Source organism: Thalassotalea fonticola, from assembly GCF_032911225.1.
In the GTDB taxonomy this organism is placed as follows: Bacteria; Pseudomonadota; Gammaproteobacteria; order Enterobacterales; family Alteromonadaceae; genus Thalassotalea_A; species Thalassotalea_A fonticola.
Genome location: NZ_CP136600.1, coordinates 57672 through 115342 on the forward strand (window position 1 = coordinate 57672; position 57671 = coordinate 115342).

49 protein-coding genes and 7 tRNA genes (1 of these 56 only partly in view) are annotated in these 57671 nt (G+C 37.5%); 22 read left to right on the plus strand and 34 right to left on the minus strand.

What is annotated here, in order from left to right; all coding sequences use genetic code 11:
* The 3 genes from RI844_RS00295 to RI844_RS00305 all read right to left on the minus strand — a co-directional run.
* Positions 1–1199, minus strand: the 5' portion of a protein-coding gene (locus tag RI844_RS00295) for a DNA-3-methyladenine glycosylase 2 family protein (RefSeq protein WP_348396495.1). 283 nt of this gene lie to the left of the window's left edge; 1199 of the gene's 1482 nt are visible here — the first part of the coding sequence; it begins with the start codon at positions 1197–1199; the stop codon falls past the left edge of the window.
* A gap of 118 nt (positions 1200–1317) precedes the next feature.
* A complete protein-coding gene (locus RI844_RS00300; protein ID WP_348396496.1) occupies positions 1318–1881 on the minus strand; it encodes a DUF882 domain-containing protein in 564 nt (187 codons plus the stop codon).
* A gap of 215 nt (positions 1882–2096) precedes the next feature.
* Entirely contained in the window at positions 2097–2708 is a 612-nt protein-coding gene (locus RI844_RS00305; RefSeq protein ID WP_348396497.1) for a GDSL-type esterase/lipase family protein, read from the minus strand.
* 168 nt (positions 2709–2876) lie between these two features.
* Here RI844_RS00305 and RI844_RS00310 point away from each other — a divergent pair, with 168 nt between their 5' ends.
* The 5 genes from RI844_RS00310 (at position 2877) to RI844_RS00330 (ending at position 10557) form a co-directional block, all read left to right on the plus strand.
* On the plus strand, positions 2877–5546 hold the full coding sequence (locus tag RI844_RS00310; protein ID WP_348396498.1) for a TonB-dependent receptor: 2670 nt from the start codon (positions 2877–2879) through the stop codon (positions 5544–5546).
* Between the two features lie 410 nt (positions 5547–5956).
* The gene (locus tag RI844_RS00315) at positions 5957–7009 is read left to right on the plus strand and encodes a helix-turn-helix domain-containing protein (RefSeq protein ID WP_348396499.1); all 1053 of its coding nucleotides are present in this window, start codon (positions 5957–5959) and stop codon (positions 7007–7009) included.
* 132 nt (positions 7010–7141) lie between these two features.
* Positions 7142–7789: a c-type cytochrome gene (locus RI844_RS00320; RefSeq protein WP_348396500.1), complete on the plus strand. Its 648-nt coding sequence runs from the start codon at positions 7142–7144 to the stop codon at positions 7787–7789.
* A gap of 16 nt (positions 7790–7805) precedes the next feature.
* A complete protein-coding gene (locus tag RI844_RS00325; protein WP_348396501.1) occupies positions 7806–9056 on the plus strand; it encodes a cytochrome-c peroxidase in 1251 nt (416 codons plus the stop codon).
* On the plus strand, positions 9049–10557 hold the full coding sequence (locus RI844_RS00330) for a parallel beta-helix domain-containing protein (RefSeq protein WP_348396502.1): 1509 nt from the start codon (positions 9049–9051) through the stop codon (positions 10555–10557). The genes RI844_RS00325 and RI844_RS00330 overlap by 8 nt, the downstream gene beginning before the upstream one ends.
* A 75-nt stretch (positions 10558–10632) precedes the next feature.
* Here the strand turns inward: RI844_RS00330 and RI844_RS00335 are convergent, their stop codons facing one another.
* Positions 10633–11190: a GNAT family N-acetyltransferase gene (locus RI844_RS00335; protein ID WP_348396503.1), complete on the minus strand. Its 558-nt coding sequence runs from the start codon at positions 11188–11190 to the stop codon at positions 10633–10635.
* Positions 11191–11312: 122 nt separating this feature from the next.
* On the opposite strand from RI844_RS00335, the gene RI844_RS00340 reads away from it, so the two are divergent.
* The 3 genes from RI844_RS00340 to RI844_RS00350 are packed head-to-tail and all read left to right on the plus strand — an operon-like array spanning position 11313 to position 13889.
* Entirely contained in the window at positions 11313–11978 is a 666-nt protein-coding gene (locus RI844_RS00340) for an SDR family oxidoreductase (protein ID WP_348396504.1), read from the plus strand.
* Positions 11979–12001: 23 nt separating this feature from the next.
* Complete coding sequence (locus tag RI844_RS00345; RefSeq protein WP_348396505.1) at positions 12002–13516, plus strand: FG-GAP repeat domain-containing protein; 1515 nt, start codon at positions 12002–12004, stop codon at positions 13514–13516.
* A 10-nt stretch (positions 13517–13526) separates the two neighbouring features.
* Entirely contained in the window at positions 13527–13889 is a 363-nt protein-coding gene (locus RI844_RS00350; RefSeq protein ID WP_348396506.1) for an MGMT family protein, read from the plus strand.
* An 11-nt stretch (positions 13890–13900) separates the two neighbouring features.
* Here RI844_RS00350 and RI844_RS00355 read toward each other — a convergent pair whose 3' ends face one another.
* The gene (locus RI844_RS00355; protein WP_348396507.1) at positions 13901–14497 is read right to left on the minus strand and encodes a glutathione S-transferase family protein; all 597 of its coding nucleotides are present in this window, start codon (positions 14495–14497) and stop codon (positions 13901–13903) included.
* Between the two features lie 64 nt (positions 14498–14561).
* Complete coding sequence (locus RI844_RS00360; protein ID WP_348396508.1) at positions 14562–14813, minus strand: hypothetical protein; 252 nt, start codon at positions 14811–14813, stop codon at positions 14562–14564.
* A 67-nt stretch (positions 14814–14880) separates the two neighbouring features.
* On the opposite strand from RI844_RS00360, the gene RI844_RS00365 reads away from it, so the two are divergent.
* Complete coding sequence (locus RI844_RS00365; protein WP_348396509.1) at positions 14881–15675, plus strand: alpha/beta fold hydrolase; 795 nt, start codon at positions 14881–14883, stop codon at positions 15673–15675.
* Positions 15676–15809: 134 nt separating this feature from the next.
* Here RI844_RS00365 and RI844_RS00370 read toward each other — a convergent pair whose 3' ends face one another.
* Positions 15810–17156 (minus strand): glycosyltransferase, encoded by a 1347-nt coding sequence (locus RI844_RS00370; RefSeq protein ID WP_348396510.1) that lies wholly within the window; start codon positions 17154–17156, stop codon positions 15810–15812.
* A 357-nt stretch (positions 17157–17513) separates the two neighbouring features.
* The gene (locus tag RI844_RS00375; RefSeq protein WP_348396511.1) at positions 17514–17972 is read right to left on the minus strand and encodes an Hsp20 family protein; all 459 of its coding nucleotides are present in this window, start codon (positions 17970–17972) and stop codon (positions 17514–17516) included.
* A gap of 268 nt (positions 17973–18240) precedes the next feature.
* Between RI844_RS00375 and RI844_RS00380 the strand changes: the two genes are divergently transcribed.
* The gene (locus RI844_RS00380; RefSeq protein ID WP_348396512.1) at positions 18241–18855 is read left to right on the plus strand and encodes a DUF924 family protein; all 615 of its coding nucleotides are present in this window, start codon (positions 18241–18243) and stop codon (positions 18853–18855) included.
* Positions 18856–18902: 47 nt separating this feature from the next.
* Here the strand turns inward: RI844_RS00380 and tpx are convergent, their stop codons facing one another.
* The 12 genes from tpx to RI844_RS00440 form a co-directional block, all read right to left on the minus strand.
* A complete protein-coding gene (tpx, locus tag RI844_RS00385) occupies positions 18903–19502 on the minus strand; it encodes a thiol peroxidase (protein ID WP_405054432.1) in 600 nt (199 codons plus the stop codon).
* 67 nt (positions 19503–19569) lie between these two features.
* Positions 19570–21231: an amidohydrolase gene (locus RI844_RS00390; RefSeq protein ID WP_348396513.1), complete on the minus strand. Its 1662-nt coding sequence runs from the start codon at positions 21229–21231 to the stop codon at positions 19570–19572.
* A 103-nt stretch (positions 21232–21334) separates the two neighbouring features.
* A complete protein-coding gene (locus tag RI844_RS00395) occupies positions 21335–22549 on the minus strand; it encodes an ABC transporter permease (protein ID WP_348396514.1) in 1215 nt (404 codons plus the stop codon).
* A gap of 11 nt (positions 22550–22560) precedes the next feature.
* The gene (locus RI844_RS00400) at positions 22561–23871 is read right to left on the minus strand and encodes an ABC transporter permease (RefSeq protein ID WP_348396515.1); all 1311 of its coding nucleotides are present in this window, start codon (positions 23869–23871) and stop codon (positions 22561–22563) included.
* Positions 23872–23880: 9 nt separating this feature from the next.
* Positions 23881–24579 (minus strand): ABC transporter ATP-binding protein, encoded by a 699-nt coding sequence (locus tag RI844_RS00405; RefSeq protein WP_348396516.1) that lies wholly within the window; start codon positions 24577–24579, stop codon positions 23881–23883.
* 51 nt (positions 24580–24630) lie between these two features.
* The gene (locus RI844_RS00410) at positions 24631–25908 is read right to left on the minus strand and encodes an efflux RND transporter periplasmic adaptor subunit (protein ID WP_348396517.1); all 1278 of its coding nucleotides are present in this window, start codon (positions 25906–25908) and stop codon (positions 24631–24633) included.
* Between the two features lie 123 nt (positions 25909–26031).
* Complete coding sequence (lnt, locus tag RI844_RS00415; RefSeq protein WP_348396518.1) at positions 26032–27585, minus strand: apolipoprotein N-acyltransferase; 1554 nt, start codon at positions 27583–27585, stop codon at positions 26032–26034.
* Between the two features lie 51 nt (positions 27586–27636).
* Positions 27637–28518: an HlyC/CorC family transporter gene (locus tag RI844_RS00420; protein WP_348396519.1), complete on the minus strand. Its 882-nt coding sequence runs from the start codon at positions 28516–28518 to the stop codon at positions 27637–27639.
* 31 nt (positions 28519–28549) lie between these two features.
* Positions 28550–29029, minus strand: coding sequence for an rRNA maturation RNase YbeY (gene ybeY / locus RI844_RS00425; RefSeq protein WP_348396520.1), 480 nt, complete (start codon positions 29027–29029; stop codon positions 28550–28552).
* Positions 29029–30033 carry a PhoH family protein gene (locus RI844_RS00430; RefSeq protein ID WP_348396521.1) on the minus strand — a complete coding sequence of 335 codons (1005 nt, stop codon included), beginning with the start codon at positions 30031–30033 and terminating at the stop codon, positions 29029–29031. Before RI844_RS00430 ends, ybeY begins: the two co-directional genes overlap by 1 nt.
* 37 nt (positions 30034–30070) lie before the next feature.
* Entirely contained in the window at positions 30071–31513 is a 1443-nt protein-coding gene (miaB, locus tag RI844_RS00435) for a tRNA (N6-isopentenyl adenosine(37)-C2)-methylthiotransferase MiaB (RefSeq protein WP_348396522.1), read from the minus strand.
* 225 nt (positions 31514–31738) lie between these two features.
* Positions 31739–32050, minus strand: a complete 312-nt coding sequence (locus tag RI844_RS00440; protein ID WP_348396523.1) for a hypothetical protein — start codon at positions 32048–32050, stop codon at positions 31739–31741.
* Positions 32051–32427: 377 nt separating this feature from the next.
* Between RI844_RS00440 and RI844_RS00445 the strand changes: the two genes are divergently transcribed.
* Positions 32428–33597 carry an FAD-dependent oxidoreductase gene (locus RI844_RS00445; protein WP_348396524.1) on the plus strand — a complete coding sequence of 390 codons (1170 nt, stop codon included), beginning with the start codon at positions 32428–32430 and terminating at the stop codon, positions 33595–33597.
* Positions 33598–33906: 309 nt separating this feature from the next.
* Here RI844_RS00445 and RI844_RS00450 read toward each other — a convergent pair.
* From RI844_RS00450 to RI844_RS00470, 5 genes are all read right to left on the minus strand, one after another.
* A tRNA-Leu gene (locus RI844_RS00450) sits at positions 33907–33991 on the minus strand.
* Positions 33992–34595: 604 nt separating this feature from the next.
* Positions 34596–35084, minus strand: a complete 489-nt coding sequence (locus RI844_RS00455) for a DUF2165 family protein (RefSeq protein WP_348396525.1) — start codon at positions 35082–35084, stop codon at positions 34596–34598.
* A gap of 242 nt (positions 35085–35326) precedes the next feature.
* Positions 35327–36469, minus strand: coding sequence for a hypothetical protein (locus tag RI844_RS00460; RefSeq protein ID WP_348396526.1), 1143 nt, complete (start codon positions 36467–36469; stop codon positions 35327–35329).
* Between the two features lie 165 nt (positions 36470–36634).
* Positions 36635–37129 carry a hypothetical protein gene (locus RI844_RS00465; protein ID WP_348396527.1) on the minus strand — a complete coding sequence of 165 codons (495 nt, stop codon included), beginning with the start codon at positions 37127–37129 and terminating at the stop codon, positions 36635–36637.
* Between the two features lie 174 nt (positions 37130–37303).
* Positions 37304–37786: a hypothetical protein gene (locus RI844_RS00470; RefSeq protein ID WP_348396528.1), complete on the minus strand. Its 483-nt coding sequence runs from the start codon at positions 37784–37786 to the stop codon at positions 37304–37306.
* 169 nt (positions 37787–37955) lie between these two features.
* Between RI844_RS00470 and RI844_RS00475 the strand changes: the two genes are divergently transcribed.
* Complete coding sequence (locus RI844_RS00475; protein WP_348396529.1) at positions 37956–38780, plus strand: hypothetical protein; 825 nt, start codon at positions 37956–37958, stop codon at positions 38778–38780.
* 257 nt (positions 38781–39037) lie between these two features.
* Here the strand turns inward: RI844_RS00475 and RI844_RS00480 are convergent.
* The 8 genes from RI844_RS00480 to RI844_RS00515 form a co-directional block, all read right to left on the minus strand.
* Positions 39038–39122, minus strand: a tRNA-Leu gene (locus RI844_RS00480).
* 41 nt (positions 39123–39163) lie between these two features.
* Positions 39164–39240: transfer RNA gene (locus RI844_RS00485), tRNA-Met, on the minus strand.
* Between the two features lie 74 nt (positions 39241–39314).
* Positions 39315–39389 (minus strand) — tRNA-Gln (locus RI844_RS00490).
* A 49-nt stretch (positions 39390–39438) separates the two neighbouring features.
* Positions 39439–39513 (minus strand) — tRNA-Gln (locus tag RI844_RS00495).
* Between the two features lie 100 nt (positions 39514–39613).
* Positions 39614–39698: transfer RNA gene (locus tag RI844_RS00500), tRNA-Leu, on the minus strand.
* 8 nt (positions 39699–39706) lie between these two features.
* Positions 39707–39783, minus strand: a tRNA-Met gene (locus RI844_RS00505).
* Complete coding sequence (locus RI844_RS00510; protein ID WP_348396530.1) at positions 39774–39935, minus strand: hypothetical protein; 162 nt, start codon at positions 39933–39935, stop codon at positions 39774–39776. Before RI844_RS00510 ends, RI844_RS00505 begins: the two co-directional genes overlap by 10 nt.
* Positions 39936–40012: 77 nt before the next feature.
* Complete coding sequence (locus RI844_RS00515) at positions 40013–41038, minus strand: LacI family DNA-binding transcriptional regulator (protein ID WP_348396531.1); 1026 nt, start codon at positions 41036–41038, stop codon at positions 40013–40015.
* Between the two features lie 267 nt (positions 41039–41305).
* Here RI844_RS00515 and pgi point away from each other — a divergent pair, with 267 nt between their 5' ends.
* On the plus strand, positions 41306–42952 hold the full coding sequence (gene pgi / locus RI844_RS00520) for a glucose-6-phosphate isomerase (RefSeq protein ID WP_348396532.1): 1647 nt from the start codon (positions 41306–41308) through the stop codon (positions 42950–42952).
* Positions 42953–43005: 53 nt separating this feature from the next.
* Here the strand turns inward: pgi and aqpZ are convergent, their stop codons facing one another.
* Positions 43006–43701, minus strand: a complete 696-nt coding sequence (gene aqpZ, locus RI844_RS00525) for an aquaporin Z (protein ID WP_348396533.1) — start codon at positions 43699–43701, stop codon at positions 43006–43008.
* Positions 43702–44271: 570 nt separating this feature from the next.
* Here aqpZ and RI844_RS00530 point away from each other — a divergent pair.
* The 9 genes from RI844_RS00530 (at position 44272) to nagA (ending at position 57624) form a co-directional block, all read left to right on the plus strand.
* Positions 44272–46851 carry a TonB-dependent receptor gene (locus RI844_RS00530; RefSeq protein WP_348396534.1) on the plus strand — a complete coding sequence of 860 codons (2580 nt, stop codon included), beginning with the start codon at positions 44272–44274 and terminating at the stop codon, positions 46849–46851.
* Positions 46852–46950: 99 nt separating this feature from the next.
* Entirely contained in the window at positions 46951–48510 is a 1560-nt protein-coding gene (locus RI844_RS00535; protein WP_348396535.1) for a tryptophan halogenase family protein, read from the plus strand.
* 41 nt (positions 48511–48551) lie between these two features.
* On the plus strand, positions 48552–49253 hold the full coding sequence (locus RI844_RS00540) for a SapC family protein (protein WP_348396536.1): 702 nt from the start codon (positions 48552–48554) through the stop codon (positions 49251–49253).
* Positions 49254–49267: 14 nt separating this feature from the next.
* Complete coding sequence (locus tag RI844_RS00545) at positions 49268–50827, plus strand: tryptophan halogenase family protein (protein WP_348396537.1); 1560 nt, start codon at positions 49268–49270, stop codon at positions 50825–50827.
* A gap of 108 nt (positions 50828–50935) precedes the next feature.
* On the plus strand, positions 50936–51649 hold the full coding sequence (locus RI844_RS00550; protein WP_348396538.1) for a SapC family protein: 714 nt from the start codon (positions 50936–50938) through the stop codon (positions 51647–51649).
* A 95-nt stretch (positions 51650–51744) separates the two neighbouring features.
* Positions 51745–54390 carry a family 20 glycosylhydrolase gene (locus RI844_RS00555; protein WP_348396539.1) on the plus strand — a complete coding sequence of 882 codons (2646 nt, stop codon included), beginning with the start codon at positions 51745–51747 and terminating at the stop codon, positions 54388–54390.
* A 177-nt stretch (positions 54391–54567) separates the two neighbouring features.
* Complete coding sequence (gene nagK / locus RI844_RS00560; RefSeq protein ID WP_348396540.1) at positions 54568–55452, plus strand: N-acetylglucosamine kinase; 885 nt, start codon at positions 54568–54570, stop codon at positions 55450–55452.
* Positions 55453–55505: 53 nt separating this feature from the next.
* Entirely contained in the window at positions 55506–56501 is a 996-nt protein-coding gene (gene nagB-II / locus RI844_RS00565) for a glucosamine-6-phosphate deaminase NagB-II (RefSeq protein WP_348396541.1), read from the plus strand.
* Between the two features lies 1 nt (position 56502).
* Positions 56503–57624 carry an N-acetylglucosamine-6-phosphate deacetylase gene (gene nagA, locus RI844_RS00570; RefSeq protein WP_348396542.1) on the plus strand — a complete coding sequence of 374 codons (1122 nt, stop codon included), beginning with the start codon at positions 56503–56505 and terminating at the stop codon, positions 57622–57624.
* The last annotated feature ends 47 nt before the right edge of the window (positions 57625–57671 follow it).

Here is a 57671-nt window from a genome sequence, read left to right on the forward strand (position 1 = left end):
GTATCTCTTGGGTTATCAAATAATGGCTTATTGGCAATGAAAAACTTAATCCAAGTATGCAAAGTTTGTTGTCTGGTGTTTGTAATTCCGATGTCATCAAAACCAGCAGAAGCTAACATTTCAGCTTTGGGAAATAGTATCGACAAACCATGAGGGTAAGCCGCTTCGGCATTCTCCTCTACTATTGGTTTAGTGAATTTTTGAGCAATTCTACCAGCCAAGGTCGTTGCGGCTTTTACCGATATTTGCTGACCTAAAATCGCTCTTATTGAAAACTCAAATATATCCCAGCAACCAGGAAGTCTTAATCCTGGGTAGTTCTCAATAATTGGCTTTAAGGTTGGATGCTTGGCAAGTTGCGTTCTAATTAAGTCAATATTGCAATCAAGATCAAACATTTTCCGTATACGGGTAACGATCTCAGCTAGTTTTGAAAAATCATTTACCCAGACATCAACAGCTAAGTAATTACCCGCATCGGGTTTACTCACGGCTATCCAGCCAGTACAGCTATCGATATTTATTGTACGACTGTATCTATCCGTTACCGCTTCTACCCCTGGTATTTGTCGAGCTTTAAAAAAACTCAGCATTAATGGCCAATTGAGTTCGCCATTGTATGCTAACTTAAGTTGTAAATGACTTACTTTTTCTTGTTTGCTGCTTTTCCTAAGTTGGCTAGGGGTTAATTTATATTGATGTTTAATATGATCATTAAAGCTTCGCAAGCTACCAAAACCGCTAATTAATGCAACATCAGCAAATGCTATTGTTGAACTAATCAATAATTTTCGGGCATTAATTTGTCGCTTTTGATTAATAAATATTTGCGGTGACACACCTAAATTATCGTTAAATAAGCGTTGCAACTGGCGTTCACTTAAGTCGAGTTTAGTTGCTAGGTCGGCTACATGTATTTGCGGCTCTATGGTAACCAATGCTAACGCTTGATCTATCGTTTTCGGTAATGGCTGGTTCGGAGATAATTCTGGTTTACAGCGCTTACATGGTTGATAACCATTAAATTCAGCTTGTGCCGCGCTTTGGTAATAGCTAACATTTTTTTCATGAGCAGGACCTGCCGGGCAAGTAGGACGGCAATAAATTCCAGTAGTGATGACCGCAGTATAAAATTTACCATCAAATCGTGAGTCACGAGACAGCCTTGCTTGCATGCAAACGTGCGGATCTAATTTCATAGCAGGACCTAAAGATGTTTTAAACTGATCCTATGATAAAACAAAAATGTCGAACCTTCTCGCGAAAATCCGACATTATTATCAAATTAAATTGTGGAATTAACTCTTAAGTTAATATTTACCAGCTACGAACCCATGCTGTATCAATATGGACAAATCCAGAGTTTGGGTAATAACCAACACCGCCAAGCTTTAATGATTTCGCAGTGTCTCGCACTAGCTTTAAATCAATACCTGGAATGGCAAAGTCAATCGCCATGCCTTTCATATGAAAACTTTTCTTCGCCACTTGAGTACTTTTGCCCGCTAACATGGCATTGGTTTTTGGTGAACGATAACCAGAAATAATATGAATTTCGTTATCTGTGTCTAGGCGCTGCTGAATTTGATGAAGAAAATTAAACAACCTTCTGTCCATTGGGGCAGCCTCATTTTGGCGGTGGTCACGCAAGTTTTGATCAAATGCTTTTAGTACATCATTTTGAAATACGCCATTGGCATAAAAAACACCTTGAGTACGTTCACCAGTATGACGATTGTATAAAGCCAGGCGTCTTACTGATTGATCGTTATTTAACGATGCATGAGCTGTTTTACTAAACATAGGTGCGGTTGCGCCAATGGCTACAACGCCAGTTACTTTACGAAAAAACTGTCTACGGTTACTACAAACTAAGCCCATACTACCTCTCAGATAAATTATGTTAATAAATTACATGCTTTACAAAATATGGTGTTAGGTTAATAGTTTGTTACAAAGATTACAATAGTGTGTTTTTTGTACAAACAGCCTCTGTAGGCCAATAAAATTGGTAAGTGGTTATCAGCAAAAGAAATTTTAACTAATAGAAATAGCGAAATAAAATTGTTTAAAATTGTACAAATAAGGCTTTTAGCCTATAAAGCGCCATTATCTTGCAAAAGTTCATAAATTCTTTCGGCTAATTCACTGTACCCCTGCTTGTTAAAGTGTACAGAATCTGATTTTAATGACGGACTTGTTAATAAGTCTGCAATAATTTCATCTTCAAATACTAAATTATATTGTTCGGCAAGTTCTTGATATATAGCTGCGCTATCTGAAAATATTGATTTTTTTGGAACACCAATTAGCACAACCTCTATATTATGCAATTGTGCTAATTCAATCATTTGGGCCAAATTCTCTTTGGTATCCATTAAATTTTTGTTTTGTAAAATGTCATTGCCGCCTTCTAGCAGGATCATTACATCAACAGAGTGCTCGGCAATAACACTCGGTAAGCGCAGTAAACCGGCACTGGTTAATTCACCTGACACACCGGCATTAATAACATCCAGATTGGTAAGGTTGGCTAAAGTAGCTGGATAACTAAACTTTTTATTAACCCCTTTACCTGCGGTTAAACTATCACCAAATGCTAGTATTTTCGCATCATAGGAGAGTCTTGATAATTTAGCTTCGCCGCAGCTCGCCAATAAAAATAATACTGAGGTGATTGTTAATATTTTGCCAATAGAATTATTCATTTTGTTTTTAATCGCCATTTGTCTAATTGGTATTCAGTCCAAAAAAAAGCTTTACATCAGATTTACATCAAGTAATTATAAGAACAAGACAATGATTGTCTATCACTAATAATAAAAGCTTCAGAACCAATGAAAATATAATAATAAATATACATTGGGGAAGAAAACGTGTCATTACAAATTATCCAAGGAAATTCGAGCGCTAATTTTCGAAAACACCTAATCGCTCAGACAGTTGCCACAGCGCTAGCTGTAACCTCATTCGCCAGTTTTTCAGCTGAAGAATCCGCCGTAGAGAAAGAAGATCTTGATGACGTTATTGTCGTAACTGCGCAAAAGCGTACGCAAAACGTGATGAAAGTGCCAGTCACAGTAGACAGTATCTCTGCAGAAACCATCAAACAAAGTGGCTCAATAATGTTGAGCGATATCGATAAGTTTATCCCTGGTTTTGAGTTTGGTGATGGCGACGTTACCCAGGCTGGCGTAACTATGCGTGGTGTTTCTAGTCCAAACATTAGTGTCGGTGGTGACCCATCTACGGCCACATTTTTCGATGGTGTATACATGCCACGTGCCGCACAAAATGTTTTGTTCTCTGATATGCAGCGCGTTGAAGTACTAAAAGGCCCACAAGGAACACTGTTTGGTAAAAATGCGGCAATGGGGGTTGTTAGTATGATCCCTAACGCACCCCAAGCTGAATTTGAAGGCTTTTTAAAAGGCACTGCAGGTACTGATAACCTGCAACGTATCGAAGGTATGGTTAACTTTGGTTTAACCGATAATGTATTTGTTCGTATTAACGCCTTAACGAATACTCAAGATGGTTTTGCTGATAACGTCGCTGATTCACCATTAAACACTGGTGAAAAAGTTTGGGATGACAGTGAAAAAGATCATCAAGCGGCACGCATTGCGGTTAAATGGGAAGTTAGTAGTAGAACCAATGTGCAACTTTCTTATGACTGGGACAAGTTAGATCAAGGCCCAGGTGGCGCTATTGGCTTAAGCGAATACGCTGAAAATCCAAGAGACCCGTTTGCCGATACGTTTGCCAATGATGTGGTAAATGGCGGCGAAAGTCGTGATATGACCGCAACAACATTGAAATTTGACCATGAATTTAATGATCAATGGTCAATGAAATTTACCACCAGCTTTCGTGAATGGGAAACCAATAACCGTATTGATGAAGATGGCACTCAAGACATCACCCGTTACTTAGATACTGATAACCACGAAGATTCAGATATTTTCTATAATGAACTGCAAATTAACTACAACACTGACACCTTTAACTATGTCGGTGGTTTAACTTATTCAAAAGAAAATGTGCATCAAACCACGTTTATTAGCACTACGACTGATACGGCTGCCCGTTTAATCTCGAGTGAATTGAATGGCCAATTAGAAACTGGGGTGAGAGACGAAATCTCTGGATTGATTGGTATTCCAGCTGATGATATTCCTGACTCTTTTGTTCTCCAGGCAATGCAAAGCTTAGGCTTGCCGTTAGAACACCTTTGGGATGCTGACCAATGGGCCAGTTCATTAAACTTGATACCCCACCCAGATCCTTCTTACGGTGGCTTGAGTGTTGGTGAAGTTATTATGATCGGCGCTGGAATGCCGGGGGTCCCTTTGAGCGGTGATATGTTTCCTACATTAGATGCTCTTACGGGGGTAACAGATTTCGCCTATGAAGTACTTGGTGACCCGCTGGTTTTTGGTCCTAGCTATACCGGTATGATGTGGTCAGAGAACTTTATTAATAACGGTGAGTTTACCAGTTATGGTATTTATTCTGATTTTGACTTTCAGTTAACCGATCAATGGAATGTATTTTTTGGTGTTCGTTACTCTGAAGATGATAAAGACTTTTCATGGGAAGTGAGCGAAACACAGTTTGCTGAAGTTCGCCCTGGTGTGAGCAATATTTTATTCCCTGCACGGGATGAATTATGGCAATCAAAGTCATGGAGTAAAACTACAGGGCGAGTAGGTACCGGTTACCAAATCAATGATGATCACATGGTGTTTGCTTCAGTTGCAACTGGTTATAAAGCCGGTGGTTTTGATTCTTTAGCTTCACCACATAGCGAAAGTGACGGTTCAATTATTATTGATCCAGCAACTGGCGATGTTGTTGATGTGTCGTTTGAACCGGAAGAGTCGGTGAACATTGAGCTAGGCTATAAAGGTACTTTATCTGATAGCTTAAGAACGACGTTCTCTATGTTCCATAATATTCTTGATGATCAACAAACAAGTCGTAGCTCTAAACAACCAGATCAAGCACAAGCATTACCGACAATTGTAAACCAAGATGTAGAAATTGATGGTTTCGAGCTTGGCATGGATTGGCAAGTAACGGAGACCTTTGCTACTGGTTTTGTTACAGAAGTTCGTAGTACTGATACAGAGTCTGATGAATTTTACAACGATTCAGGTACTTTGATACCTGCAGGAAGTAGCAGTAGCGATACCAATACTTCGTATACCCTTAAAGCTGATTGGATCCCTGACTTAGGGTTTGGCACTACCATCATCCATGTGGATTACGTATTTAGAGAAAATGATAGAGGCGCGATTATTGGTGAAGATGACTGGGTTAATGACATTCCTAACTACTTTGATGACACTGAACTATTAAATGCGCGTATTTCTTGGATAAGCGATAGCGACAGTATTGAAATAGGACTTTGGGGGAAAAACTTAATGGACAACCGCTATAGTGGCGGTCCAGGAGGGCGTACTAAAGATATTTTAGGTACTGGCTATACTAGTGTAAACAGAGGGATGGAAGCGGGTATTGACGTTAAATACTCTTTCTAATACTTAACTTTATCTAGAATATTATTAAGCCACTTTCGAGTGGCTTTTTATTTTTATCGCTTTTCCCGTTCTGAACTAAGTTCAAATATGAAAAAAGCCCTGATACTTTCCAATATTAGGGCTTTCTCAAGGGTTACCATCCGTGGTTTTCACTTTTTTAAAAGTCTTCAGAACTTTAAATTCTGTTCCACTTGAAGAATCTTCAAGTGGTACGACCTTTATAATCTTTCAAATTAACGCTGCGTTGTCAACCTATTAAATGAATATTTCAAATGGTTGTTTGAAAATAAGAAAAAAGTTATCTGAATTAACTTTTTATTAACAATGAGTGTTTGACAGTGTTAGAAATACTAGCGTGTCAGTGATGTGAATGATAACCTGAGCGACAATATAAGTAATTTTAAAACTTCATGATAAATTTCTCATTCCTTGGTTTTACCCAATTCTTCGCTTTATTTGCATTTGCTCAAATTGTAATGGCGTTTATGCTTTTATCACCTAAGGCAAAAAACAATGAACAAGTGAAATTGTATTGTGCACTTATGCTAGCTACAGGATTTTATTTGTTGCCGAGTATTTTTGCTGCTATCCCAGATTTAAGTGTTGCTTGGTGGTTGATCTTTTTTGCCAATAATTTGCTGCCCGGTATATTCTTTTTGGTTGGATTGAGTGTCTTTAGTGATCATTACAGCATAAAACAAAAGCATTACTGCTTAGCCTTCACACCGGCGTTAATATTATTTTTAGCCAAAATTTTGTCAATTGTTACCATTAGCGAATCTGAAATTATTATCACCATATTAAATAATATTGCTTTGCTGATTGATATAACGTTAGTTTGCTACGCCTTAATGTTTGCGATTAAGTTTTGGCGAAATGATTTAGTCAAAGAGCGACGTATAATTAGAGGGGCAGTGATAAGCCTAACTGCAACATACATTATTTTAGTCATCGTTTTTGAACAAGTATTAAAAATTAATTGGCCTTGGTTAAATACATTTGAAATGTTGATGTTAGCGGTTTTAATTAGCGGGTTAAATTTCTATTTATTTACTCCTAAATTAACCAGCTTATTTGAGCCACCAAAGTCAATTGCAACGGTAGAACCTCCGACTGAATTTAAAGATGAATTGGTTAAACTTAAAAATGTGATGGTCAATGAATGTTTATATCGACAAGAAGGCTTAACCATTTCGAAATTGGCAAGCCATGTTGCAATTCAAGAATATAAATTAAGAACCATTATCAACGGCGCGCTAGGCTATCGAAATTTTAATGATTTTTTAAACCATTATCGTATTACTGAAGTTAGTGAAAAATTGAGCTGCGAGCAATTTAAATCAACGCCAATATTAACGTTAGCGCTCGAAAGTGGCTTTCGCTCACTAAGCTCGTTTAATAAAGCCTTTAAAATGACCCATAATGCTACACCCAGCGAATTTCGTAAGAAAAAGGTAGTATAGATAAAGAATTAATTAGATTTTTTAATAATCCGTCAGCTTTTTTTAGGAATAAATAAGCGTATATCGAAAATTTTAGCTAAGGTAAGTTATCTGAGATTAATATCTCACCTAAATTATTCAAAGGCAGCATCGATGACATTTTTATCAAATTCTATTAGTAAGTTAGCATTCATATTAATTTCAATTATTTTCTCTTCTTACTCTGTTGTCGCCGCTGATATTGTAAAAGGTGAGCAGTTATATAATTCTTGTATTAGTTGTCATGGTGACAAGGCACAAGGTAATGATGAGTTAAATGCGCCAACGTTGGCTGGCCAGTATCAATGGTATTTAGCCAGACAATTACAAAACTTTAAAGATGGCAAGCGAGGCGCTAAAGCAACTGATCAATATGGTCAACAAATGGTTGCTATGGCCAATTTATTAGTCGATGAAGCAGCAATTGAAAACGTAAGTGCTTACTTAGCTTCTTTAGAAAAAACTAAAACAAGTACGACCATAACTGCTGATTTACGTAATGGTGATAATAAATATAACGCCGTATGTGGTGCGTGTCATGGCGTAAATGCGCAAGGTAATGAAAATTTGCAAGCACCAAATTTAAGCCTTTTATCACCGCTATATTTAACCGCTCAAATTAAAAACTATCAAAGCTCTAATCGTGGCTATCATGCTGATGACAAATATGGTCGTCAAATGAAGATGATGGCAGGTATGGTGAAAAATGACACTGACCTTAATGATATTGTCGCATTCATCAATGCTCAGCCAATTAAGTAAGGTAATGAGTTTTAAAATGAACAAACTCATCGTACTTTGTTTCTCTATCATATTTACATTTTCTTATAGTGTAACTGCAGGAGAAAATTTAAAACCTCATTCAGGCTCTGAATTTTCATTAACGGCAAAGTGTCCGCCTAGCTTCGAGTTAATCGAAAATGGCACATGTAAACTAAGAAACATGTACCAATTTTATAATTCAGTGCAGGGCCGGGGCCTAGGGGGGACGCAAACGTCTTTGCCAAAACATCGTGATGGCTTTACTCCTGCACAAATTGATTTAGGTAGATATCTTTTCTTCGACCCTGCATTGTCTAAAGACAACAGCATATCTTGTGCCAGCTGTCATCAGCCTGAAAAGGGCTTTAGCGATGATTTAGACCGAAGTATTGGCATAACCGGTGAAAAGGTTGGACGTAGTGCACCAACATTATGGAATGTTGCATTTCTAGATAAATTTTTCTGGGATGGCCGTGCTGATACACTTGAAGAACAAGCGGTAGGGCCATTGTTTGACTCGAAAGAAATGGGCAATACTCCGGAGAATCTGTTAAATACTCTTAACGCTATTCCAACATATATCGAAATGTTTAAAGTCGCTTATCCTCAAAATGGCATAATAACAGTTGCTAATATAAGTGAATCTTTAGCAGCCTTTCAAAGCAGCCTAATATCATTAAACTCACGTTATGATCAATATGCTCATGGCTACCATGAGGCATTAAATAAAAATGAAATCAAAGGCTTGAATATTTTTCGCTCTTTCGTAGCGCGATGTGCAGAATGTCATCAACCGCCTTTATTTACCAATAACCAAATTGCCGTAATTGGCACACCTGACCCTATAGGCATGCCTTTTGATATTGGCGCAGAAAAAACATTCAACAATAAAAAGAATCGTGGCGGTTTTAAAGTGCCAACTTTAAGGAATATAGCTAAAACGGCCCCTTATATGCATTCTGGTGGTTTGAAAGACTTGCGTGAAGCTACAGAGTTTTATAATAAAGGCCGCGGCCATGCTGTTCCAGAAGATGAAGACCTGCTAATTCACTGGCATATTTGGGAGCCCGAGCTGCAAGATGAAGAAATAGATTTAATAGTCGAATTTTTACAAACGTTAACCGATGAAAGTTTAACACCGCAATTACCAAATAGTTTACCTTCGGGCTTGCCGGTAATTGATGCTGCTTATGCAAAAAATCAAATACAAAAACAACAAAAACAACAACAAAATATAAATACAGAGAGTGGAGACGAAGATGAGTAAAGGCAAAATTTTAGCAGTCGTGTTAATCGCAGGGGCATTTGCTGTTGGTAATTATTGGGGCGGTTTAAATAGTGCTGCGGTAATTACTTCAAGCAGTGGTGGCGCAAGTTTTAGTGGCGGTTATGATGCTGCTAAAGATGCTGACTTAAGTACTGAGCCGGTAGTTATTGAAGAAATGGCAGGTGAAGTTCGTGTTGTTAATGATGGTGAGTCTATCATGGCGGCAGTTAAAGCCGCCAGCCCTGGTGATACGATTCAAGTAATGCCTGGTACCTACCATGAAACTGTATATGTTGATAAAGAAAACATCTCTATCGTAGGCGTTATTAAAGAAGGTGCACGTGCCACAATGGATGGTAAAGGTGTATTAAATGATGCGGTACTTTACTCGGGCAATAATTTTTTGATCGAAAATATGAAAATTACCGGTTACAAAGGTAATGGTATTATGGGCCAGGCGGGTAATAATTTTATTATTCGTAATAACCTAATTATTGATACTGGCGTATACGGTATTTTTCCGCAGTTAGGTAAAAATGGTATTGTTGATCACAACATTATTTCCGGTATTGAAGATGCGGCAATTTATGTGGGCATGAGTGATAACATACTCGTGGCATATAATGATGTATTTGAGAGTGTAGCCGGTATTGAAATTGAAAACTCACGCCATGCCATTGTTGAAAATAATTATGTACACAATAACACTGGCGGAATTTTAGCGTTTGTAACCCCTGGTTTACCGATAAAAACAACGTATGACGTTATTATTCGTAATAACTTTGTCGTAGGAAACAATCATGCAAACTTTGCTATACCAGGTTCTACCGTTGGTATGATCCCAGCAGGGTCAGGTATTGTAATATGGGCCGGAGATGATGTAATCGTTGAAGGTAATATTATCTCCGATAATAAAACCGGCGGTATATTAATTGCTGGTCATAATGACTTTGGTAGTGGCTCAAATGATCCTGACTCAGAGCCAAACTCTGATCGCACTATGATCTTAGATAATTTTATGTTGAACAATGGTTATGACACTATTGATGACGTTAAAGCATTATTGCTTACCGAACTGAAAACTGGCAATGCCGATATTTTAAATGTTGGTTCAGGGGTAGGTAGCTGTATTATCAATCGCCATCGTTATGTAACCGCTGGTGTTAATGACTGGAAAGAGTGTGACTTTACTAACACTAACGACATTAAAACCTATTTATTAGATAAACCAGTCCCACCTCGAGTAATTGATAAATCTGAGACTGGAAAAATTGCTTATCTAGGTGTTTGTACTGGTTGCCATACATACACTGATCGCATGATCGGTCCACCAGTAAATATTATTCAAGCATTGTATATGGACAATCCTGAAGGCATTGCAGAGTACATCGCAAACCCAACTAAAAAGCGCGACGATTACCCTGAAATGCCACCACAAAATTATTTAGATGCCGAAACACGTTTAGCCGTTGCTAAGTATATGCTGTCTAGGAAGAACTAGATAACAACAATATTTAAATTAAGATCGGTTGTTTACTTAAACAACCGGTCTTATTTAGAAACTAGAAAGTGAATTTTAGCGTATTTCGCCATATACATAAGTATCGTGCCATACGTCATTAATTCGATATTCTTGACGCATTAACCCTTCACGCTGCATGCCAATTGCTTCCATGACTTTCCAGCTGCCAGTATTGCCAACATTACAAAACGCAGACACTCGGCGCATGCCTATTTCATTAAACAGAAACTCTTTTATCGCCATTGCACCTTCGCTGGCATACCCTTTATTTTGATTGTTAGGCGAGATCAAAAAGCCAATTTCAGCGTTTAAGCTATGATTACTGATTAATCTTAAAGAGAAACAGCCAATATATTCTTGAGTCGTTCTATCAACGCCAATAAGCATGGACCATTCCATGTCTTTAGCTTGCCAAGGCAGCAACAGCGATTGGAAAAACTGCTCAGCTTCATCATCACTAAGCACCTCCTTTACATGAAGCATAAGATCAGAATCTTGCTCAAGATCTATAATAAACTGCCTATCCTCAGCTCTAGCCGGTCTAAGTTCTAGTCTTTCGGTTTTGATCGTTTTGATTGAATAGTGTGACTTTAATGTAGGACTATTGTTCATGTTTAATGCTTTAATTTATGGATATGTTAATAACTTATTACAAATTAGCTATGATTTTAAGCTAAAGTTTAGACATACTGAGCCCATATGCTTATTTACTAGATAAATTTTAAGGATTGAACATGTCTAAAACAGTAGTAATTACCGGAGCAAACCGAGGCATAGGTTTTGCTTTTGCAAACCTTTATAAATCTCGTGGCGAACATGTTATTGCTTTATGCAGACAAAGTTCTTCGCAACTTGATGAACTAAACGTCAGAGTTGTGGAAGGAGTAGATGTATCGACTGAGCAAGGCCTAGATATTATGGTTCAGGCTTTAGCAAATTTACGTATTGATATTCTTGTTAATAATGCCGGAATATTGCGTGATGAAACTTTGTCTGATTTTAACACTCAAACTATAACAGAACAGTTTTTAGTTAACGCTATAGCTCCTATTCAAGTGTGCCAAAAGTTGCAGAATAATTTACACGCGGGTAGCAAAATTGGTTTGGTTACTTCTAGAATGGGCTCGATAACTGATAATACATCGGGTGGTCGTTACGGTTATAGAATGAGTAAAGCAGCATTAAATATTGCCGCAGTTTCATTGGCTAAAGACTTGACCGAAAAAGATGTCGCAGTCGGCATTTACCACCCCGGTTATGTACAAACCGATATGGTAAATCACGGTGGTGATATTTCAGCAAACGAGGCAGCTAATCGGTTGATAGGACTTATGGATAAATTATCTATGGATAATTCTGGTGTGTTTTATCATTCAAACGGTGAAGTACTACCATGGTAATTACAATAGTCAAAAGTATTAAAGTGAAAAAGAAAAGTTTTCAAAGTTATTTTTTATGCGTGTTTGCGTTAGCAGGTATGGCATTTTCGTCCAACTCTTTTGCAAGAGATTTTTATGAATTTTCACATTTCCAATTAAATGCGCCATTCAATATCAGCCAGGAACCAATAAGAGCAAATATATTGCCAAATATGGGTAAAGAAATAATTGTAATTGGTGAAAAAAATAATATTCCTCAACTGGCTTTATTCGCGTTTGAAGAGACTGAAAAACAGTATAAGCAAATATTACATATTGATTTATCAAATGCATATTTTGGTTTTGATGTCAGTGATGAAAATACATCAGGTGAACAGTCTCTTTATTTTTTGGCAAGCGATAAAGTTGTTCGATTTGAGCCCAGCCTTAAGCAACCTTTTGTAGATTTAGTCAATGTAAGTTCTATTTATGTCAATCAAGATGCTGACTATTTAAAACAGGCTAATTTTGTTACTGATTTAAACAATGATGGTTTAAGTGATGTTATTCTTTCTGATTTTCGCAGCTTAAATATCTATTTAAACCAAGGAAATTCCAGCTTTGTTAAGCAAAGCTTACCAATTAATCCAACCGTTGAAATATTTGATGGCAGTGTCAGTTATACAGAAAAACCTTACTACTTAATTGATACAAACTTTGATCAACAAAAAGACATTGTCATCAGTGGTAACGGAGAATTACTAACGTTTGCTCAAAATAACTCTGGGCAGTTTTTAACTATCGCTAAATCAATACCTGTAAACAAGCAAATTACTTCAACTAATTGGTGGGATTCTCGCGGTGCAGACGGTAAAAATTTAGATCAAAGCGACTTTTCACATCGCAGTGTTGATACGTTGAAAGACATCAATAACGATGACATCCCAGATCTTATTGTTCGCTTTACAAAAAGCTCTGGCGTATTAGATAAGAGCAATGATTATGAAGTGTATTTAGGTTCAAAAAAACTAGGTAAATTAACTTATAACAGTAATGCTGATACGGCGATTAAATCAGAAGGCACGTTAGCGCAATTAGATTTTGTCGATTTAAATAGTGATGATCGTCACGAGGTAATGGCATCATCTTTTGATATTTCTGTATCGCAAATCATCGGAGCCTTGCTTACCGGCAGTGTAGATCAGGATGTGCTTATATTTGCACTAGATTCAAAACAGCGCTATCAACAACGCATTAGTGAGCAAGTGCAAATGAAATTTAGTTTATCGTCTGGAAGGAGTGGTGCTCCGGTAATTAAATTAGCTGACTTAGATGGTGATGGCGCGAAAGAGCTTATTTTATCTGAAGATGAAAACCAGCTAAAAATATTTCCAGGATTGAAAAAAGGCAACATCTTGCATAAACACTCACAAATACTCGATATTCGCTTACCTAGCAATGGTGCGTTATTAACCAGTGAAGATCTAAATTTAGATGGTAAAGATGAGTTGATTGTGCGCTACGCTAGTGAAGATGGGGTGGACAAACAAAGCCGTCTTTTAATTTTGCAAGTAAACTAAAAGGTATCCAGTGTCTTTAAAATCGACAAAACCGGTCAACCCTAACTATCAAAGAATATGGCACACAGTGCTTTGCATTCCTTCAGGTAAGGTCGCCAGTTATGGTCAAATAGCCGATTTAGCCGGTTTACCCGGTAAAGCCAGATTGGTCGGGCGGGCATTAGGTTTTGCACCAAAAGAATTAAACGTTCCTTGGCAACGGGTGATAAATTCACAAGGCAAAATTTCATTCCCTTTAGACAGTGAGTATTTTGATAAACAAAAAGGTTTACTGCAATCAGAAGACGTTGTGGTGCTAAATGGCAGGATAAAATTAAAAGAGTTTCAATGGCAGCCCGATTTAACTGAGCTGCTGTTTACTCTGCAATACTAATGCCCTTGTTATTATTGCATAGCACAATAGCCCGGATGTTGTTCAATCCTGTTTAGCCATAGCTGAATATGCGGATAAGAAGTCAAATCAAAGCCGCCTTCATGAGCAACATGGGTATAGGCATATAATGAAATATCGGCGATGGAATATTTGTTAGCAACTAAAAATAGATTATCAGCCAAATGGCTTTCCATAATATCTAACGCTTTATAGCCGCCTTCTTGCTTTTGCTTATATTCAGCTAACCGCTCTGTAGGTAAATTTAAATACTTTTCAATAAAACGAGCTACTGCAATGTAAGGTTCATGGGAATATTGCTCAAAAAATTGCCACTGCAATACTCTTGCTCTTTTTAAAGGTTCTGCTGGCAATAATTCCGTATTGTCTGCAAGGTAGTTCAAAATAGCGTTAGACTCGGTTATTACCTCGCCCGACTCCAGTTCAATAATGGGGATTTTTCCGTTAGGGTTTTTTGCTAAAAAGTCAGCGTTTTGGGTTTCTTTATTTAAAATATTAAGCTCTACCCAAGTATATTTTAACCCTAAGTTGGCACACACTAACTGTAGTTTGTAACAATTACCTGATTTACTATCACCATAAATTATCATTACTCATCCCCAATAAATTTAAATTATCCTTAATTTACGGTTAAACAAAATAAAAGCCAAGAGTTTACTTACAAAAGGCTTTGTTACCTATTATTTTAAAGGCTGGCGTGCCATTAACTAACGTATCTCTCGCAAATAACGTCTCACAACTAGGGCATACGCAAGGTGTTATTGTGAAATCCTCAACAATTCTTTCTTTAAAGCATTTAAGCAATGCTCCTTTGCCATTTTTTTTGTATTTAAATAGCTTAGCTCTGCAGTTCTGACAGTATATACACACACTTTTAGTTGGTAACTTTTTATTTGGTTTTGCCATTAAATGAATACAGTTCTAAGATAGTATTATCTATAATAATCGTTCTTGTAATTAATTGGTATTGGTTGTGTCAAACTTAGAGAAACATAATTCTGGTGTGTTTGTTAAAGGCAATTTAAATGGCGAAGCAGTAGTAATACTGCATAGTTCATTAAGCAGCAGTGGCCAATGGCGTACCCTTGAATTCAAACTCAAAGATGACTGTTTAACTATCAATATCGATTTACTCGGTTATGGCAGAGCACCACAAGTAGATAACCCTAACAGCTATAACTTAGATACTGAGTATGTGCGAATTATGAATGCAGTTGAAAATGTTATTGGTACTAAACCTTTTCATTTAGTTGGTCATTCGTTTGGCGGAGCCAATGCATTGAAGATAGCAGTGCAAAACCCTAAAAGAATATTAAGTCTGAGTATGTTTGAACCTGTTGCGTTTCATTTACTCGAAGAGGGGACTCAGGTTCGTCAGCAAGTCGTTGATTTTGCCGCTGTGGTTGCATCATCTTCAGCTGAACAGGCCGCAAGACACTTCACTGACACATGGAATCGAAAAGGTTTTTTTGACAAATTACCAAGTAAAATGCAACAGCTTATGATGGCAGACATAGATAAGGTTAATCTAGACTTTGTTGGTTTAATATCTGAAAAATATACATTAGAGGACTGTCGTAAAATAACCTGTCCAGTTGCGTTAATACATGGCTCACACAGTCAGGAAATTAGCGGGGAAGTTATAAAACGCTTACTTAATGTTTTCCCCAATGTGATTGAATATGAAATACAGGCAGGGCACATGGCGCCTATTAGTCATGCTGATGAAGTCGCTGATATTATTATTAGCTCTATAAAGCAGAGATAAATTGTTCCCGACAATTTGTTCAGGAAGTTATCAAGCTTTATATACATTCCCTAAAGGGAACTCATATGTTTTTTATATGAGTTACTCAATGACCAGATCATTATACGGATTGGTATAATATTAATAACAGCTCTCTATAAACCTATTCGGACCCATTTTTGCCATTGCAAATTTTCTTTTTTATACAAGCGCTTTAAGCTTCTAAATAGCGCTTGAAATTCAACCACATCGACAACTAAAAATAACAGCCAGGCAATTGGCGCAATTAACAATAAATTTTTATGGAAATGTTTTTTTGAATCAAAAAAGACCTGCAGCATTATTAATGTAGCCATTAATGTTATCAGCATAACTAATGGCACATAATCATTACAAATAAAGGTGTATGAGAAAAATACAGCAAGCACAACTACTTCAATGAGTAAAATAAACTCTGCATATACGGCGATAGGCAATAGCAACCAAGTCAGGTATTTATTGTGCTGTTTGTGCTTACTGAAAAACAAATTTTGAAATTTAATAAATGTTTGAAATCGACCAAATTTCCAACGCAGTCTTTGTGCACACAAGCTGCGCCAAGTTGATGGCCCTTCGGTATATGTGACAGCGTTGGCGGCATATCTGGTATTATAACCCGCGGCTAATATACGAGTAGACATTTCAATATCTTCAGTGACAATATCAGTACAAAAATCACCAACTTCTAACAATACATTACGTCGATAAGCCGCTGCTGCACCGCCAATGATAAATACTGAATTAAATACTGAGTCGGCGCGTCTTAAGAAAAAACCACAAAGGTACTCAAGTTGTTGAATTACTTCGATTGCTTTTGATTTATTACCTACAATAACATTTCCGGCAACGGCGCCAACTTTATCGCAATTAAACCGTTTAACTGTATTACTGATCGCATTTTTATCCATCAAACAATCACCATCTATGGTCATAATGATATCATTGCTTGCTAATTTTAGGGCTTTGTTTAATGCTCGTGCTTTTCCGCCATTATTCAACTGCAGATATTTAATTCGAGTATTGTCATACTCATTTTCTTTAATCTCGCTAATAAAATTAGTGACCAATTGATGGGTATTATCTGTTGAACCATCATTAACAATAATGACTTCAAGTTTTTTATAACCAGTATTTAGTACCGATTTTAGTGTTTTAATTATACCTACTTCTTCATTATAGGCTGGAATAATTACTGATACAGATAAGGTAGATTGATTAGTTTTTTGGTTACTTTTATGTTGCAGCTTTTCTTTCAACGTATAAAAAGGTAATGCTATTAGTTGAAGAATGTATTTGCTTAAGATCGGTAATAATAAGATACAGATAAATGTTCTGGCGATAGCTAAGTTTTCATTCTGGCTATTTATGCTTGTTGCCGCTAAATAAAATGCTGCTATAGTAATCGCATAAAAAACGCTCAGTATTAGTACGTTTTGCTTACTCGGTGGATGCCAATTTTTCATAAACTCTCTGTAAAACTTAACCAGGACTTCAACCATGATAAAAATGTTAAAGTATTGTTACTGTGCGCCAGTATGCCAGTTATTTACAGCAAGTAAAATATAAAATTGACTGGTAAGAGTACGGACAAGCCATTTAATGGCTACTTTAGATGGGGCTTTATACCGCAAAACTTATACATTTCCATGGCAATTCTAAGTTAATTCATCCCTGACTCAACAGAATTCAAACCATCCATGGCAATTCTAAGTTAATTCATCCCTGAATCAAAAAAGCCCAGCGATAGCTGGGCAAAAGGTATAGGGAGAAAAAATGCCAACAACTTTTATGTTGGACTTAATTGCGCGAGCAAATCAGACCTAGTTAGAGTTACCTTCTAGTAAGCTTTTACCATTGATAGCAATTTTACGAGGCTTTAAAGCTTCAGGGATTTCTCGTAATAAGTCTATGTGTAATAAACCATTTTCCATATGGGCTGATACTACTTTAACGTGGTCGGCTATTTGGAATTTTCTTTCAAAGTTGCGCTCGGCAATACCTTGATAGAGGAATTTTTTGCTGGCATCTTCTTCTTTCGGAACTTTCGTACCGGTAACAATTAATGCATTGGCTTTCGATTCTATATCGAGTTCGCTTTCAACAAAACCTGCTACTGCCATGGTAATTCGATACTTATCTTCGGCGATAGATTCAATGTTGTAAGGAGGATAAGCAGGTTGCTTTTCTGCTTTAGTAGCTTTGTCCATCATTGACGCTAAGTGCTCTGCACCAATAAGTGAACGGTAAAGTGGGCTGAAATCTTTAGTAATTGTACGCATAGTCATATCCTATTATTTAGCAATATGTTGATTATTAAATCTCTGCGATCTATATAAAATAGTGATTTAATAAATATAAAGTGCCTTTCATTAAGAACAGGCGGTTATTTTTACCAATTGAAAAATTATCAACTTGGTTGTTGTAGACCCTTTATGGCGACTACAATAAAGAGATGCGGACAGATGTTTTATTTTCAAGGAATAATAAAAAATAATTTGAAATTAATTTACAATAGTCAATTAACTTACTGAAATTAAAGAGATTAAAATGTTCGGAAATATTGATAAAGTTATTGAGTTCTGGTTTGGCAATATTAAAGATCAACTTTCACCTGCTAATAAAAGTCAACTTTGGTATCAAGCAACATCTGAAGATGATGAAAACATAAGAAGTCAATTTGAACATTTATACGAACAAGCATTTCATGGTCTGTTAGCTAATTGGCTGGAATCGGCAAAAGGCACAATAGCATTAATCATCTTACTCGACCAAATGCCTAGAAATATGTATAGAGGCACTAAACGAGCATTTTTAAGTGACCATTTAGCCTTAGATTATTGCATGAAAGGTTTATCTAAGGGTTATGATAAACAATTACAGCTAGTGCAAAGAGCCTTTTTTTATCACCCATTAGAGCATGCGGAAAATTTAAAGATGCAGCAAGTTTGTGTGGTTGAATTTCAACGATTACAGCAAGTGTATCAAGGTGAGTCACAGCAACAATTTATTCGAGGTTCATTAAGTTATGCCAAGCAACACCTTGAAATTATTGAACGATTTGGCCGTTTCCCATACCGAAATAAAACATTAGGGCGAGAGTCGACAGCCGAAGAATTAGAGTTTTTAAAAGAAGGGATTAATTTTGGCCAAGCAAGTAGTTAGACGAATTGATATTAACCTGAACTACTTGCTTAAATTATATTACTCGCTTATTTAGTAAGTAAACTATTAGCTTCTTTAACAGCATTTAAAGCTGTATCGTAATCAGGGTGGGTAGAAATATCGGCAACTAATTCTTTATAAGCAATTTTTCCAGTGTTATCAATAACAAAAATGGCTCTGCTCAGTAAGCCCATGTCTTTGATAATTAAACCATATTTAGCGCCAAAATCACGCCAAACAGAATCTGATAATACCTTTAAACTTTCTACCCCCTCAGTAGAACAAAAGCGCTTTTGTGCGAATGGTAAGTCGTTACTTATGGTTAAAATTGCAACGTCTTCAGGTAAGTTTGCTACTTCTTCATTAAAACGTTTTGTTTGTAATGAACATACGCCAGTATCTAAGCTAGGTACTACGGAAATAAGTATTGTTTTATTGGCAAAGTCGTTCAACGTTACTGGTGAAAATCGATCATTGACTACTTTAAAGTTTGGCGCTTGATCGCCAACGTATACTTGTTTACCTAACAAGGTAATTGGTTTGCCTCCAGCCACAACTAAACCGACTGTTTCACTCACTGCTGGCTCAGCAGCAATAACTGAACAAGAAAAGGCTGTAGCCATGCATAGGGTCATAAATTTTTTCATAGAAATTCTTATATTAAATGGTAAATAATTGTCTAAATGGTAACGTTTATTGGCAATAGGGAACAAGTTAAAATTTAACTTGTTTACCATTAACCCAAGTATTAAGTACCTTAGTCTTCCAAATGTTTTTGGCATCTATGCTAAAAATATCTTGATCGATTAAAATAAAGTCAGCTTTTTTATTGACTTCAATTGAGCCTATTACTTTTTCTTGGTGGCCGGAGTATGCGGCGTCTATAGTAAATGACTTAAATGCTTCACTTACTGTCATGCCTTCATTTTTATACCAACCATTTTCTGGTTGATTACTCCTGTCTTGACGAGTTACCGATGCATGTAATCCATAAAATGGGTTAGGGTATTCAACAGGAAAATCTGAGCCTGCCGCGATTATTGCTTTCGCGTTAATTAATGAGCGCCAGGCATAAGCGCCTTTGATACGATCACTGCCCAATCTATCTTCTGCCATGTTTTTATCGCTTGTCGCATGAGTAGCTTGCATCGAGGCAATTATTCCTATTTCGGCAAACCTTGGAATGTCTGATAATTGTAAAACCTGCGCATGCTCCACGCGATGGCGTAAATGCTTGGTTTTGGTCTCGATGATTAATTGTTCATAGTTATCAATAACAAGCTTGTTGGCATTATCGCCTATGGCGTGAGTATTTACTTGAAAGCCCGCTTGCATTGATTGTTTCATTAAATTGCTAAGCTCGCTTTCACTGTGCAGCAGCAAGCCACGATGGTGCGGTAAATCTGAGTAATCATTAATTAACGCTGCACCACGGCTGCCTAAAGCACCGTCAGCTGAAATTTTAACTGAATTTATCGTTAACTTTTGGTCTTCACTAGCAAATGGACCTTGGGTGAAGTGCTGCTTAATGTTTTTGTCATTAGCATAAATCATCGCGTTGATGCGAATGATCATTTCATCGTTTTTGCTTAATTGTTTAAAAGCTTCTACATTTTTTGAGTCTATACCTGCATCGTGAACACTGGTTAATCCTACTTGTGCTAATGATTTCATCGCCAGTTTTAATGCTGCCTGAGTCTGGGCAGGGGTAAGAGCAGGGATCTTGGCGTAAATCAGGCTCATCGCATTGTCGACTAAAACACCTGTTGGGTTACCCTTGCTATCTCGAATGATTTGGCCACCGTCGACATCTTTAGTGTCTCTAGTTATTCCCGCTATTTCGAGTGCTTTACTATTTACCCAAACCGCATGACCATCAACTCTATTGAGCGCAACTGGCACATCTTTAAAATGAGTATCTAAAGTGGCCGCACTTGGAAAACGGTTAGTGGGCCATTGAACTTGATTCCAGCCACGACCTTTTATCCAGCCTTGTTGCGGGTTAAGTTTTACAAACTCTACTACTTGCTGCGCGGCGTCATTTTCAGATGAGGTATTGTAAAGCTCTGCGCTTTGCAAGCTTATACCGTAGCTAAGCACATGGCCGTGCGCATCAATCAGGCCTGGTAATAAGGTTTTTCCTTTACCATCAATCCGCTCTATTTCTTTAGATACAGGGATGGTGTCGTTGCTAAAAAATACCCTATCAATTTTATCATCGCTAAATTGCACCGCCTTAAATTTTTGCAATTGTTGTCCATTGTGGCTGTAGCCCTGAATATTTTCGATAATTGTAGTGGCTGCAAATATGCTTGGCGAAATCAAGCACGCAACAATGGAAGTGGTGATAGCTGATGTTTTATAAGTATTTTTCATTGGCATTCTTTTATAATTTCTTATGCAAATATCATATCAGCAATTAGATAATAAAAAAGGGCAATAAAGCCCTTAATAAAATCAACATTATAAAATAGATTATTTATGCCGTTCGTGTTGCTGTTGCTGGCGAGATCATTGCCGCTTTCCTTGCTGGATATAGCACCGAAATTTGTCCAATAATGTATAGCGCAACAATACCAAAAAGAATTAAATTTATATTTATAGGTGATAATGAAAATGTGCTCACTAGCCATATGTTTAAACTAACGGCACCAGCAACACCTAAAATAATACCAAAACTTGAAATCATTAAGTTTTCAATCATAAAAAAGCTCATGATCTGCCATTGAGTTGCACCTAAAGCTCGGCGAGTACCTATTTGTTTTGTTCTGCGGTTAATGCTGAACATAGCAAGCCCTACAATACCAAAGCCGGTAATTAAGGTTAATACAACAATCACAGAAGAGAGAATTTTATTTACCGCATTATGACCTCGATAACTACGTTCACGGGTTTCATCCATGGTAGTAACTCGGCGAATAATTCTGCCTTTATTACTTTCACTTAATAGTTTTTCAATAATGGGCATTAGCTCATCTCTTCTACCTGGCTGGGTACGGATCATAAAACGACTACCACTGGATTCCATTTTATAAGGCACTAGCATACTGCGCTCAACTCCGTCCCAGCCATTCCATGGCGCTTGTAATGATTTGACAATGCCAGTAATTAGTAACGGCTCATTATTGTTAATATAAGCTGTTGCCCCAATTGCGGATTGCCAATCGTCAGGAAATAACGCTTCTGCCATAGCTTGAGTTATGATGGTTTTTGCCGGCCAACTATTTTTACCACTTGGTCGCCATTCGACGTCTGTAGGTGAAAAATTCTCACCGGCAATTAACTCTAAGCCCAAGGTATTAATTGCATGATCATCTACCATGTAAACCGCAACTCCAGTGCTGCTGATATCATCGCCAGGTTCGGTTTTCAAGCCCATTGACCAACCACCACCACTAATTGGTATAGCATTAATTTGGATAGCATCAACTACACCATCAGTCTGCCTTAATAACGCTAAATCATTTTCAAGGTTAACTGGTTGATTATATTCTTGGGCGAAAATAGTGTTGCTTAGATGAAACAGGTTTGCTTCATCTAAACCACTTGAACGTTGCATTTGGGCACTACGCTCCTGCATCATAAAAATAGCATTCACCATAATGGTCAGGGTTAACGCAATTTGTAAACTAATTAACAAAGCGCCAACTTTATTGCGCAATAGAGCGCGAAATATCAATCCTAATTCTTGCATAATATGCCCCTCTATTGGCTTTTTAATTGTTGCGATGGCTGCACATTACAAGCTCGCCAAGTTGGATAAAGTCCTGCAATGATACTGGTGATTACGGCTAAAACTATCGCGCTAACAATCATTGTTGTATCTAAGCCTGTTAAGCCCTTAAGCATGTCGCCATATAAAGATTCAATACCTTGTAATCCTAACCAGGCAAACAATAACCCAAGCAGACCTCCTGCAACACCTATGCATCCAGATTCAATAATGTATTGAGAAAATAATGTTCTACGACTGGCACCTAAAGCTTGGCGAAGACCTATTTCTGGTGCTTTCCCTATAAATTTAGCCAACAGTAAACCAACAGTATTTAGCAGACAAACCACTAAAAACATAAACGACATAGTCATCATCATAACCGCATCATCAGATACGATTTGTTGTTGTTCCAACCACTGCATGACATTGTTTAAACGATTGTTCAATGGGCGCTCAAAACGACCAAGGGCCTTTTGTTCTTCTACATAAGCATTTAAAAAACTGAGGTATTCTTCTTTTGCTTGTTCGTTAGGCAGTTCTACCCAAAATTGCAGCCAAACACATTCAGAATTTAAGAACGCTTGAAAGCCGTCGCCTGGCGGTTTCCAACAGCTTGTGTTACCGCTGCGATTAATTTTTTCTTCAGCGATTAAAGAAAAGGGTACGAATATTTCCTCTGAGTCATCAAATGCGCCAGTTGAAATATCATAAAATTTAGGGGTAGGGTTCCAATAATCGATAACACCCACTACTTTAAAATAGTTACCACCAATTTTTATTGATTTACCTACCGAGTCTTCACCTCCAAACACACGTTGGTTAATTTCAGAGCTTAATACCACTACTTGTTCTTTATTATCATCAGCGCTTTGATCCCAGCCACTGCCGTAAATGAACGGCAAGTCGAACATGCTAAAAAAACTTGCTGAATTGGCACGTGCTGACACCATAAATGGTAGTGCGCCATCACCTTCCGGCTCAATAACTGAGTGTGCTTGTGCTTGAATGTTCTGGCGAAATGCTTTTTTAGCGCTCATTAAATAGGTAGCGTCTCTATACGTGAGTTGCTCGGGCGGTGATCCATCATCATTGGCAGGTTCATTTATATCCCAGCTATCGAGCTGTACGTTATAAAGCACGCTGCTTTTGTGCGGAATAGGGTTAGCTGACATTAAATAGTTAACCGTAACCGTCGTCATTGATGCCCCAATACCAAGGCCAATAGCGGTTATCATCACTAAACTTAAGCCCCAGTGCTTTATTATGCTGATCCAGGCAAGGCGAAGATAATAAGAAAACATGATTATCTCCTAAGCAATTGCTTGTGCGTTGGTTTCAACTACATCAAGTTCACTCACGCGGCCATCTTGAATTTGAATTTTTCGTGTGGCACGATTTGCTAATTCAGTATCATGGGTCACCATAATTATGGTTGTGCCTTGCTTATTAATCTCTTCTAATAAGCTCATTACGCTTTGTGCCATTTGCGTATCTAAATTACCGGTAGGCTCATCGGCGAGTAGAAATCTAGGGTGAGTAGCCAAAGCTCTGGCAATAGCAACTCGTTGCTGCTGGCCACCAGATAGTTGACTAGGTAAGTGCTTCATTCTTGAGCTTAAGCCAACCATATCAAGATAGTGTTCAATACGTTTTTTACGCTCTTTCGAATTTAAACTTTGATAACGTAATGGTACATCTACATTGTCATATAGATTTAGATCAGGTATTAAGTTAAAGCTTTGAAAAATAAAGCCTATTTTTTCATTTCTGGTTTTAGAACGACCACTGTCATTGAGGTTACTTATATCGGTATCATCAAGCATAAATGAACCGCTAGTAAAACTTTCTAATAGGCCGGCAATGTTTAAAAATGTAGTTTTACCTGAGCCTGAAGGGCCAGTAACACTGACGAAATCACCTTCGTTTACGGTTAAATTAAAATCTCGTAAGGCATGGGTTTGTACTTCATCGGTTTGAAATACTTTACTGATATTGCTCATGGTTAACATAGTGTTTCCTTCTGAATTTATTCGTTTTTATCTAGTTAAAGTAATCATTGTTTATTGCGTAAGCATTACTTGCTCAGCATTTTGAAAAATGTCAGTACCTGAAATTACAATCTGCTGGCCTGATGTTAAGCCTTTGATAATTTCAACGCTACTTAGGCTTCTGGCGCCTGTGTTGATAGAGGTTTTAGTGGCAATACCATCATTTACTACATAGGCAAATCGGCCATTAGAACTGTCTAAAAACTGACCGCGACGAACTTGTAAAATATCGGTTCTGGATTCTAATAAAATACGAGTGTTCAACCGTTGATTTTGGCGTAAACCAGGTGGTGTTGCTTGTTCGAAGCGTACCCGTCCAGTAACCTGATTGTTCAGTATTTCGGGGGAAATCGTTACCAGACGAGCATTAAACCCTTGTTGGTCAAAATTAATTTCTACATCCATACCTATGGCTAAATCATCGGCATAACTTTCAGGAATATCGACTTCAATTTCAAACTTGCTTAAATCAACGACCATTAAAATGGCTTGGTTTTTAGCTAAATAGGTTTTATTTTCGACGTTCAAATTACCGACAATGCCATTAACCGGTGACATCACGGTTAACGCGTTAACCTGGCGTTGTAGGTCTTTAACTAATAAGGTTTGACGTTTTATTTGCAGCTTTAATGATTGCAAGTCAAAGTCTAATGATTCTTTATCAAGACTGGCATCAGCAACGGCATGATCAAATTGCAACTTAGCATTGGCTAGATCATCCTGAGCTTTTTCAAAGTCAATTTGGCTGATTGCATTTTTGCTATAACCTTGATCCGCTCGACGTTTTTCTCTGCTTGCTGTAGTTAACGCTACGTGCGCAAGATCTACCGCTTTTTTATCTATCAGTTGTTGTTTCTTTGCTTGGATAACTTGACGCTTTAAGCCTGTTTGTAAGTTTTCTAAACTAGATTGCTCTTGATCTAAACGGCTGGTTAACTCCGGGCTGTCAATGATCGCTAAGGGAGTCCCTGCTTTTACTTCACTGCCAGCTTCAATAGAGAAAGTTATGGTACCTTCTGCAGGGCTATAAACGGTAGGACTTACCGCAGCAACCACTCTACCTTGCACTGAAATATCGCGAATGAAGTCACCCCGGTTAATGGTGGCAATGCGAACACGCTTTAATGGAATGGATAACTCAGCTTGACTCCAGCGACTCGCTGCCGGAGCAAATTGCCAAAGTGCCAGACTTAGCATAGCCGCAATAGCGAAACCCCAAATGATGAGCTTTTTCTTTGGTTTGTTTTCTATAACCGTCACATCTTGTGAGCTGGTGTCTGCGATTTTCATAAATTCCCCGAATTCCTGAACCTTAAAAGTAGGTTTCAAGTATTAGTCGAGGTAAGTGTGAAAAAGGTTTAAAAAAAGTAACAAAAATTTAACAGTGAAAGGGGGGACTTGCGAAAGTGTGGATTATTTAATGAACTTTTCTCGTACTAAGTACATTAAAAATAACAACATTAAAAGTTTATCTAAATAACGGCCCCAGGCACTATAATGTGTCTCACCATTCACCAACTCTACTGTGGTTTGCAGCACAGCTTTGCTAAACTGGGGAATGTCAGCGATGATTTTACCTTGGTGATCAATTACTGCCGTTAAGCCATTATTCGTAGCTCTAAGCATTGGTTTTCCAAACTCTAAAGCGCGCATTCGGGCTATCTCTAAATGTTGATCTGGTCCATGCGAGGCGCCAAACCAGGCATCGTTACTCACCGTTAAAATCATATCGGTATGTGGGCGAATATTCGCTGCCAGTTGTTGCGGAAATGCGATTTCGAAACAAATTAATGGTGCCAGGTTAATACCATTAGCAACAAGGTTAGGCTGAACATAATCGCCACGAGAAAATGACGACATTGGTAAATTAAAAAATGGTGCAATAGGTCTTAATAAGTCGGCAAATGGTACAAACTCACCAATAGGTAGCAGGTGATGTTTATTATAATGATTGTTGTTGCCGTAGTAGTAACTACCATCAAAATTATCTTGATTCTTTTTACCTAAGACGACTAACCGGTTAAAAAACTTACGGGTGTCAGGGTCATAGTTGATTAAGCCGGTAATTAAACTTGATTGCACACTGCCGGCTTGAATGTTTAGCTCGGTTAAGTAATTTTGCGCTAAAGGCTCAATCCTTGGGATCGCTGCCTCCGGCCAAATGACTAAATCGTTATTGCTGTATAACGGTTTTGATGCCTCAATGTAGCCGTTTATAATATTGGTTTCTGCTTCTTTATCCCAACGTAATTCTTGTTTAATATTACCTTGAACTAGGGCAACGCTTTTTGTTTCACCGGTTTTATCTACAACGTTTAATAATGGGCTTGATGATGTAATAACTACTGTTATTGCAATTATAATCAAATTTACTGTTTTATGGCATCGATTGATTAATTGCACAGTTACTACGCACATCAGTATAATGGTGAAGCTGATCCCTACTTCACCAATAATAGGTGCAAGCGCTGATAAAGGGCTATCTATTTGACTATAACCTAAAGACAACCAGGGAAAACCAGTAAGCATCACGCTACGTAAGTATTCACTGACTAACCAGGCAAATGGTAAAAAATATAAATTAGCACTTTTATTCTTAGTAAGCTTTGCACAAAGCCAAGCGGCTAGTGCGGGATATAAAGCAAGATAGCTACAAAGTAGTAGCATCAAAAATATTGATGCAATTAAAGGCATGCCACCAAACTGCTCTATTGAGACATGTACCCAACTGATACCGGCAGCAAAATAACCAAAGCCAAAACTAAGGCCAAGTTTAAATGCTTGTTTAGGTGATTTATCTGTTAATTGTGAAAGCCAAAAAATTACCGCAATAAATGTAATGGGCCACAACGAGAAAGGGGCGAAAGCAAAGACTAAACTGGTACCCGTTAAAAAACTGAATAACAGAGCATAAACAGGCTGTTTAATGGTAAACCTATTAAAAGTACGTCCGTTTAACTCTGTCATAAATGTCTTTGCTTTGTTGTTTTTATTAAGTGTTAATTATATTGGTCGCAATTAGCGTTCATCGGCAAGCTTACCGAAAATTTCATGGCCAGTTGGTATAGTAACTTGCATTTGTTGAATACGGCGTTTATCCGCGTTCACAATTTTAAACTCAAAACCATTTATTTTGGTGTTTTCTCCACGCTTTGGCATGTGACCAAATTTATGAATAACAATACCGCCAATAGTATCGGCTTCTTCTTCATCAAAAGCTGAACTGAAATACTCGTTAAAATCATCAAGATCGGTTAATGCTTTAACTTGGTAAACGTTACCGCTTAAATGGCGAATTTCTCGTTCAAGCATATCATCGTGCTCATCTTCAATTTCACCAACAATAAGTTCAAGAATATCTTCAATGGTTACTAAGCCTGAAACTCCACCATATTCATCGACCACTACGGCCATGTGGTAGCGCTCTTGGCGAAATTCTTTTAATAAAGGTTCTACTCGTTTACTTTCTGGAATAATAATCGCTGGGCGAATAAGATCTTTTATTGAAATTTGTTTCGCTTTTTCACTAAAAGCATGAGCTAACAGATCTTTTGCCAATAACACGCCTTCAATATGATCAATATCATCATTTACCACTGGAAATCTTGAGTGTGCGGATTCAAGAACGATAGGAATAAATTCTTCTACGGTCTGTTCTATGTCTATTGTGACCATATGTGAGCGAGGGATCATGATATCGCGTACACGCATATCACTAACTTCTAGTACACCTTCAAGCATTTGCTTGGTTGATGGTTTGATCAGGTCTCGGTCTTGTGCATCATTTAATACCTCAACCAGTTCTTCTTTGTTTTTCGGCTCACCAGTAAACACTTGAACTATTTTTTCCATGAGTGTTTTTGAAGAACCGTTTCCAGAGTGGGGATTATCGTCGCTCATAGAGCTTTTTGTACACCTTTATTAATTAACATTAAGAGGCAATGTAAGGATCGCTATAGCCTAATTGGGCCATTAATCCTATTTCTATTGCTTCCATTTCTTTCGCTTCATCTTGTGTTATATGATCATAACCTAATAAATGCAAGCATCCGTGAATGATCATATGAGCCCAATGGCTAAAAAGTTCTTTATTTTGATCTTTTGCTTCAAATTCAACTACATCTGCACAAATAACTAAATCGCCTAATAAATCCAACTCGATACCTGGTGGTACTTCAAAAGGAAAAGATAGCACATTAGTTGGTTTATCTTTATCTCGGTATTGGTGATTTAATTGTTGCGATTCTTCGCGGTCGACCAGACGAATGGTTAATTCAAAGTTTTTGTTATATGGCTTTAGTGCAGTATCAGCCCAAAGTTGCAGTTGCGATAGTGTAGGAAGCTGAACATTGTTACAAACAACCTGCAAATCGACGGTAATAATTGCTGCATTAGGTGGGTTATTAGTCATTAACGAGCCGGGGTTTGATTGTGACTGTCATGCTTTTCGTACGCTTCAATTATTCGGCCTACCACAGGGTGTCGAACCACATCTTTCGCTTGAAAATAATTAAAGCTAACGCCTTTAATATCATCTAATACTTCAATAGCATGGCGTAAGCCAGAACGTTGACCACGAGGTAAATCAACTTGGGTAATATCACCGGTGATCACCGCTTTTGAATTAAAGCCAATACGAGTCAAGAACATTTTCATTTGTTCAACCGTGGTATTTTGACTTTCATCTAAAATTACATAGGCATCATTTAAGGTGCGACCGCGCATATAAGCAAGTGGCGCTACTTCAATAACATTACGCTCTATTAATTTTTCCACTTTTTCAAAACCTAACATTTCAAATAAAGCGTCGTAGAGTGGACGTAAATAAGGGTCAACTTTTTGCGATAGATCGCCAGGTAAAAAGCCTAGTTTTTCACCAGCTTCAACGGCTGGGCGAGTCAATAATATGCGGCGTACTTCTTGACGTTCAAGTGCATCTACTGCACAAGCAACCGCTAAGTATGTTTTTCCTGTACCGGCAACACCAACACCAAAACTAATATCGTTAGTTAATATGTTTTGCACATATAAACTTTGATTTTCGTTACGTGGTTTAATAATACCGCGTTTGGTCTTTATGGTAACCATTTGGTCAAATTCAGCGGCATTATCAGTTGGTTGCTCAAGTACATTTAACTCAGTAAGGGCTAAATGTAAGCCCTCCTGGCTGATTGTACCTGCTTTACCTTTAACAATAGCTGTTTCAACGTATAAGCTTTTTAATAACTCTATGACAGCTTTACATACAATGTTTTTGCCATGCACTTTAAAAACATTACCACGGTAACTTAGTTCAACACCTAAACGACGTTCTATACGGCGTAAATTATCATCTAACGGCCCACATAAGTTTGCTAAACGATTATTATCAAGTGGCTCAAGGCTTACTTCATGGCTGATTTTGTCTGTAGTCAATTGGTACTCTATCTTTAAATTATTTCAGTAAAATTAATTATGGTGTAAAAGTCGCAACACCTAAATCATCAGTATGTTCAGTGACTGATTGATGATGTTGGTTTGCTAATATATCTGCAGGAGAATGCGCAATACGCAGGCCCATTTCTTCTTCGGTGCGAATTAACTTACCACGTAATGAGTTACTGTAGACATCAGTTACTTCAATATCAACAAATTTACCGATTACCGTGTGTGGTGCTTCAAAATTCACAATACGATTATTTTCAGTACGGCCACGAAGCTCCATAGGATTTTTCTTAGACGGGCCTTCAACTAAAATACGTTGTTCAGTGCCAAGCATTTTTCGAGCAATCGATAATGCTTGGTTATTAATACGCTCTTGTAGAATATATAAACGTTGTTTTTTGGTGTCTTCACTAACGTCATCTATCGCATCAGCAGCCGGCGTACCTGGGCGAGCACTGTAAATAAAGCTAAAGCTTAAATCAAAGTCTACTGCTTGAATTAAGTTCATTGTTGCTTCGAAATCGGCATCTGTTTCACCTGGATAACCAATGATGAAATCAGAAGACATACAAATATCTGGGCGAGCTTTTTTAAGCGCGCGAATTTTTGATTTATATTCAATAGCGGTATGACCACGCTTCATCATATTCAAAATTCTGTCTGAACCACTTTGTACTGGTAAGTGTAAATGACTTACCAATTCAGGAATTTCTTTATAGACTTCAATTAAGTCTTCGGTAAATTCTACTGGATGAGAAGTGGTGTAACGGATACGGTCGATACCATCTATGGTAGCAACTAAGGTTAATAACTCAGAGAAGCGGCAAATAGTACCATCGTGCATATCGCCACGGTAAGCGTTTACGTTTTGTCCTAGCAGGTTAACTTCGCGCACGCCTTGCTCGGCCAGTTGGGCTATTTCATAAAGTACGTCATCAAGCGGACGGCTTACTTCTTCACCACGAGTGTAAGGTACAACACAGAAAGTACAATACTTTGAACAACCTTCCATAATCGAAACAAATGCTGTTGGGCCTTCAGCTTTTGGCTCGGGTAAACGGTCAAATTTTTCAATTTCAGGGAAGCTTACATCTACTACTGATGTATGTTCGCCATTCACTTGGTTAATCATTTCAGGTAAGCGGTGCAAAGTTTGTGGACCGAATACAATATCAACAAATGGTGCACGTTGACGTATGGCATCACCTTCTTGCGAAGCAACACAACCACCAACACCAATAACTAAATCTGGCTTGTCATTTTTGAAATTTTTCCAACGTCCTAGTTGATGAAAAACTTTTTCTTGGGCTTTCTCTCGAATAGAGCAGGTGTTTAATAACAGCACATCCGCTTCTTCCGGCTCATGAACTTCTGTGAAGCCGTGCGTAGAATCTAATAAATCTGCCATTTTCTGCGAGTCATACTCGTTCATTTGACAGCCCCAAGTTTTAATATAAAGCTTTTTACTCATTACTAGTTTGCCCAATAAATAATGTTTGTTTAACGTGTTTAGCCATAACTGTTGCCAGTTATTAACTAAAAGGGGGCGTATTTTACTCTTTCTTCACATTCTGCGCTAGCATGCAGCGAGTATTAATTTGTAATTAATTGCATTTAAGCCCTTATTTAACGCAAAAACCGACAGATAATTGTCGGTTTAAGTATTATTACAACGAAGTAAGCTTTTATTAATTGGCTATTCTGCTGTTTCGATATCAAGGTTAGTGGAGTTTTGTTTTGCTACTAGCTCACTGTTTAAATGTAAACGGGCACCAATGTAATCAATATTGTTTTTAGCCTGAGCACGAATATCTAGTGTTTGTTGATAATTAAGTTGTTGTAATGTGTTTGTTGTTTGTTTGGCTATTACATCGACACTTTCAACATAAAGTACTTCATAAATTGGCATAGTTTCCACATGTGTAGATGCATATACTGAATTTGCTAAACAAGCTGCTGGTGCTGACATAATTGTTAATGCTAATAAAGTTGTAGTTAACGTTTTCATAATAATTTCCTAAAAGTTTGTAGTAATGTATTTAAAAATAAGTGCTGTTTTTTTGTACTTAACTATAAGATACACGATGTTAAAAAAACGTTGCAAAACCCTTGTAAGCAAGTGTGTCAAAACAAGGGAATTGAATGTTTTTGTTACATTCAAAATGGAAATTGCATTTTATCGCTATAAATATGTCATTCATCGATGTTGCCGTTAAATGTTTAATTATTTACTTAAAATCAATGTGTTAAGCTTTGTTTTCACGTTTCTTTTATTGTGCTAAGTTAAATTTTTTTGCAAAAGTTATTCGGTTAAGTACTTGGTATTGTGTATAAGCTTGGTTAAAATCATTAACAAAATAACGTGCCTTAAAAGTTGGATTGATAGTGTTGAAAGTTGATTGTTTAATTATTGGTGGCGGGATGGTCGGCGCTGCTACTGCGTTATCATTAGCTGATTTAGGCTTAAAGGTTGCGTTGGTAGAAGCTAACGCTCCACAATCTTACTTACCTGAACAAGGACTAGACTTGCGCGTGTCGGCGATATCTTTAGCGTCAGAGCAACTTTTACAGCAATTAAACGCTTGGCAGCAAGTAAAGGATTGGCGCAGCTGTGTTTATAAACGCTTAGGAGTTTGGGAAGATGATATTGCCTATGCTGAATTTAACGCTGATGAAATACAACAATCACACTTAGGCCATATTGTCGAAAATAGATTGATTCAGTTATCGCTTTGGCAGCAACTCGAGCAAAAGAACAATGTCACATTATTATGCCCTGAGCAGCTTGATACATTCAGCCAAAGTAGCGATAAAGTTTTTGCACAATTAACAAATACTCAAGTTGAAGCCAATTTCATTATTGGCGCAGATGGTGCGAATTCCAAAGTAAGGCAAATTGCTGGCATTGGCATCACAGGTTGGGACTATCAACAAAGTGCAATGTTGATAAACGTTAAAACTGAACTAGCCCAACAAGATATTACTTGGCAAAAATTTGTACCTGGTGGGCCATTAGCTTATTTACCTATGCCGGGCAATAATGGTTCATTAGTGTGGTATCAAGATAAAGCTGAAATAAGACGTTTATCAGAATTAACTAACGAGCAATTACAAACTGAAGTAGGTAAAAACTTCCCTAAACGTTTAGGGAAAGTTGAAGTGATTGCTAAAGGGGCCTTTCCTTTAACCAGGCGACATGCAAATAACTACGTTAAAAGGCGAGTAGTACTATTGGGCGATTCAGCTCATACAATTAACCCTTTAGCGGGGCAAGGGGTAAACCTTGGCTTTAAAGATGTTGCTGCTTTGCAAGCTGTTATTGCTAAAGCGATAGGCTCTGGTGAAAATTATCATGATGAGACAGTATTAAAGCGTTATGAACGTAACAGACGCACAGATAATTTATTAATGATGACCGGTATGGATGCTATTTACTCAACCTTTGCTAATCCATCGACGCCAATCAAACTATTAAGAAATATTGGAATATTTGCAGCGCATCGAGCACCGTTATTGAAGAAAAAAGCTTTAGCTTATGCCTGTGGTATTCGTTAGCTTTATTTGCTTTTCATTTATTATATTTCAGGCATTACCGAACCTACAGCATCCATGGTGGTTCGGATTACCTTCATCTCTAAACGCAAAAAAACTCCAAAATAAACTTAAAAAGTTCACTTTGGAGTTTAAATGGTGCGGACTTCGATGTTTGAACTCTCACATCGCAAGATACTGGAACGCTTATATATACAGGCAGCGCGTCTAGGTCCAATATTAGTGCCACGTCCGATATTTTCTTGGAACTGTTATGCTTCAGGCATAAAAAAACTCCAAAACAAACTTAAAAAGTTCACTTTGGAGTTTAAATGGTGCGGACGGAGAGACTTGAACTCTCACATCGCAAGATACTGGAACCTAAATCCAGCGCGTCTACCAATTCCGCCACGTCCGCAATCCGAGGGGAATTATAGAGATCGTTTACTAAAGCGCAAGTGATTTTTATCAAAAACAAAAAAAACTTAACTGGCTGTTTAAAAAATGCACATATTCTAATTATTTCCCATTTATCGAAGGCCTCCAACTGCTAATAACAGAGAGAGAAAAAATACACCTTCATGCCTGATAATCTAAAGTGACATCGGGGACTTCATTAAGCGTTTTTTGAATATAAAATAAGAAATCTTCTACGACTGGATAGCGTTGCATTCACCAGTTGAACTCACAGCCAAAAGCGGAAGTAGAAAAACACCGTCATTCCCGCGAAGTCGGGAGTACATGATTTCGGCTGCTTTGTGCCAGAAGCTGAAGTAGCTTACTCAATAATTCAGTTCAGGTTTTGCCACTAACCGGACTGTTTGGTTTGGGCTATAGATATTCAAGCACCGCACAACAGCTTAATACTGACTTACTAAGAAAAATATAGGAAAACCCAGAGAGCAGACGTTTGAAACTTTTAAATTCCAGCTTTTCAGTTATTCGATTGGGTTCTAAGAAGAAAGGCAAAATGTCAGGCTCGGACCGTCAGGTCAGTGCTGCCTTTTTATTTTATTATTAAATCAATCATCCGTTTGGCTTACAACAACAAGTATCAACGCACTGGCAGTAAAAATCATAAATGCACCTTTATAGGATGAATCACCTATAGCTGTTTGCCACATTTGAAAATATGCAGCAGCAACCACCATAAATAAGCCAAACCAAGTAACCATAGAAACCAAACATCCGATAATCGCATAATGTTTTGCGCTATTAAATTCGTGACTTGTTGCCTGCCGGTTCTGCCACATATGATAAGCACCTAAAGTAGATATAATGCCAGCGCTAAACTCACAAGTTAACACTATCGCTAACGTAATCCATATAAATATCGGGTTTGTAACGTCAGGTCCCACCGAGAAAGGGTAAGCTTGGTGATCTTGATTAGAGATCACATAGGCTATTGATTGATAAGTTGCATCAATATTCACTACATTTTGAATTGCATAGATTAATGCTTGTAATGCAACCAATAGTATAAGAGTGATTTTTAAATATCTAATAGCCATAAGCCCTCTCTAATAACACACAAAAACAAATGATTGTTTCAATTGCTATTAAGCATAGCAATAAATAATATATAAAGGGCTTGAGTCTTTTTCCTTATTTTGAAATGAAGTTGATCGTCTCAGAAGTGCCATGAGCCACCATTCGATATTAGAATAAACACTCCGTCATCCCATAATGCTTTTGAATGGGATCTCCTCCAGTTTTAAGGTGACTTCATCCGGCAGGTTTGTGCCATTAACCGTCATTCAGACGTGAGTGTTGTTTCGTTTTCACAAGGGGAATAATTCTCATTTTTTGAAAGGTTAATAGCTTCTTCTACCAATAATTTTGAAGCTTTTAACTCACCGTAATTTTCATAATTATTTAGCCAAGATTTAAATAAGCTTTCATCCGCTATCATCAATGATGAAGCTTTCACAACTTGCTCATTTCCTAAATATTCTCTTGTGTTCTTAAATTCTATATCTGCTGCTTCGAATAGTGATAATTTCCCCTGAGCTTCAAAAATTATTTTCTTAATAGCAATGCCTATCACTTGGTCAATTAATACCTTGCTTCTTTTTTCCATGTAATTGCCTAATTGTAAGCAAATATCCGCCTCTAGTGTGCTATTTTTATTTTGCTTACACCACTTGGTTATAGTTGAGTACGCGGGTAATTTTATTACTTCCTCTCCAAATGCAATAATTAAATTAAAGTGGTTATTATTAGCTATAGAGCCTTCTAAAGATTTAGAGTAAAGTTTGACACGCCTCACAAAACCATCATCAAAATAAGTTGATTTTACCAGTTCTTGAACTGCATAAATTATACCTTCATCATCTTCTCTCGATGCATTGAAAAATAAGAGTTTTAGCCACATGGCACCATTATTTTTATCTGATGCTAAAGCCGTTTCTATAAGCTTTGTGTTGCATTCCTTGTTATCATTTAAATTCTCACACTCTCGCATAATCTCCTGCAAAACTAGAGGATTGTTTGGAAAACTTTCATTAAATTTAAGCAATAAACTTAACCTAGTATCACCTTCTAGTGGCTCAGAAAACAAAGTATATTCAAGTTTCTTATCTTTTAAGTTCGAATTGGATAGTGATTTCAGAAAAGTTTTGGCGGATTGAGAGTATTCATCAAATTCTTTATCATCGATTGTTTGCTCAAGAGAGCAATCGACTATGTAATCTTTCTCATTATTGGTCGTTTCGTAAGTTGCTATAGCAGTAGATTCTTTTAAATCAGTCTTTACAATACTGTGGACTTTTCTTTCATTTAGAAGAAGAGGAGATTCATCTGAAGTATCTGGCTTTACTTGTTGAACTGGAGAAGTAAATAAAAGCCAAACTCCAAGAATAATAATTGCTGATACCAGTAAGGCTTTATTAATCACTGTAAGTCCATTTATATTTTAATTCAGATAATACTATTTCTGCTGCTCGCTCGGAGTCGACACTCACGATGTGTTCTTTCATTCAATATTTCGACTTCATTATATGGTTGTTTTCGTCAGAGAAACAATTCGAACAAACTAAATTCATTGTTAGAGAGTGAATCACTATAATTCACTCTTTGCAGTTACTTTAGATATCATACGAACAAAAAGTCTCAGTATTATAACGAAAGAAAATGCTCCTATTGGGTAGAGCCAGTTAATTGATTCTTCGTTCATAAAATAATTAAATATTTCTATAACTGCTACTATGACTCCGACTTGAAAACTAAAAATTAAATCAGTTCTTATATTGTCATTGGCCATTTGGGCTGACATGTTTTTCAAATACTTCTGTTGAGCTTTACGTTCTACTCTTAAAGATTTAAATAAAGTTAAAAGAAAGATGAATAAAGCTACCTCAGATACAAAATAATATCCCCAATAGTCTTTTATATATGATGAGCTTAAATAACATAAACAGGATAACCCCAGATAAAATTGCCCTTCACCTGAATACCCTTGCCACTTTCCTTTTTGAGCTAGACCATTGAAATGTCGCAGTGCATTAAAAAAGCTGGAGAATATAATCAATATTAAAAGTATTTCGACGCCGTCCATAGGTTCATTCCACTTGTTAAATGTCCTTTCATCACTCTTAATAGAATAACTACTTTTCGCTTTGAGTCTATTGAATGTATGTTGATTTTTTATTAATTATTTATCTAATAACAGGTATATGAAGGAAGTGGATATTTTCTAAGTTATTTGAGTTTTCAAACGGCTGGTTATCGCTCATTGGAGACGCTTTGAAGCCGTTGCCCTTTGTGCAATTCTTACTATTAAAACGAAAGAGAACATACCCAACGGGATGAACCAATTAAAGAGTTTGTCGTTTATATAATAGTCATAAGCCTCAGCTATGGCGATAATTAGCCCAATCTGAAAACTAAATATAATATCATGATTTAATGCGTCACTACCTTCGGTTGCCAATTTCGTTAGTTGTTTGGTTTGAGCGATTTTTTCTATTTTCATAGAACGGAATAAAATAAAGAGATAGAGAAACATAAATGCAAGTGATAAAAAACCGTTCCCTATATACTCGTCGCCATATAGTGATATGCAAAGACATGAAAATGCTATTGCTGTATAGAATTGACCTTTTGCAGAGTATCCTTGCCAAGCTCCTTTTTTAGCCCACCCTTTGAAATGACAAAGTGCGTTAAAGAATATAAGTATTGTTACTAATATAATTAATATTTGGTATCCGCCCATTAGATAATTCCATCTATTGAATGTAGTGTTATCGACTAAGCGGTCTGTGAAGACCACTAAAAACTTGTGTTTAAACAATAACATCATGTATTGTACATTAATACAAATTATTAAAGTTGCTCAGGGGCAGCTTTGAGCGAACAACAGCCCCTCGTATGGAATATTAAAAATGAGATGGATAGCAATAACTTTGGCAGCAATGACCGTTTATTCTGTCCATGCTACTCCCTTAGTAAAATTAGAAACAGAGAACAAAGTTTCTTTTTACAAAATCAACTCCAATGGGTTATCGCCTAATAAAACACTCTCCACTAGTAATTATAGCTACCAAAAACGTGAGCATATTAAGGTCGATGAGAGCCTCCATAATACTTTGATAACTTCGTACCTTAAAAACTTCCTAAACTGTGATAATTCCGATTCGAAGCAATTAAATAGATGGATAGAGCAGCGAAGGGACAGTTATAAACCAGAGCTATACTTAACTGAATTGCCCAATGATTACCTTGTACTTAGCAATACGTACAAGCAAAATGTTAGCCTCATTAAGAATTCCGAAGTATTAAGTCAATGCGTTGTTTCAAATAAGAATTTCTTTTACTCTGATAATAAAAAGTATCTAGCAATTGTTTCTCAAAAAATTGAAGAGGTAGAGTTTTTAGAAACTCCAAAAGTTATTCACTCCAATATCGACTCAGAAGAAGAATATACAACAATCCTTTACGAGCTTGGTGATATACCAAATCCTGTTTTTGAAATAAAAAGCGAAGAAAGAGTAAAAGATATTTATATTTCTAACTCTGGAGAAGTGTATATTTTATTCGAAGAACTTCATTTGCAATGGTTTAAATTACTGCACCTAATATCTGGGCATCCTTCATATAAATCAGATATTCGCTTTGTTAAATATAATAATAAAGGTCAAATTGTAATCGACAAATCATTAGGTACTGGATTGAAGAATCCTTATGTGAGTTTCGTCACTAGTCACTGACTGCAAGTGGCACAAAGCTGCCTAATTGATAGATCCTGAAAGTTCAAGAATGCAGTATATTTATTTTTAATACTTTCCTTATAATAAATTTTATGCATAAAAAAACTCCAAAATTAACTTTATAAAATAAGTTAGCTTTGGAGTTTTTTTGTTTACTTGCAATCAAATGGTGCGATGGATGAGCTTTAGCACTCACATTGCCAAAGGTATTAGGAGAACCTAAACCCCATGGATTCAATTTATTGCTAAATAGTAAATGGTGCGGACGGAGAGACTTGAACTCTCACATCGCAAGATACTGGAACCTAAATCCAGCGCGTCTACCAATTCCGCCACGTCCGCATTTTGATATCGAGTTAGACAACTTGATATAAGGTAGTAAATGGTGGCTACACCGGGACTCGAACCTGGGACCCCATCATTATGAGTGATGTGCTCTAACCAACTGAGCTATGTAGCCAAACAAATTTTACTTTTCATTAAACAAAAAAAAAGCCATAAGGCTTTATTTTATGCTTACAAATTAAAAGAAAGTGGCTGGGATACGAGGATTTGAACCTCGGAATGACGGGATCAAAACCCGCTGCCTTACCGCTTGGCTATATCCCAACTGTATTTCTTTTATTTTTATTTACATCGCTGTAGCCAATCAAAAAATTGGCTGGGATACGAGGATTTGAACCTCGGAATGACGGGATCAAAACCCGCTGCCTTACCGCTTGGCTATATCCCAACAATGTAAATGTCACGATTAATGAGATTTAACTCTCACCTTGCCAAAAAATATTAGGGAACCTAAATCTAATGGATTTACTATATCGCTAAATAGTAAATGGTGCGGACGGAGAGACTTGAACTCTCACATCGCAAGATACTGGAACCTAAATCCAGCGCGTCTACCAATTCCGCCACGTCCGCAAATGTTATGGTGGCTACACCGGGACTCGAACCTGGGACCCCATCATTATGAGTGATGTGCTCTAACCAACTGAGCTATGTAGCCATAACATTACTTTCTTGAGTTGCCTCAAGCAAGTGCGGCGTATTATGCAAATCTGCCTTGGTGTCGTCAACTGTTTTTTCAAAATAAATGCGACTTTTTTCGCGATTGCTCAAAGAGTCGTCATTTTGAGTTATTAATCGACGTTTATTCATGAACTTTTGCTATCTAAATTGTATTTTTCGTTATCTTGATAGCAAGCTAGATTTGTTTTTACTTGATATATTTTTAATTAGCTATCGGTTTTAGCTGTACCTGATGAATCTCTAACCAATAACTTAGGTGTAAATTGTTCACAAATCTCTTCAGATTTTTGCTCTCTTATTTCATTAATAAGTAAAGCGGTGGCATTTTGAGCAATGGTTTGGTTTGGTTGATCAGCCGTGGTAATTTTTGGCCAAGTTTGACGTGAGAATGGGCTATTTTCAAAACCAACAATCGATAGTTCTTCAGGTATAGCAACATTTTCCAAACGGGAAGCAAATAAGGCTCCGGCTGCTATTTCATCGTTACATGAGAATATTGCAGTTGGTCTTGTTGATTTTGCCAGTAATGTTTGCGCACCCTGTACGCCTGATTCGAATGAGTATTCACCATCTATAATCAAGTCTTCACGACAGGTGATTTCATTCTTGGCTAGAGCAGCTTTAAAGCCTTCTATACGCTCGAAGGTCGATTTGTGCTCTTTGCCACCACTGATAAAGCCAATTTCTTGGTGTCCTAACTCAATTAAGTGTTCTGTTATTTCAAATGCAGCATCAAAGTCATTCACCATTATGCATGGAGATAGTGTATCTGGCACGGTATGGCCTGAAAATATTCTGACAAATTTAACCCCTAAATCATTTAGCCGATCAACAACATTAGGCATCTCTGAAAAAGGAGGGGTTAATACAACCCCTGCGATTCGAGAATGACGGATCATTGTGGTTATTTCTTCAAGAATATCTACCGATTTTGAATTACACGGGTGGATCAAAAGTTCGAAACTTTGTTTTCTGCATTCCGATAATATACCGTTTTGCATATCAATAATGTAATACGCGTTAGGGTTATCATATATATAAGCAATGTTATAAGATTTGGTACCTGCTAAGCTACGAGCTGCGAGGTTTGGTTGGTAATTTAGTTGCTTTACTGCAGCCATTACTTTGTCACGAGTAGCCTGTCTTACCGATGCTTCATTATTCATTACCCGCGATACGGTTTTGATCGAAACACCTGATAATTTTGCTACATCGTTTATTGTTACTTTCATGGCTAAGCCTTTAATTATTCTTATATACAAACTACTTACACGGCAATGAAAGCGCATTCCTTGCGTGTTTAATACATCCGCACTATATATTATTTTTTATGACTTTGTACAAAAATTACAAAATTTAAATCAGTAAAGTCGCCGTAATAAGTTTAATGGGATATTTAATTACATGTTACAAACAATTCACAAATAAATTGACAGCGCTGTCATTTAACCTTAGTTTATAAATGAAATTATACAAGTTCAATTGTAAAAAGGCTTAAAATGACTGTTAGAACAGAATTATCTAGTTGGAAAAAACTCACTTCGCTTGCTCAAAATATGCAAAACATTCACATGAATGATTTGTTTGCAGCAGACTCTGAACGATTTGATAAATTCTCAATTAAGTTACCAAATATACTTTTTGATTATTCAAAAAACATTATTGATGACGCAGTCGTTAAGCAACTGCTGAATTTGTGCGAGCAGGTAGAGCTAGAAAGCTGGCGCGATAAAATGTTTAATGCTGAGCGCATAAACCTAACTGAAAACCGTGCCGTTTTACATACAGCTCTGCGAAATCGAAGTAAAAAAGCGATTGTACTTGATGGCGAAAATGTTACCGACCAGGTTGAAGATGCACTCGCTCATATGGAAAAGTTTGTTAATCAAGTTAGGCAAGGGCAATGGAAGGGATATTCTGGCAAGCGTATTACCGATATTGTTAACATTGGCGTAGGTGGCTCTAATTTAGGGCCACAAATGGTTACTGAAGCGTTAAAACATTATAGTGACCAAAGTGTAAATGTACATTACGTTTCTAATGTTGATGGCGCACAAATTACCGAAGTGCTAGCGCCATTAAACCCTGAAAAAGTATTGTTTATTGTGTCGAGTAAAACCTTCACCACGACTGAAACCATGACCAATGCCAATACTGCTACGCAATGGTTATTAAAATCAGCAATCGATAAAAATGCAATAGCGAAACATTTTGTTGCTGTATCCGCCAATATTAAAAATGCTACAGATTTTGGTATTCACCCCGATAATATTTTTTCAATGTGGGACTGGGTTGGCGGTCGATTTTCATTATGGTCAGCAATAGGGCTGCCCATTGCCCTTGATTTAGGCTTTGACAAGTTTATCGAATTACTTGATGGGGCATTTGAAATTGATGAGCACTTTCAACAAGCGCCATTAAATGCAAATGTACCTGTTCTTATGGCACTACTCAGTTTATGGAATTGCACCTTCTTGGGCTTTAAGTCACAAGCAATTTTGCCTTACGATCAAACTCTGCACATGCTGAGTGCTTATTTGCAACAAGCAGAGATGGAAAGTAATGGTAAATCGGTGTCTTGGGAAGGCGAAAAAATAACGTATCCCACGGTACCCTCTATTTGGGGCGAGCTTGGTATTAATGGTCAACATGCTTTTTATCAATACCTTCATCAAAGTAACAATATAGTGCCAGGTGACTTTATTGGCTCTGTAGAAAGTGTGACACCAGTAGCCGGCCATCATGAAACATTGATGAGTAACTTCTTTGCACAAACACAAGCGTTGATGACAGGCGTAAACGAAGAACAAGTTAGAGCTGATTTAAAAGCCAAAGGCCGTAATCAAGAAGTTATTGATAAACTTGCGCCACATAAAGTGCACGAAGGTAATAGACCGACTAATACTTTACTACTTTCACAGATCAGTCCCAAAACATTAGGGCAACTGATTGCTTTGTATGAACAAAAAATATTCGTACAAGGGATCTTGTTGCAAGTTTGTTCATTTGATCAATGGGGAGTTGAGCTTGGCAAAGGTTTAGCTGCTAATATTGAAACTGAACTATTATCCGATGATGTTGTACAAAGTCATGATAGTTCTACCGCAAACTTAATTAAATTTTACAAGTCAGTAAAAGCTAATTAATCATAATAAAAAAGCGCTATAGGTTCTCTATAGCGCTCTTAACAATTTTTCAGTTACTCCTCAGCAGAAACCCAGCCGTAAACTTTGCCGGCAATAATAGCCCCTACAATTGGTGCTACCCAGAATAGCCATAGTTGCGCTGTTGCCCAGTCACCAACAAATACTGCCACACCAGTACTACGTGCAGGGTTTACCGAAGTATTACTTACTGGAATAGTAATTAAATGAATCAGAGTTAAACATAAACCAATAGCAATAGGTGCAAAACCAGCAGGAGCTCGTTTGTCTGTAGCGCCTAAAATAACCATCAAGAACATAAAAGTCATCACTACTTCAGCAATTAGTACCGCCATCATAGAATAACCGCCAGGTGAATGTTCAGCAAAGCCATTAGAAGCAAAACCGCCAGCTAAGTCGAAACCTGGTGCGCCTGATGCAATAGAATAAAGGACCGCAGCACCGGCAATACCACCAATAACTTGAGCAAGTATATAAGGTACTAATTCATTGGCAGGAAAACGACCACCAGACCATAAACCGAATGAGACGGCAGGGTTAAGGTGGCAACCCGATACATGACCAATGGCATAGGCCATAGTCATTACTGTTAAACCAAATGCCAGTGAAACACCAACAAAACCAATACCCAAATCAGGTATGCCTGCCGCTAATACCGCGCTCCCACAACCACCTAAGACCAACCAAAATGTGCCAAAGAATTCAGCAGCTAATTTATTCGTTAAAGTCATAATGTTTTTCCTATTATATTGTTATGTCGTTTCAAGCAAATATAAGGTATCGCCAATTACTTAAAACACGCCACTAATCAATTATTCTAGCCACTGTTCTGTTTGTTTAATTAGTTTTAATTCTGTAGATCAATGAAATTATTAAATAATTTTTAGCTTACATAAAATTTAGCTCTAAATTGGGAAAACTTCCTGAAAATATCATTTTTAATTTAAATGACAGCGCTGTTTTGTTGTTTTTTAGCTGAAAATTGACTACTGAAGTTGAATATTTGTATAAAAGTAAATAAAAGCTATACTGAAGTGGGATGTTTTGTAAGTGTTTGTTTTTAAGGTTGTATATGCTTAATTTGTTAAGCTTGTGTTAATGGTTTTTGCCTTGTGTTTACAATTTTTTGTAATTTTTTGTAGCCAAGAGGTCAATTTCTGTGTATGGTTTTGATTAAGCTTTTGACAGCGCTGTCATTTGAGTTAAACAAAAACTTAAAAATAGGTTGTAGGTGATTTTTAAATTTTTTAACTGGTTGCGCGGTTGTGGTGAAAACTAAAATAAATCTAAAGGGTAGGAAAATGTCGTCAATCAAATTCCAGAAACATGTACTAGCTAGTAGCATCGCTGTAGCACTGATCGGAAGTGTTTCTTCTGTAAGTGCCGCTGAAGAAGCTCAAGCTGCAGAAAAGAAAATTGAAGTTATTGAAGTTACCGGTATTCGCGGTAGTTTAAAGAAAAACCTTAATGCGAAACGTTTTGCCAATGCCGTCGTTGAATCTATTTCAGCAGAAGACATTGGTAAATTCCCGGATAAAAACATTGCTGAATCTTTACAGCGTGTATCAGGTGTTACTATTAACCGAGGTTTTACCGGTGAAGGTAATGAAGTATCAATACGTGGTATTGATCCACAATTAACTCAAGTGCAGCTAAATGGTAACTTTGTTGCTTCTACTGGTTGGTTTTCACAATCTGCTAACAACCGTGCATTTAACATGGATTTGATGCCATCAGAACTAGTTGCTGGCGTTGATGTTTACAAATCTCCACAAGCTAATATTGATGAAGGTGGTGTTGGTGGTACGGTTATTATGCGTACACGCAAACCACTTGATATGGATGCTAATACTTTATTTGCCTCTGTAGAAATGAATTCAAACAGTCTAGCTGATGATGAAGGTACTGGTGTAACTGGTATGTATAGTTGGAAAGACGAAAGCGAAACGTTCGGTGTTTTAGTTACCGCGTCAACGCTAGAAACTATTGGTCGTGCACGTAAAGCTGAAAACTACTGGGAAGAAGGCTGGTCAGCTTCAGGTGTTGCCGCTTTTGATCAAGATAGAACTCGTGATGCCATTGATGTTACAGCTCAGTTTGCTGCAACCGATGATCTAGTACTTACTGCGCATGTTCTTTCTTTAGAGCTAGATGCCGCTAACACCAACCAGAATATGCTTGCTTACAACGGCTGTTGTGGTCCATGGAATAGTAATGCTGATAATGGTGGTTTTGGAGGCACGTATACTTCAACTGGTCGCTTAGCTGAAGGTGCAAATGGTTTACCTTTGACCGGTTCTGTTACTAACATTAATGGACTTGCTCAAGATACTAATACACGTCGTGCAAACATAGAAACTACGGTTGCTGAGCTTTCTGCAGATTATGAAGGTGATGGGTATAGCATTCACGCTAAAATTGGTACTACAGAATCCGATGGCGGCAACGGTGGTAACTACAACGGTTTATGGGGTAACGGTTGGACTACCGGTCCGGTAGATGATGGGATTGTAGTTGAATTTGATATGGATCTTAATGACACTATGTATCTTGCAACACCAGGTTTTGATACTACTGATCCTACAAGCTTTGCTCACTTAGGTAGTTCAATTGCTCGAACTGAATTGTCAGATGAAGAATCTTACGCTCAAGTAGATCTTACCTTTGATGTTGATTTAGGCGCTATTTCAAGCATCGAAACAGGTTTAAAAATTCGTAGCCATGAATTTACTCAAAACCAACTTAATGCAACTTTAGAAGATGCGATTGTTACCGATATTTCAGAGTTTGCTGATGGCAATGTAAATGATTTTGGTGAAGTTATGGCTTCTGGTTCAATTTCATCTTATGTGAAATTAAACGGTAGCAAATACGCGAACTTTTTAGATTCAAAAGTGACCGGTTGGGTACAACAAGATCCAACTTGGGGCGAAGTTGAAGAAGATATCATCTCAACATATGTTCAAGGTAACTTTGAAGGTGACGGTTTCCGCGGTAATGTTGGTTTACGTTACACTGAAACAGAGCTGACGGGTAAAGCTATTGGACCAAATGGTGTGATCAGTGTTCCTGGTGATTATTCAGATTGGTTACCAAGTATGAATATTTCTATCGATTTAGCTGATGATTTAATTTTACGTATGTCAGCGGCTCGGGTAATGAGTCGTCCAGGCTATTCACAATTAACACCTTCTGTTAGTAATGTTAACCCAACTTCGTATACTGCAAATATGGGTAATCCTGATATGGACCCATTCCGTGCAACTCAAACGGATATCGGTTTAGAATGGTACTTTAACGAAGAGTCTTTAGCATCTGTTGCTTACTTTACCAAAGATATTAAATCTTTCGTAACCTCTAAACAGGAAACAATAAGTTTTGAAGATGAAAATGGTGTTGTACGTGATTGGCGTGTAACAGTACCAGCTCAAGGCCGTGGTGGTAATGTAGATGGTGTTGAGTTCCAGTATCAACAAACCTTTGGTAACTTTGGTACTATCTTTAACTATACCTACACAGATGCAAAAGCTGAAAATGATGCAGGTGACATTATTCAATTACCAGGTAACTCAAGAAATTCATATAACCTAACGGGTTACTATGAAAATGATATGTTTGCTGCTCGTGTAGCTTATACATACCGTAGTGATTTCTTAGCACCAGGTACAGCAATTGCCAACCAGTTAGATACTAACGATGAACAAGCGTTCTTAGATGCTAACTTTACTTGGCATGCAACGAAGAACATCGATATTACAATTGAAGGTATCAACTTAGGTGGAGAAGTTGTTTATGCTCGTCACAGCGGCGGCGCACAAACACTACGTACTGCTGTAGATAACGGTTCACGTTACTTCCTTAAAGCAACATACCGTATGTAGTACTTAAGTTTTAAATTTAAAAGGGAAGGCTGTGCCTTCCCTTTAATTTAAGATAACGTTACATTTAACTCCTACTATTCTCTATTTGGTAATTACTGTATGTCTGATCAAATTATTAATCATGTGGTTATTGTTGGTGGTGGTACCGCTGGCTGGCTAACTGCTGCAAATTTAGCGAAACAGTTTAATAGTAAATTACCTAATTCCATTCAGGTTACACTCGTTGAGTCACCTGATATTCCAACCATTGGCGTTGGTGAAGGCACTTGGCCAACAATGCGTAAAACGTTGGCAAAAATTGGCATTAGTGAAACAACATTTATGCGTAAATGTAACGCTTCATTAAAGCAGGCGACAAAATTTGTAAATTGGAAAGAAACACCAAAAAATGATGTAAATAATCATTACTATCATTTATTTACTTCTATCTTTGACCCTTCTGAATTTAACTTAGCACCTTACTGGAATTTAAATAACAGCTCAGAAAAATTAAGCTACGCAGATTCTGTAAGTGTACAGGGGCAGGTCTGTGAATTGGGCCTGGCACCAAAAACAATGTTGAATAAAGAATTCGAAGGCGTCCAAAACTATGCCTATCATTTAGATGCCGGCTTATTCACCGATTTATTACGAGAACACGCCACTGAAAATTTAGGCGTAAATTTAATTTCAGCCAATGTGACCGATGTTGACTTAGATGCTGATGGTTATATTGATACTATTTCTACCGACACCGCAGGTGTTGTACAAGGTGGATTTTATGTAGATTGTACCGGTTTTAAAAGTTTACTGTTGGGAGAAGCACTAAAAGTACCTTTTAAGAGTATTAAAGATACCTTACTAACCGATCATGCTATCACCATACAAGTTCCATATGAAGATGAGAACTCTCCCGTATCAAGCTGTACAATTTCTACCGCTCAAGAAGCGGGTTGGACCTGGGATATCGCCTTAGCAAATCGTCGCGGCACTGGTTATGTTTACTCTTCTGAACATACAACTCATGAAAGAGCTGAGCAGGTATTAAGAGACTATATTGGCCCGCAAGCAGCAAACTTAGATGCTAAATTAATTAAAATGAATGTTGGCTATCGAGAAAAGTTTTGGCATAAAAACTGTTTAGCCATTGGTTTGTCGGCAGCGTTTGTTGAGCCACTTGAAGCATCGGCGATATTTTTAATCGAAGCCGCCAGTAATATGCTTAGCGAGTTATTGCCGCAAAACCGCAAGTCTATGCATATTGTCGAGAAAAAATTCAATTCATCATTCACCTATCGATGGCAGAAAACCATCGACTTTATTAAAATGCATTATTTTTTATCCAACAGAAATGAACAATTTTGGCTGGATAATAAAAACTTAGCAACCGTGCCAGATTCTTTATTGGAATCTTTAGAAAGGTGGCGTTACCAACCGCTTACTAATTATGATTTTGATAATGTTTATGAGCCATTCCCATTAGAAAGCTATCAATATGTGCTGTATGGGATGGGATTTGAACAAGATTTAAGTTTTAATCACAATGCTTATGCAAATAATGACACAGCAATAATGCATTTTAATAAAGTACAAGAAATTGCCAAGCATTTAAAAGCGCAATTACCTTTAAACAGAGAACTGCTAAAAAAAATACAACAATACGGTTTTCAAACAATATAACAAATAATTGAACTCTAAAAACAGTGTTCAGGAGAAGTAACATGGCTGATATTCAAGCAATAAATAATAAAATTCATAGCAATATTAAAATTAAGCACAATCCAGCATTGGCTCAAAGTGCAAATAGACACTTCGTGCCGTTAGTTGTACAAGAGTTCGCCGCGGCCAGCCAAGACTTTCCTATTGTTTTTATTAAAGACTCAGAAACAGGACAATTTAGAGCCATTGCATTATTGGGCTTAAAGCCAGAAGAAAATTTATTTGTTAGTGAAGATTCATGGCTTGCCACATACAAGCCACAATCATTGTCTTTATACCCATTCTTATTTAGTCAACAAGAAGGCAGCGATCAAGGCGTTTTATGCTTTGATGTAGAAAGTGATTTAGTCAATGAAGAAGAAGGTGACGCCTTATTTGATAGCGACGGTAAACAAAGCACTTGGTTAAATAATAAAGCTGAAAGTGTGGTTAAATTTATTGAAAATAATTATGCCACACAGGGCTTCATCAAAATGTTGATTGAAAGAGACTTACTCACTGCCCAAACATTAAATTTAAAGTTAGAAAATGAACAAGAATACGCATTAAATGGCTTATACACCATTAATGAAAAAGCATTAAATGAGCTAAGTGATGAGCAATTTTCGATACTTAGAACCAGTGGTGCATTAAAAGCTATTTATGCTTCACTATTATCAATGCAGTGTATTCATAATCTGGCTAGTAAAAAGTTAGCTAAGTAATAAGGCATAATCGTATGGCAAAAGTAATAAACAATGTATTAGTTGTAGGTGGTGGCACCGCCGGCTGGCTTAGCGCATCAATACTGGCCAAACAATTGAATAGTATTTCTCCTGATGCGGTACAAGTTACCTTGGTTGAATCGCCTAATATTCCTATTATTGGTGTTGGCGAGGGGACTTGGCCAACAATTCGGACAACATTGGAAAACCTTGGTATTGACGAAGGTGAGTTTATGCGTGAATGCGATGCCACGTTTAAGCAAGGTTCTCAGTTTGTAAACTGGGCTGAAACACCAAAAGGTGATGAAACACAAAGTTACTACCACCCCTTGAGCGCAGTATTTCATTCATCATACGATTTTAATTTAGCACCTTATTGGTTATTGGGTAATGCTGCCGACAAAGCTTACGACCAAGCCGTTGCTACGCAAGCATACGTTTGTGATCAAGGCTTAGGACCTAAAAAAATTACAACTCCTGCTTTTGATGCTATTCAAAATTACTCGTATCATTTAAATGCTAATAAATTTGCTGGGTTTTTAGCAAAACATAGCACCGAGAAATTAGGTGTTACACAAATCAAAGCCAATGTTACTAAGGTTAATTTAGACGCCGAAGGTTTTATCCGCTCAGTTGAAACTGATACTGCAGGAGAGCAGGTAGCTGATTTCTTTATTGATTGCTCAGGCTCAAAGGCAATTTTAGCTGATGGAGCTTTAGATATTCCTTGGCTTAAAATTGATGATGTATTGTTTAATGACACGGCCATAGCAATGCAAGTCCCTTATGAGTCTGCTGACACACCCATTGCTACGCATACTATCGCAACCGCTCATGAGGCCGGTTGGACTTGGGATATTGGATTACATAATCGCCGCGGTGTTGGCTATGTGTATAGCAGTAAATATACAACAGACAAGCGAGCCGAAGAAGTACTTCGAGAATATGCTGGCCCCATGTCTGAAGGAATCGAAGTTCGAAAAATTCCATTAAATTTAGGTTATCGAGAAAAATTTTGGCATAAAAACTGTGTTGCTATTGGCATGTCTGCCGCATTTATTGAACCATTAGAAGCTTCGGCTATTTTCCTTGTCGAAGCCGCGGCCAATATGCTTGCTGACCAATTTCCTCGCACGCTTGATGCAATGCAATATGTTGAAGAAAAATACAATTCTACGTTTCGTTTGCGTTGGGATAAGAGTGTTGATTTTGTCAAACTTCATTATTGTATTACCAAGCGAGAAGATACACCTTATTGGGTTGATAACTGTGCAACTGAATCAATACCTGAAGCATTACAAAAACGTTTAGCGCATTGGAAAACTCATCCTCCAACTAAATATGATTTTGATTATGCCTATGAACCGTTTGTATTAGATAGTTATTTATTTGTGCTTTATGGAATGAAATATGATGTAGATATTTCAGTAAACAGTTCATCTTTTGCTCGAACAGAAGAAGCCGTTAAAAAGTTTAAAAGCGTTGATAATGTTAATGAGATGCTAACTAGGGAGCTGCCTACACATAGGGAGTTAGTAGAAAAGGTGTATAAATACGGGTTTCCAAAACTTTAGAATATTCAGGCTGTTAGAAATTTTATGAAAATTCACTTGTAATAGGCTGTCTGTACAGTTTAGTCTAGTGACTTCATAAAAATAGGCCTGCATTTTTGGAGTAGTAAGATGAGCCAACAAAACATACAACCATTAAATAAAACTGCGCACGCTAAAACTAAAGTTAAAGCGCAAAAAAATTTTTTACACGTGAGCTCGCAACACATGGCTCCAGTAGTCGTACATGAATTTTCAAGAGCCTCAGCCGAATTTCCAGTCGTTTTTGTAAAAAACTCTGAGTCTGAAAGCTTTCAACCAGTTGCGTTATTTGGCGTTAAACCTGGCGAAAATCTATATACAGTAACTGAAAGCTGGGAAGGAACATATGCACCTGCGTCTGTGACTAACTTCCCTTTAGCACTTGTTCCTGAAACAAAAGATGCAAATAACTTTATGGTTGTCATCGCAACCGACAACGCTGTTGTAAATGAAGATGAAGGTAATGCGTTATTTGAAGATAACGGTGACGAGTCAGAATATTTAACTCGTCGTAAAGAAGCGTTAGGCAAGTATTTTGAGCATGCACAAATTACGCAAGCATTTACTAAAGAATTAGTTGAAAGAGATTTATTAACTCAACAGAACTTAGAGTTGACTCTTGGCAGTGAAAAAATCCAGATCAATGGTTTATATCTGGTTGATGAGAAGAAGCTTAATGAATTATCTGATGAAGATTATACAGCGCTTCGAAAACGTGGTTTCTTAGCGCCAATATACGCGCACTTGAATTCAATGCATCAGTTACATCGTTTAGTGAAAAAGAAAGTAACTCTGGCTAGTTAATCGTTTTTCTTAAAACTTTTAATTAAAACCCAGTGTTTACTGGGTTTTTTTATGCCTGTAATAGGCATAAAACATATTAAAGGTTATGAGTAAAAATGAACAAATTTATTAAAATATTATGTTGTACTGTGTTTCTAAGTGCTTGTACTGATGTTAAACAACAGTCTCCAGAGCCCTCTGACAATACAATTTATCAATCAACAGTTGATCACTTTGCTGACACTCTAAAGGTTGAATATCAGCTAATCACCAATATTCCTGATGAACAATGCGACCAAGCACGCAGTGAGGGTAACTGTTTTCAATTGCAATTAAATTTAACCACTGCTAAAGATTTTATATCAACTGATTGGGAAATCTACTTCTCTCAAATTAATCCTGTGCAAAGTGTTGAAAGCGAACTCTTTAGGATTGAACATGTAAATGGTGATCTGCATAAGATCATTCCAACTTCTAACTTTACAGGTTTCCATGCAGGTAAAACATATGGCTTAAATTATCGTGTTGATTTTTGGACGTTATCAGAAACAGATGCTTTACCAAACTATATAGTTAACATTAATGGCTTGATGCCACGGGTAATAAAAAGTACACAAACACAAATTGATGCTGATACTGGTCTTGAAATTTATCCTTTTGTGAAAAATTTTAGCAGTGTCGAAAAACACTTTAAACGTTCGGCAACAGATGAAACTGTTTGGGCTACGGCGAATGTATTATTTGAGCGTAATGCACAAATGAAAGTAGCCAACAATAAACTGGCTCACAGTTTAATTCCTACCCCTAAAAAGTTGCAAGTAGCCAGTACAGGTAAATATCTTGATTTGTCGAATGGTATTTCTTTAACTTTAAATGGCGTAAACATCAACAAAATCACAGCTGCAGTTGAACGTTTAGCTCACCTTGGCATTACCGAAAATACACAAGGTGTGGCAGTTAACCTGAATAAAAATGAAAAGCTTGTAGGTGAGGCGGGGAGCTATCAAATAGTTAGTGATGAACAAGGTATCATTATCAGCGCCAATAATGATATGGGCTTGTTTTATGGATTACAAACTATTGCTGGCTTAGTGTCATTAGATAATTTAAGCATTCCTCATGTAACTATTGAAGATGAACCACATTATGAGTTTCGTAGTATGATGGTGGATGTTGCTCGAAATTTTCATTCAAAACAGTTCATTTTTGATTTACTCGATCAAATGGCCGCGTACAAATTAAATAAATTTCATCTTCACCTTGGTGATGATGAAGCGTGGCGTTTGGAAATTAATGACTTACCAGAGCTTACCGATATTAGCTCTAAACGTTGTTTTGATTTAAGTGAGCAAACTTGTTTGTTACCACAGTTAGGCGCTGGAGTTGATCCAAACAGTTCGGTGAATGGTTATTACAGTAAACAAGATTATAAAGAAATTTTACAATATGCATCCAAGCGCCATATCCAAGTGATCCCATCATTAGATATGCCGGGTCATTCACGTTCATCTATTGTGGCAATGAAAGCTCGTTTCAACAAGCTAATGGCACAGGGTGATGAGAAGGGGGCTAAACAATATCTGTTACATGACAAAAACGATGCAACAGTATATTCATCAATACAATATTATAACGACAATACGATCAATGCATGTATGGAGTCATCTTATGATTTTGTGGCAAAGGTTATGGATGAAGTTAAAGCAATGCATAGCGACGCTGGTCATCCGTTAACACGCTATCATATTGGCGCCGATGAAACGGCAGGAGCGTGGGTTGAATCACCTATTTGTAAAGAGTTCATTGCAAATAATGGCTTAGGTATTACTAAAGCGGAGCAGCTCGGGAGTTATTTTGTTGAACGGGTTGCAAAAATATTAGCCGAACGTGATATTGAAACCGCTGGCTGGAATGATGGCATGATGCATACAAATTCAAAAAATATGCCTGAGACGGTGCAAGCCAATGCTTGGGGGTTAATTCAATGGCAAGGCCATAAAGAAGCGCACAAACTGGCCAATCAAGATTGGGACGTTGTAGTATCTAGTCCTGACGTTACTTATTTTGATTTTCCTTATGAACCGGATCCTAAAGAGCACGGTTATTACTGGGCTTCCAGACATTCTAATACCGAAAAATTATTTCAATTCATGCCAGATAACTTACCTGCGCATGCTGAATTTTGGCTAGATAGAGAAGATAAACCTTATAGTACTGATGACACGGTTCAACTGAATGAGCAAGGCGAAATCATTTCTTCTCCGCTTAAACCAGGTAAAAAGCTTGCCGGCTTACAGGGGCAATTATGGAGTGAGAATACCCGTAATGATAACTTAGCCGAGTATAAAATATTCCCTCGTTTATTTGCTTTAGCAGAGCGTGCCTGGCATAAACCTAATTGGGCCGTCCCTTATTCATTTAGCGGCCAAGTTTATAACCAAGAAAGCAATCGATTCACTGTTGAAATGCGCAATAATCGCGATCAACAATGGGCCAACTTTGCCCGTGTGATTGCCCAAAAAGAGCTCGCTAAATTAGATAAAGCGCAGGTGTTTTATCGAATTCCTACCGTTGGTGCAAAAATTATTGATTCCCAATTATTCATCAATAACGCTTATCCAGGTTTGGCCTTGGAATATAAATTGACTGATGAGTCATGGCAAATATGGACAAAACCACTGGAAATAAGTGGGGATGTTGAAGTTAGAGCTCGTTCAATAGATTCTAAAAGAGCAGGCAGGAGCTTGTTTTTATTGAATTAAATTCAATTTTTAAAATTAATTAATATAAAGAATTATATTTATATTAAAAAAATGTAAAAACATAATGACAGCGCTGTCATTTGTATGTAATATAAATTCAACAAGTTAAAGTGTGAACGCCAAAATAGAGTTTTGGTTTCATATTTTGACAACAGGCAGTTTTGCTAAGAGGCGTTAATGAAAAGTAATAAACAACAGCTGTTTTTAGGTATTGATGGCGGAGGCAGCAAGTGCAAGGCTGTGATCCTGAATAATTCAATGCAAGTGCTGGGTGAAGGCATCTCGGGTGCTGCCAATCCTTTTCATAATTTAGAACGAGCACAACAATCAATTAGTCACGCTGCAGAGCTGGCATTAACAGATGCTAATTTAGATATTTCTTTAAAAAGCGAACTCATTGCTGGTGTTGGGTTAGCCGGTGTGAATTTGCCAAAATATTTTGATCTAATGCAGCAATGGCAACACCCGTTTAAAAGCATGCATTTAGCTACTGATTTACATATAGCATGTTTGGGTGCTCATAGTGGAGAAGATGGTGCCATTATGATCACTGGTACAGGTTCATGTGGATACTTAACCAATCAAGGCGAATCATTAGTCATTGGCGGCCATGGTTTCCCGCATGGTGATGTTTGTAGTGGTGCTTGGTTAGGCTTTAAAGCGGTAGAAAATGTATTACTTAGCTCAGACGGCATCATTAAAGATACATCGTTAACCGAAAAGATATTTCGCGAATTAGGTTGCACTGATTCTAATACTTTAATTGAAACCATTGTCGGTAATGGCGCAACCTTTTATGCAAGATTAGCAATACATGTTTTTGACGCTGCCGATGCTGGAGATAAAGTTGCGATTGAGATCATTACCGAAGGTTGCCAGTACTTTGAAGCCGTATTTTACAAGTTAATGGCAATGAATCCTAATAAATTGTCACTAATTGGTGGTCTAAAACCTCGTTTGATGCAGTGGTTACCAGAAGCCGTGGCAACACAAATTAGCGAGCCTGAAAATCCCCCTGAAATTGGCGCAGTCCTTTTTGCTATGAACGAGCATAAAAACTAACTGGTTGATTTTTAAAACGAACACGTAAGTTAAACAAATAATTGAGTAATGTTATGACCACATTAATGGAACAAGAAGCTAAGCAAACACCAAAAGTAATTGCTGAGCAAATCAAATTAAATGCAGCGGTTGCTGAAAAAATTGGCAATAAACTGACTACTATTGATCCAAAAATGGTGATGATTATCGGTCGTGGCTCTTCTGATCATGCTGGTGTATTTGGTAAATATTTAATTGAAATTGAAGCTGGTATACCTACATTTGCAGCTGCACCTTCTGTTGCATCTGTTTATGGCAAAACCTTAAAACTTGATAATGCGTTTGTAATTGTTATCTCTCAATCAGGCCGCAGCCCAGATATCTTATCACAAGCACAAATGGCGAAAGATGCCGGTGCTTACGTTGTAGCATTAGTTAATGATGAAACATCACCACTAGCCGAAATTGCTGATGATGTTCTACCACTGCGCGCAGGCCCTGAAAATTCAGTTGCAGCAACTAAAAGCTATTTAGCTACCTTGTCTGCGTTATTGCAATTAACTGCTTATTGGAGCAAAAATGACGAATTGGTTTCTGCTCTAAATACTTTGCCAGAAGCGCTTTTAAAAGCAATTGATGCACCTGCTCAGTTAACTATTGATGGCTTAGGTGATACTCGAAACTTGGTGGTATTAGGTCGCGGTTTAGGTTATGCAGTGTCTAAAGAAATTGCTCTTAAATTAAAAGAAGTATGTTCAATACACGCTGAAGCATTTTCAAGTGCAGAGTTTTTACATGGTCCCGTTACTTTGGTCGCGCAAAAATTAACAATATTGGATTGTCATGTAAATGATGAGTCGGATCAGTCTCATAAAGAACAAATCATCGAAGTTAAATCCCGTGGTGCTGACTTAATTCACTTACAACAAATTGTTAATGATGTTCACCCTAGATTAGCGCCTTTATTAGTACTACAACGTTTTTATCTAGATGTAGAGAAAGTAGCACTAGCGAAAGGTTTTAATCCTGATGAACCGCAAGGTTTGAAGAAAGTAACCAGGACGCTTTAATATGCTTAATACCATTAACATTGCAACATTCTTTGATGGCCAAAAACTGCGTAAAAATGTAGCGGTGAGCATTTCTAATGGCAAAATTGTTAGCATAGATAAAGCGGCAAGTGATGTACAGCCAGGAATTATGGCTCCGGGTTATATTGATGTGCAAGTTAATGGTGGTGGCGGGGCATTATTTAATAGCGCTCCCACTGTTGAGACAATTAAAACCATAGGTGCCGCTCATGCAAAGTTTGGCACAACCGGTTTTTTACCTACCTTGATCACCGATAAAGTTGATGTGATGCAACTCGCGGCTGATGCCGTATGTGAAGCTATAAAGCAAAAAACGCCGGGTGTTTTAGGTGTACATTTTGAAGGGCCACATTTATCAATTCCTAAAAAAGGAGTACATAGCCCTGAATTTATCCGCGGTATTACCAATGCTGAAATGGCGGTGTTTACTCGTCAAGACCTTGGCAAAGTAGTTGTTACTTTAGCCCCCGAAAATGTATCTATTGAAGATATTAAAACGTTGGTAGCTGCTGATGTTCATGTTTGTTTAGGTCACTCTAATGCAGACTATGAAACCGTGATGAAAGCGTTAACTGCAGGAGCCACAGGTTTTACTCATTTGTTTAACGCAATGTCGGCATTTGGGGCTCGTGAACCTGGAATGGTTGGCGCAGCATTGCTAGATGATAACAGCTGGTGTGGATTAATTGTTGATGGTCATCATGTTCATTTCGATGCAGCCAAACTGGCAATTAAGGCTAAAGAAAATGGCAAAATGATGTTAGTGACTGATGCCATGCCGCCGGTTGGCACTGATGACGAAAGCTTTCCTTTCTTTGATTCAAAAATCATTCGTACTGGTGACCGGTTAAACGCACTTACTGGTGAACTGGCTGGCTCTTGTTTGGACATGGCTGGCGCGGTTATAAATACCGTTGAACATTTGCAGGTAGAATTTACTGAAGCGCTGCGTATGGCATCAACATATCCTGCTGAGTTTTTAGCATTAGACAATCAAAAAGGGCGCCTGCAACCAGGCGCCTGTGCAGACTTTGTTATACTCAATGACAATTTGTCGGTTAAGCAAACTTGGATTTCCGGGCAGCCAGTATTTAAGAATTAGCATTTAATCTACAATGATTAAAACCAATTAAAACAGCAAAATAAAAA

What these genes read in the sequence shown, in the direction of transcription:
- RI844_RS00300 (WP_348396496.1), bottom strand. Translation starts at nt 1,881, where the DNA reads ATGGGCTTAGTTTGTAGTAACCGTAGACAGTTTTTTCGTAAAGTAACT.
- RI844_RS00305 (WP_348396497.1), bottom strand. Translation starts at nt 2,708, where the DNA reads ATGAATAATTCTATTGGCAAAATATTAACAATCACCTCAGTATTATTT.
- RI844_RS00315 (WP_348396499.1), top strand. Translation starts at nt 5,957, where the DNA reads ATGATAAATTTCTCATTCCTTGGTTTTACCCAATTCTTCGCTTTATTT.
- RI844_RS00320 (WP_348396500.1), top strand. Translation starts at nt 7,142, where the DNA reads ATGACATTTTTATCAAATTCTATTAGTAAGTTAGCATTCATATTAATT.
- RI844_RS00325 (WP_348396501.1), top strand. Translation starts at nt 7,806, where the DNA reads ATGAACAAACTCATCGTACTTTGTTTCTCTATCATATTTACATTTTCT.
- RI844_RS00330 (WP_348396502.1), top strand. Translation starts at nt 9,049, where the DNA reads ATGAGTAAAGGCAAAATTTTAGCAGTCGTGTTAATCGCAGGGGCATTT.
- RI844_RS00335 (WP_348396503.1), bottom strand. Translation starts at nt 11,190, where the DNA reads ATGAACAATAGTCCTACATTAAAGTCACACTATTCAATCAAAACGATC.
- RI844_RS00340 (WP_348396504.1), top strand. Translation starts at nt 11,313, where the DNA reads ATGTCTAAAACAGTAGTAATTACCGGAGCAAACCGAGGCATAGGTTTT.
- RI844_RS00355 (WP_348396507.1), bottom strand. Translation starts at nt 14,497, where the DNA reads ATGATAATTTATGGTGATAGTAAATCAGGTAATTGTTACAAACTACAG.
- RI844_RS00360 (WP_348396508.1), bottom strand. Translation starts at nt 14,813, where the DNA reads ATGGCAAAACCAAATAAAAAGTTACCAACTAAAAGTGTGTGTATATAC.
- RI844_RS00370 (WP_348396510.1), bottom strand. Translation starts at nt 17,156, where the DNA reads ATGAAAAATTGGCATCCACCGAGTAAGCAAAACGTACTAATACTGAGC.
- RI844_RS00375 (WP_348396511.1), bottom strand. Translation starts at nt 17,972, where the DNA reads ATGCGTACAATTACTAAAGATTTCAGCCCACTTTACCGTTCACTTATT.
- RI844_RS00380 (WP_348396512.1), top strand. Translation starts at nt 18,241, where the DNA reads ATGTTCGGAAATATTGATAAAGTTATTGAGTTCTGGTTTGGCAATATT.
- tpx (WP_405054432.1), bottom strand. Translation starts at nt 19,502, where the DNA reads ATGAAAAAATTTATGACCCTATGCATGGCTACAGCCTTTTCTTGTTCA.
- RI844_RS00390 (WP_348396513.1), bottom strand. Translation starts at nt 21,231, where the DNA reads ATGAAAAATACTTATAAAACATCAGCTATCACCACTTCCATTGTTGCG.
- RI844_RS00395 (WP_348396514.1), bottom strand. Translation starts at nt 22,549, where the DNA reads ATGCAAGAATTAGGATTGATATTTCGCGCTCTATTGCGCAATAAAGTT.
- RI844_RS00400 (WP_348396515.1), bottom strand. Translation starts at nt 23,871, where the DNA reads ATGTTTTCTTATTATCTTCGCCTTGCCTGGATCAGCATAATAAAGCAC.
- RI844_RS00405 (WP_348396516.1), bottom strand. Translation starts at nt 24,579, where the DNA reads ATGTTAACCATGAGCAATATCAGTAAAGTATTTCAAACCGATGAAGTA.
- RI844_RS00410 (WP_348396517.1), bottom strand. Translation starts at nt 25,908, where the DNA reads ATGAAAATCGCAGACACCAGCTCACAAGATGTGACGGTTATAGAAAAC.
- lnt (WP_348396518.1), bottom strand. Translation starts at nt 27,585, where the DNA reads ATGACAGAGTTAAACGGACGTACTTTTAATAGGTTTACCATTAAACAG.
- RI844_RS00420 (WP_348396519.1), bottom strand. Translation starts at nt 28,518, where the DNA reads ATGAGCGACGATAATCCCCACTCTGGAAACGGTTCTTCAAAAACACTC.
- ybeY (WP_348396520.1), bottom strand. Translation starts at nt 29,029, where the DNA reads ATGACTAATAACCCACCTAATGCAGCAATTATTACCGTCGATTTGCAG.
- miaB (WP_348396522.1), bottom strand. Translation starts at nt 31,513, where the DNA reads ATGAGTAAAAAGCTTTATATTAAAACTTGGGGCTGTCAAATGAACGAG.
- RI844_RS00440 (WP_348396523.1), bottom strand. Translation starts at nt 32,050, where the DNA reads ATGAAAACGTTAACTACAACTTTATTAGCATTAACAATTATGTCAGCA.
- RI844_RS00455 (WP_348396525.1), bottom strand. Translation starts at nt 35,084, where the DNA reads ATGGCTATTAGATATTTAAAAATCACTCTTATACTATTGGTTGCATTA.
- RI844_RS00465 (WP_348396527.1), bottom strand. Translation starts at nt 37,129, where the DNA reads ATGGACGGCGTCGAAATACTTTTAATATTGATTATATTCTCCAGCTTT.
- RI844_RS00470 (WP_348396528.1), bottom strand. Translation starts at nt 37,786, where the DNA reads ATGGGCGGATACCAAATATTAATTATATTAGTAACAATACTTATATTC.
- RI844_RS00475 (WP_348396529.1), top strand. Translation starts at nt 37,956, where the DNA reads ATGAGATGGATAGCAATAACTTTGGCAGCAATGACCGTTTATTCTGTC.
- RI844_RS00510 (WP_348396530.1), bottom strand. Translation starts at nt 39,935, where the DNA reads ATGAATAAACGTCGATTAATAACTCAAAATGACGACTCTTTGAGCAAT.
- RI844_RS00515 (WP_348396531.1), bottom strand. Translation starts at nt 41,038, where the DNA reads ATGAAAGTAACAATAAACGATGTAGCAAAATTATCAGGTGTTTCGATC.
- pgi (WP_348396532.1), top strand. Translation starts at nt 41,306, where the DNA reads ATGACTGTTAGAACAGAATTATCTAGTTGGAAAAAACTCACTTCGCTT.
- aqpZ (WP_348396533.1), bottom strand. Translation starts at nt 43,701, where the DNA reads ATGACTTTAACGAATAAATTAGCTGCTGAATTCTTTGGCACATTTTGG.
- RI844_RS00530 (WP_348396534.1), top strand. Translation starts at nt 44,272, where the DNA reads ATGTCGTCAATCAAATTCCAGAAACATGTACTAGCTAGTAGCATCGCT.
- RI844_RS00535 (WP_348396535.1), top strand. Translation starts at nt 46,951, where the DNA reads ATGTCTGATCAAATTATTAATCATGTGGTTATTGTTGGTGGTGGTACC.
- RI844_RS00540 (WP_348396536.1), top strand. Translation starts at nt 48,552, where the DNA reads ATGGCTGATATTCAAGCAATAAATAATAAAATTCATAGCAATATTAAA.
- RI844_RS00545 (WP_348396537.1), top strand. Translation starts at nt 49,268, where the DNA reads ATGGCAAAAGTAATAAACAATGTATTAGTTGTAGGTGGTGGCACCGCC.
- RI844_RS00550 (WP_348396538.1), top strand. Translation starts at nt 50,936, where the DNA reads ATGAGCCAACAAAACATACAACCATTAAATAAAACTGCGCACGCTAAA.
- RI844_RS00555 (WP_348396539.1), top strand. Translation starts at nt 51,745, where the DNA reads ATGAACAAATTTATTAAAATATTATGTTGTACTGTGTTTCTAAGTGCT.
- nagK (WP_348396540.1), top strand. Translation starts at nt 54,568, where the DNA reads ATGAAAAGTAATAAACAACAGCTGTTTTTAGGTATTGATGGCGGAGGC.
- nagB-II (WP_348396541.1), top strand. Translation starts at nt 55,506, where the DNA reads ATGACCACATTAATGGAACAAGAAGCTAAGCAAACACCAAAAGTAATT.
- nagA (WP_348396542.1), top strand. Translation starts at nt 56,503, where the DNA reads ATGCTTAATACCATTAACATTGCAACATTCTTTGATGGCCAAAAACTG.